This window comes from Streptococcus australis (assembly GCF_003943615.1).
GTDB lineage: Bacteria > Bacillota > Bacilli > Lactobacillales > Streptococcaceae > Streptococcus > Streptococcus australis_C.
In genome coordinates, this window is record NZ_RJPZ01000004.1 from 57,672 (window position 1) to 115,342 (window position 57,671).

Here is a 57,671-nt window from a genome sequence, read left to right on the forward strand (position 1 = left end):
AGGAATTGCGGAACAAGGACCTGCCTAAGAAACTGGGCGGGGGTACTAAAAAGGTCCTGTGGACCTTTTTTGCCCGAGCCTTGAATCCAAAAAAGCGAGGAAGAAATCAAGACTGCGTCCACCGATTTCTGTCTCTCGGCGCAGTGGTTGATTGGAACTACTCCTACCTACGGTACTTGTACTTCCTAATCAACTGGGCGGGGGCAGGACTACGAAATCGAGACTGCGTCCACCGATTTCTGTCTCTCGGCGCAGTGGTTGATTGGAACTACTCCTACCTACGGTACTTGTACTTCCTAATCAACTGTGCGGGGGCAGGACTACGAAATCGAGACTGCGTCTACCGATTTCTGTCCTGCTCCCTATATTGCCCAATCTCCGTTGCGGAATACTGGGACGCGGGTGCCGTCTTCTCGGATGCCGTCGATATCCATTTGACTTGAGCCGATCATGAAGTCGACGTGGACGTCTGAGCGGTTAAGTCCTGCTGCTTCGAGTTCTTCTTCTGTAAACTCTGCACCACCTTCTACACTAGTTGCATAGGCTGCCCCGATGGCCAAGTGGTTAGAGGCATTTTCGTCAAAGAGAGTGTTAAAGAAAGTAATGCCTGATTGGGAAATCGGACTTGGGTCTGGTACGAGGGCACATTCACCCAAAGCACGCGCTCCCTTGTTTTTGAAGACTAAATCTTTCATGACTTGATCGCCTTTTTCAGCTGTAATATCTACAATTTCTCCATTTTCAAAGGTCACTTTGATCCCTTCGATGATATTCCCATTGTAGCTAAGCGGTTTTGTAGAAGTTACATAACCTTCTGCGCGACGGAAGTCAGGAGCTGTGAAGACCTCTTCTGTCGGCATATTTGGCAAGAATCCTTCGCCTTGGGCATTAATAGCTCCGGCTGATTCCCAAACGTGGTTTTTCGGTAAACCAAGGGTCAAATCTGTTCCAGGCGCTGTGTAATGAAGGGCTGAGAATTGCTCTTTGTTAAGTGTATCTGCCTTGCTCTTGAGAATAGCAGCATGCTCTTCCCAAGCCTTGACTGGATCTTCTTCGTAAACCCGGCAGGTCTTGAAGATTTGATCCCACAGGAGATCCACTGCTTCTTCATCGCTAGCCGCATTTGGGAAGACCTTCTTCGCCCATTCTAACCCTGCTGCAGCAGCAACTGTCCAGCTGACCTTATTAGACTGAGTGGCGATGCGCATGGGTTTCATGGCCATGCCCAAAGCCTTAGCAGAGGCAGAAAGCTTCTCTGCATCGACACCATTTAAGGCACCTGGGTCAGACGAGCGAACACCCAAGCGACTCGCCTTGTGGTCCAAGAGGTAGTTCATCTCTGCAATCTTGTAGTCAGGTACATTGTCCAAGCGATCCATCGGGGCATGGAGGAATTTTTCCCGATTAGTGAAGTCATCCGCCCATTGGACAATGACTTCGTGCGCCCCCAAGGCATAGGCTTCCTTCACAATCAAGTGGGCTAATTCTCTTTGTTCCACATCGATGTTCAAAGCCAAGGTATGGCCAGGCTGCACGTTAACTCCGTTCGCAACCAACAATTTAGCATATTTTTCTAAGTTTTCTTTAAAATTTGGTAAAACCATTTTTCAATCCTTTTCTATATTAATCCTTTAAGAGTGACAAGAGATTTGCTACCACGACAGTGGAGCAGACCAAGCCAGTGACTTTTAAAATTGTATCGGTATCTAGCTCTAATTGATAGCTAAATGTTTTTTGAGCAGGTTTGTCTTCTGCAAAAATTTTTACTCTCATCGTTCCATTCCTTTCTTAGTCATCCTCCTCACCTAGATAGAGGCGTCTTGCCTCTGGGCTGTTGGTAAGAATATCGATATAGGTTTCATAATCATCAGGCAGGGGCTTTCCCAAAGAGATATCTAGCTCTGGATTCACATTTTTCCCATGGAGAAAGCAGAGATAAAGACGTTCATTGAGCGTCGGAAAGACTTCGATGGACATGAGCTCAGCCTGACCTACCCGCTCCCAATCTTGCTCTTGGATATCTGGTAAGATATAGGCTTGGAAGAGTCCCATTAGAGGATTATCCTCTGGTAGGCCACTTTCCTTATCCGCCTGAACTAAGGAAAGCCGTTGGCCAAAACCAGCTACTTGGCGCTCCCGTCCCTTCACCGAAACCGTAATCGGATGCCCTCCCATATGGCTGTAAATCCATTCTTTAGGTAGCCGATAATCTAACAGAGGCTCAAGATCTTTGACAATCGTTACAGGACTATAGCGTAGAAACTGACGAGTGACTGCTTTACAAAAGAGAATATTCTCCTCTTTCAAGGTCACTCCCTTCCAACTATTTTCCTCCTTAAAATGGTTAAAAAATACCAGATAGGGCTCTCGGACCATTTGCGCTAAGACATAGACGCCATTCCGTAGGCGAATGGAAATGACTTTCCCTGACTTCCAGGGTGTTGCTCTTTTTTTCTTTTCTATCATTAGCCAACCTCAAAACGAGCGAGGATCCTTGAATCCATCAAAACAAATCACTATGACTTCCTGTCCTCAGCAAGTTTAAAATCAATTCATCCTTGTCCACTTTATACACCAAAAGCCAATCCGGCTGGATATGACACTCACGAACACCTTGAAAATGCTTGGAGTTGGTCAGTTGATGGTCACGATATCTGACAGGAAGTTCTTTTTCTTGAATCAGAAAATGCAAGACTTCTTCTAACAAATTTGCTTTCAATCCACGCCTCATTGCCAACTTAAAATCTTTTTTAAACTGTTTATGATAGCGAATCTTAAGCACGCAAGTCCTCCATCAAGTCTGAGACAGATTCAAAAGACCGACTCATATTCCGATTTTGATCTACATCCGTTACTACTTGAAACAATTTCCGATTATCGTCTATTCTAACATCAAAAGGTAAGCCCTGATATTGAATAGCCTGACGGAGAAAAATGTTGATGGCTGTTGTCATATCCATCCCTAAATGATTAAAAACCTGTTGAGCCTGTTCCTTAACCTCACTATCCAAACGAATACTCATACTCGTCTTAGACATATTCTCACCTTCTTTCTATTGATTATTATAACAAAAAATAAGGCTATTGTAAATTCATTAGATATACAATAGCCTACTATTGGTTTTACTGTTAAGTTTTCATGAGACAAAACTTCATCAACTTTTGTAAACGTTTCGTCTCCATCAAAACAAATCATCAAAGAGACTGAGCTGGTTATCCTCAGGCATATTGCCAAGAATGCCCATCTCATCCATCTTTTCTACCAAGGTTGAGGAGACACCGCCACGTTTGCGCAACTCTGTTTTAGAGAGGAATTCTCCTTCTTTGCGAGCTCGCACAATCTGCTTGGCTACGTTTTCTCCCAATCCATCCATGGCGACAAATGGTGGAATAAGGGTATCTCCATCGATGATGAATTCCGTCGCATCACTACGATAGAGATCTAGCTTGCCAAACTTGAAACCTCGCTCCCACATCTCATTGACAATTTCAAGCGTCGTGTAAAGGTCAATTTCTACGTTGGAAGCTTCGTTGTTCTTGCGTTTTTCAGCAATCTCCTTCATCCGCGCTTTCACGGCTTCTAGTCCTGCGCCCATGGTCTTGATATCAAAGGCCTTGGCACGGATTGAGAAGTAAGCACAGTAATAGTAGAGAGGATGATGAACCTTAAAGTAAGCCACCCGCAAGGCCATCATAACGTAGGCTGCCGCATGGGCTTTGGGGAACATGTACTTGATTTTCCCACAAGATTCGATGTACCATTCCGGTACATTGTTAGCCTTCATGGCCTCAATATAACCATTGCGCTCTTCTTCAGGAATCTTGAGCCACATCCCTTTCCGCACCCGCTCCATGATGGTAAAGGCCATTTTTGGATCTAGGCCAGCGTGCATGAGGTAAACCATGATGTCATCTCGACATCCGATAACGGTTGATAGGTCAGCAATACCCGCCTTGATCAAGTCTTGGGCATTTCCCAACCATACGTCGGTACCGTGAGACAGACCAGAAAGCTGAAGCAACTCGGCAAAGGTCGTCGGATGAGTCTCATCGACCATGCCTCGAACAAAGTTGGTTCCAAACTCTGGAATTCCCAGCATACCAGTCGAGGTACCGATTTGCTCCGGTGTGACTCCTAAGATATCGGTTCCTGAGAAGAGGGCCATGACACCTGGATCATCCATAGGAATATCGTTTGGATCAATGCCCGACAAGTCCTGGAGCTTGCGAATCATGGTCGGATCATCGTGTCCCAGGACATCAAGCTTGAGGACGTTCTCATCGATATCGTGGAAGTTAAAGTGAGTGGTCTGCCATTCAGCTGTCACATCATCTGCTGGGTACTGCACAGGGGTGAAGTCATAGACATCCATATAGTTTGGAATAACAACGATTCCCCCTGGGTGCTGACCGGTCGTCCGTTTAACCCCAGCAGCTCCTTGCGCTAGGCGTTCCACCTCTGCATCCCGGTAATACTTGCCGTAGTCCCGCTCATAGCCTTTAACAAACCCATAGGCTGTCTTGGCAGCCACCGTACCTACCGTTCCTGCACGGAAGGCATATTCTTCTCCGAAGATATCGCGAACATCCAAGTGGGCACTCGGCTGGTCCTCCCCTGAGAAGTTCAAATCAATATCGGGTACCTTGTCCCCATCAAAACCAAGGAAGGTCTCGAAAGGAATGTCTTGGCCATTTTTGCTAAGTTCGTGACCACAGTTTGGACAGTCCTTATTGGGCATATCAAATCCTGAACCGTAAGAACCATCTGTGATAAACTCACTGTACTGACACTGCCCACAGACATAGTGAGGAGAAAGAGGATTAACCTCGGTGATCCCAATCATGGTCGCAACGAAACTGGATCCAACAGACCCACGCGAACCAACCAAGTAGCCTCGTTCGTTGGAACGATGCACTAGCATCTGTGAAGCCAGATAAATCACGGCGAATCCATTCCCCAAAATAGAGGTCAGTTCTTTTTCAATCCGCAAATCAACAATATCAGGTAGCGGATTCCCATAGATTTCAAAGGCCTTCTGATAGGTCAATTCGGCAACCGTTTCTTCGGCCTTGTCGATAAATGGGGTATAGAGGTCACCCTTGACCACTTCGACAGGTTCAAAAATTTCTGCCAGAGCATTGGTGTTTTCAATGACCAGTTTTCGTGCTAAGTCTTCCCCCAGAAAGGCAAATTCATCCAGCATTTCATTGGTTGTACGGAAATGGGCTTTTGGTAGGGGTGCTGGTTGGGCATTTTCTCCATGGCCAATGGTCCGGTTAATCATGGCCCCTTGCCCGAGACTACGGACAATGATTTCCCGATAGATCTCTTCCTCAGGCTCTAGATAGTGGACATTCCCTGTCGCCAGGACTGGCTTGCCAAGGCGATCTCCCACCTCAATCAAGCTCTTGATGATGGTCTGGAGCTCATCCATATCTTTGACCTGCTCTTTAGCAATGAGGGGCGCATAAATGGCTGGAGGCATGACCTCGATAAAGTCATAATACTTGGCCACTTCCACTGCCGCGTCAACTCCTTGAGAGACGACCGCGTCAAAGACTTCTCCTTCAGAACAAGCTGATCCTAAAATCAAACCTTCCCGATGGGCATCTAAAACTGTCCGCGGAATCCGAGGAACTCCCTCAAAATATTGGGTATTGGAAAGGGAGACCAGTTTGAACATGTTTTTCAAGCCGGTCTGGTTCTTGACATAGATGGTTGCGTGTTTGACCCGAGCCTTTTTGTAGGAATCCGGACTAATCAAATCCAAATTCAGCTTGGCCAGATTGGTCACGCCATGCTTTTCTGCTACATCCTTGATAAAGATAAAGAGCAGACGGCCCGTCGCTTCTGCATCATAGTTGGCCATATGGTGATGTTCCAAAGCAACCCCAAAGCGCTTGGTCAAGGGTCCCAAACCATGACGCTTGTACTCAGGATAAAGGTTCCGAGCGAACTCTAACGTATCAATTATTGGCTGAGTGATTTTAGGAAGGCCATGACGCTCATAGTTGGCATTCATGAAGCCCACGTCAAAAGTGGCATTGTGGGCAACCAGAACCGCATCCTTGCAGAATTCCTGGAACTCCTCCAAGACCTGTTTCAAAGGTTTGGCATTGCGAACATGGTCATCAGTAATCCCTGTCAGATCCGTTGTAAAGGCGGAAATGGGGTGGCCTGGATTGATAAACTCATCAAATTCAGCAATGATGTTGCCCTTGTGCATTTTAGAAGCGGCAACCTGAATCAGATCATTGTAAATCGCTGAGAGTCCTGTCGTTTCCACGTCAAAAACCACATAGGTTGCTTCGTGAAGATCTAGATCAACTTCATTGTAGGTAATCGGCACGCGGTCTTCAACGATATTGGCTTCCATCCCATAGATGAGTTGGATACCAGCTTTTTTAGCTGCCTTGTAACCATGAGGGAAGGACTGCACATTGCCATGATCGGTAATAGCAACTGCCTTGTGGCCCCATTTGGCAGCTTTTGCGACCAACTCCTCTACCTCAGGTAGGGCATCCATGGTCGACATATTGGTATGGGCATGGAACTCGACCCGATGCTCGCCTTCTGGCATCAGATCCTTGCGCTCATAGTGGACCACTTCTTGAACATCTTGAACATTCATGGTCAAATCTCGTGTAAAGTTATTGACCTCGATATTCCCACGAACCCGTAACCAAGAGTTTTTCTTGATCATATCAAACTTCTGAGCTTCTTCTTCATTTTTAGCCCATTTCTGGAGCGAAAAACTGGAGGTATAGTCGGTCATCTTGAAATTGATCAAGACTCGACCTGTCCGAGTTACCTTTTGCTCGACATCAAAGACGACCCCTTCAAAAACAATGCGATTCTCTTCTGTCGTGATATCAATCATAGGAGTGATCTCTGCCTTATCCAGCTTAGGCTTGGCCGCAGCCTTTTTGGCTTTGAAATCAAAGGCTGGTTTTTCCTCTGCTGGCGGTGGGGCCATTTGAGACAAGGACTCCATAGCCCGCAAAGTTTCTTCGTTGGCTGCTTGGAAGATTTGATCCTTCTCAGCTTCGAAGGCCTGTTGGAGTTCTTCTGTCAACTGGTCATCAGCTTCTACCCGACACTGAAAATGAGGAAAACCAAACTTGGTCAATTGACTAGCAAGATTTGGCAGATGGTTTTTCCGGTGATGCTCCGTATCCACAGATGAAGGGCCACTAATGATCAACTCTTCTCCCTGTGCACGAACCTGCAAGTGTTGATACATGCTCTTAAAGCCTTGGCTCGCACAGGGACCATCTTCAAAAGCTTCCTGGTAATAGGCTTGCAAGAGGTCCTCACTAAAAGTTGGATTCTTTACCTGAATCTCAAACACCGCTCGATTGCCTGTCTTTGAAAACTCCTCAGCCAAGCGGTTTTTGAGCTCCTGAAAAATCGTGATGGGAAGAATTTCGGCAAAAACAAAACGAAATTCCCAAACACGACTGAGCTTATGGACGATGACCTCTTGGATTTCAGCCCCTTCAAAAGCGCCTGATTCACGCATTTCCAAAGGCATCCCTAACTGATTCATTAAGATTTCAAAGCTAGTTGACATGATTTCTCCCTGACGAATTACTAGCCTTTATTTTATCATATTTCGCCTAACTTTTCGACTGTCAGAAGGTCCTTTCGTCTAGCTGGCTCAGCTTACAAAAAAGAAGGCTAGGGTGTTGAGCATCCTAACCTTCTACTATTGCTTATTTATTTAAAATTGAAAGGGTTTCAAGCAGGTTGTCTGCATGCACTTCAATCGTGTCTCCTGAAGCTTTGATTTTCACTTCTACGATACCGTCAGCTGCTTTCTTCCCAACAGTGATGCGGATTGGCAAACCAATCAAGTCACTATCGCTAAATTTAACACCTGCACGTTCGTTACGGTCATCCACCAAGACTTCGTAGCCGGCCTTGACCAATTGGTCTTCGATCTTGCTAGTCAATTCAAGAGAGGCTTCGTCTTTGACATTTACTGGAATCAAATGCACATCAAACGGCGCCAATTCTTTAGGGAAGTTGATTCCCCAAGCGTAACGGTATTCACCTTTTGGTGTCTTATTAACGAAGAGGCGAGCGTGTTGTTCCAAGACTGCTGAAAGGAGACGACTCACACCGATACCATAGCAGCCCATGATGATTGGCACAGCACGGCCATTTTCATCCAAGACATCTGCACCCATACTTGCAGAGTAGCGAGTACCGAGTTTGAAGATGTGACCAATCTCGATCCCACGCGCAAAGTTGAGCACACCTTGTCCATCTGGAGAGATTTCACCCTCACGCACTTCACGGATATCCACATATTCGGCAGTAAAGTCACGGCCTGGATTCACACCCGTCAAGTGGTAGCCATCTTGGTTAGCACCCACAACAGCATTGCGGCTATCTTGCACTTTGCGATCTGCAATAATTTTGACAGTTTCTGGAAGATTGACTGGACCAAGAGAACCAAAGTCAGCTCCCAACAATTCTTTCACTTCTGCCTCTGTTGCAGGTTCCAAGAAATCTGCTCCAAGGTGGTTTTTTAACTTGACTTCATTGAGTTGGTCGTTGCCAACCAATAGAGCTACAACTGGCTCTTGGTCTGCAATATAAACCAAGGTCTTGATTGTTTGGTCTTCAGAGATATTCAAGAAGGCAGCTACTTCATCAATTGATTTGACACCTGGTGTTTCCACACGAGCAACTTCTTCTTCCGTCACAACACGGTTGCTTGGTTTGTAGGCGTTTGTCGCCATTTCCAAGTTAGCTGCATAGCTTGACTCACTTGAGTAGGCAATCGTATCTTCACCAGAAACCATCCATTTCAGTAATTCTGCCTTAATTTCTTCTTGCACTTCTGCAGGAATCTCGTCAAATGATGCGACTGACTTGTCTAAGACCACCCAACGGTCAAGGTCTGTTCGTGAAGGAGTGATGGCCATAAACTCTTGGCTATCCTTACCACCCATGGCTCCACCGTCACCGATGATGGCTTTGAAGTCCAAACCACTGCGAGTGAAGATACGCTCATAGGCTGCCTTGTACTCATCATAGGTCACATCCAAGCTATCGTAGTTAGCGTGGAAGCTGTAACCATCTTTCATGATGAACTCACGAGTACGAAGAAGTCCATTACGAGGACGTTTTTCATCACGGTACTTGGGTTGGATTTGGTAGAGATTCAGTGGTAATTGCTTGTAAGACTTAACAGAATCACGGACAATAGCTGTGAAAGTTTCTTCGTGAGTTGGCCCCAAGATAAAATCTGACTTCTCACGATTTTTCAATTTGTACAAGTCTTCCCCGTAAGTTTCATAACGGCCAGATTCGCGCCAAAGGTCAGCGCTGAGAAGGGCCGGAGCCAACATCTCAACGGCACCAATCTTATCAAATTCCTGACGCATGATCTTCTTAGCTTTTTCGATTACACGGTTGGCAAGTGGTAGGTAAGAGTAAACACCTGCTGATACTTGACGAACATAACCAGCACGGAGCATCAAAGCGTGGCTGATGACCTGGGCATCACTTGGCATTTCGCGAAGTGTTGGAATAAGCATTTTACTTTGTTTCATTCAGATTCATTCCTTTTCTATTTCAAAAATAATTTCATGATATCGTTCCAAGTCACGGCAATCATCAGGATAACCATGACCGCCACTCCAGCAAGGGTCAAGTAGGTTTCTACCTCCTGTTTAAGAGGTTTTCTACGAACAAGCTCGATCAGATTGATCAAGATTTTCCCACCATCCAAAGCCGGAATAGGAATCAAGTTAAAGATTCCGATATTAATAGACAGCATGGCCATCAAGGATAGGATCGCTGGAAGTCCTAGCTCCGCAGCTTGCGAACTAGCTTTGTAGATCGCTACCGGACCACCCAACTTGTTCAAACTAAAGTGGAAGATGATATCCTTCAAGGCCGTCAAAATACGAGTTGCTGTGTACCAAGTATCTGTCACACCTGAGAAAAGCTTATCTAGGAAGCCTGTCTTGACAGCATTGGTCACACCGATATAATACCGTCCCCCATCTTCTTCTGGTTGAACCGTCACTTTTTGAGTTTTCCCGTCTCGTTCATAGGTAATCGTTACTTCTGGATTTTTTCCTTTGTTACGGGTCGCCTTCTGGACAGAATCTGTCAACTCATCCCAGTTGGAGACCTTGTATTCATTGATTTGAACGATCTGGTCATTGTCTTTCAAGCCAGCCTTAGCCACCACTCCTTGGGGAACGACCTGAACATGGTTGCTATAGTAGTCCACTGCACCTCCCTGCATAAAGGCAAGGAGAGAGTACACGACAATACTTAAGATAAAGTTGTTCATTGGACCAGCAAAGTTGGTCATCAGGCGTCCCCAGATACTAGCGTTTTGATACTGCACATCCAGAGGAGCAATCCGTACTTCTGTCCCATCTTCCTCAACGATTGTTGCATCATGGTGGACAGGATAAGTTTTGGTCTCTTCGATAACGATTCCTGTAATTTGAAGTTTATCCTCAAAATCAAAATCTGTGACATTCATGGGAAGAGCTGTCTGGTCGATATTTTTTCCAGAAAGGTTAATCCGAACAACTGTTCCCTCAGGGTTCAAAGTCAGACTGACAGGAGTTCCTGTCTTAATCTCTGTCGTGTCTTCGCCCCAACCTGCCATTCGGACATAGCCCCCCAATGGAAGGATTCGAATAGTATAGGCTGTTCCGTCCTTGCCTACATGGGCAAAAATCTTCGGCCCCATCCCAATCGCAAACTCGCGGACTAGGATGCCTGATTTTTTTGCAAAATAGAAATGACCGAACTCATGCACCAGGACAATGACGCCAAAAATGATAATAAAGGCAATAAATTGCATACACGCTCCTTCGTTTTATCTGATGATTGGATGATTTCTGTTTAAAACAGACCGAAGAATAGCATCAGTGGGAAGACAAAAATCAAGCTATCAAATCGATCTAAGACACCACCGTGGCCAGGAATAAAACGGCCAGAGTCTTTCACTCCAAAATGGCGCTTGATGGCACTTTCAACTAAGTCACCAAACTGAGCTGCTATACTGAAAAGAATAGTAAAGAGAATCATGGTCACCCAACCGTAAGATCCTGCAACAGTACGATCTAGTATCATAAAGATCAGTGTCACGACGACAGCACAAGCTATCCCACCTAGACTTCCTTCAACAGTCTTATTGGGCGATACTCTTGGCAAGAGTTTTTTCTTACCGAACTGGCTCCCAATGAAATAGGCCCCTGAATCCGTTGCCCAAACAATAAAGAGAGCCAAAAGAATTTTATCCACACCTGCTAAGCGAGCTTGAATCAAGGCATGGAAGCCAAAACCAACATAAAAGCTAGAAGCAATCGGATAGACAACCTCGTCATAGGTATAGCCTTGCGCCAAGACAGTTGTCCCCATCAATAATAAGACCAAAAGGCCGTAGGCGATGAAATTGCCACCTGCTGGCAAGAAAGGGAGGTAACTCTCTAATGGCAGAGCCAACACAAGAGCTGCTAGCATAGCCAAGGCTCCTTCGATGGTTTCGGTCTGCAAGCCTTTCATCTTCAGCAATTCATGAACACCCAACATAGCGATGAGTCCCACTACAATCTGAAAAACAACTCCTCCAATAAGGACGACTGGAATAAAGAAAGCTAAGGCGATTCCTCCAAAAATAACTCGCTTCTGTAAATCTTTTCTCATATATTTCTCTCCTATACACCACCAAAGCGTCGATGACGATGGCTGTATTCTTCTATTGCATCATGCAAGGCCTTTTCTCCAAAATCCGGCCACATCACATCGGTAAAGTAAAGCTCACTATAGGCCGCTTGCCAAGGCAAAAAGTTACTCAAGCGAAGCTCCCCACTGGTCCGAATAATCAGGTCAGGATCTCGTAAGTCCTTGGGTAGACTATTGGTATACAAATAATTGGCAATCATCTCTTCTGAAATATCGCCTGGATTCAAGCGCGCATCTAGGACTTCCTGGGCAATTTGTTTGACTGCTTGGGTCAGTTCTGCCCGTCCTCCATAGTTCAAGGCGAAATTCAATATCAAGCCTGTATTGGAGCGTGTTAAGGCCTCTGCCTTTTCCAGAGCCTCCAAGGTTTCCTTCGGAAGACGGGAAACCTCGCCAATCATCTGGATCTTCACATTATTTTTGTGAAGCTCTGGAACAAAGCGGTCATAGAATTCAACTGGAAGATTCATGATAAAGCTCACTTCCTGTTGAGGACGTGTCCAGTTTTCAGTTGAGAAAGCATAGACCGTTAGGGCCTGCACACCCATCTCCTTGGCTGCAATGGTTACTTCTTGCAAAGCCTCCATACCAGCTTTATGCCCAAAGACACGAGGTTGCATCCGTTTTTTGGCCCAACGACCATTCCCATCCATGATAATTCCAATATGCTTGGGCACTTCTAGGGGAACACTTAACTTTTCTTTCTTTTTAAAACGAAACATGTTTTTCTACCTATTTCACTGTTTTTATCGCTTCATTATATCATAAATCCGCTTAAAATGGCAGTCTTATCCCTTTTCTAGGGGGATCTAGCTAAAAATGAAAAAAGCGACCTTTTGATCGCTCCTTCTTATTATTCACCGTCGATGATAGAATCTGATTCGCCAGCGCCTTCAACTGCACTAGCTGTCACTCCTTCTGAAACTGGCAAAACTGTTTTAATAGCTGTCAATTCAAATGTGAGATATACGCCATCCACATCCAAGACAACGGTTTTCCGTTCAGTATCTACTTCATCAACTGTTCCATACAAACCACCGATGGTAATCACTTCATACCCTTTTTGAAGCTTGTTCAAGCTTTCCATCCGTTTTTGGTATTGTTTCTTTTGGCTACGGCTCATGAAGAACATCATTCCGACCATTAGCGCAAGCATAAATAGCAAGGTTGTACCACTTTGCATACCATTTCTCCTTTTTAAATCATATATGCTCTACTATAGCAAATTTTATAGGGATTTTCAATATGAACCCCTGATTTTCAAAAAATAAGTCGGTAGATGGAGATGGTCTACTCACTATTCGATCCAGACAGCTTTCCTAGTGATTCCTTTTTTTAGAAAAAGAAAAAACCATAAAAAATAGGTTTTTGCTAATCAATTGTGATTCCATATTTTTCATGATTTTTATCATACCATTCAATCAACAACATGGCTGTTTGGTAGGTAATGTTTTTAATTTTACTGGTTCCTTTTGTCAAGGTAGCTAGACTCATCTTGCTAATATCTGTCTCAGTCGCTACTCTATAACTTGTCACCTTTCCATCCACCATCAATTGAACGACAGCTTCAACTTTCTTATAATCTTTTGTCGAATAAATATCAATTGGATTTTTCATAAAATCATCCTATCCCCTTAAATTTAGTCTTTTATATATTATATAATTTATTTGTTCATTTATAAGAAAATCTTGCTTACAGACGCTTTCTAAGGCATTTTCATACTGTTTTTTGCACCAATTTATGAAAAATCATACCTATTTTTTATCATTTTTCACTTTCTGGGAAAAAAAACGATAAAACTATACCTCATATATTTTTCTTTTGTTGACATAAAAAAGGCTACGAATTTCTTCCTAGCCTTCTTTTTCAACTGATTTTCTCTCGTTTATGGTGCTAGATGTCCCGGTTATTCTTCTGAGGTTCCATTCTCTTTAATAACCAATTCTCCATCTTCCATATCTGCCAACAAGTGTTTTGCGTCAAGGTGATCCAAGTGGAAGTCTGTCACCTTATCACGGATTTGTTGTTCAACAACCCGACGGAGTGGACGAACACCCATGACTTCATCGTAACCTTCTTCGGTCATGTATTCTTTAGCTGCATCGGTAACTGTCAAATCAATGTTTTTCTTAGCAAGCGTCTTGTTCACTTCTGCTAACATCAAGTCAACAATCTTAGAAAGATCTTCCTTGCTCAAGTGCGAGAACTCAATCACAGCATTGAAGCGGTTGAGGAATTCTGGACGGAAGAATGGTTTCAAACGATCCATGAGTTCTGGTTTGTCCGCATCTTCTGTCAAGTTAGCTTCATAACCAAAGCCAGCGTTTGAAGTAGCGATAATGACCGTATTCTTGAAGTTAACGGTGTTTCCTTGACCATCTGTCAAACGACCATCATCCAAGACTTGAAGGAGTAAAGTGATCACTTGAGGATCCGCCTTTTCAATCTCATCAAGAAGGACGATAGAGTAAGGATTGCGACGAACACGTTCTGTCAAGGTATTGTTGTTATCATCGTAACCAACATAACCAGCAGTGGTACCAATTAATTTAGAAACGGCTGTACGATCACTGTATTCTGACATGTCCAAACGGATGATGGCATCTTTGGTACCGAACATATCAAGGGCCAATTGTTTAGCCAACTCAGTCTTACCGACACCAGTAGGTCCTACAAAGAGGAAGCTACCGATTGGACGATTGCCTTCGTCAAAGCCTGCACGGTTCCGACGAATGGCTTTTGCAACAGCTTCAACGGCCTTGTCTTGACCGATAACTTTGGTTTGCAAACGGTGACCCATATCTTTCAAACGTTCGATATCAGTTGCACCCATTTGAGATACTGGAATACCTGTCATCCGTTCTACTGATTCAGCCACATCGTTGATCGTTGCTGTTACTTTATGGTCTTCCGTATGGTTAGCAATTTGTTTTTCCAGTTCTTCGATACGAATCTTAGCATTAAGGGCTGCTTCATAGTCTTCTTTAGCTGCAGCTTCTTCTTGTTTGTTTTTTTCCGCTTGGATTTCGTGCTCAACTGCATGTACATCTGTTACTGGGTGTTGAGCCGCCAAGTGAGCAGCTGTCACGTCGACCAAGTCGATTGCCTTATCAGGCAAGCTACGTTGTGGAATGTATTGAACAGAATAATCAACTGCTGCTTTCAAGACTTCATCTGGCAAGACAACATTGTGGTGTTTTTCATAAAGGTCACGGATTCCTTGGAGGATCTTGAAAGTATCTTCAGCAGATGGAGCATTGACCTTGACTTCGTTGAAACGACGGGCAAGGGCAGCGTTCTTCAAGATGGTGTTGCGGTATTCGTCTTGAGTGGTTGCCCCAATCACGGTCAATTCACCACGTGAAAGAGCTGGTTTCAAGATATCCGCAAGACCTTTAGATCCTTGCCCATCCCCTGTGCTACCCGCACCAAGGATTTGATGGATTTCATCAAAGAAGAGGATAATGTTTCCAGCTTCTTTAACTTCGTTGACCAAGTTTTGAATATTTTCTTCGAAGCTACCACGGTATTGCGTACCAGCTTCTAGACCAGAAATATCGATCGAAATAATTTCTTTGTTCTTGATGGCTGCTGGAACGTCACCATTCACGATAGCTTGGGCCAAGCCTTCTACAACAGCTGTCTTACCAACACCTGCATCCCCTACAAGGACAGGGTTATTCTTGGTACGACGAGACAAGATTTCAGCAGTTTCTTGAATTTCTTTGTTGCGTCCGATAACTGGATCCAATTTTCCTTCACGGGCTTCTTCAGTCAAGTTGCGGCCGAGCTTCGCAAGGATCCCATCTTGTTTCATGCCTTTGCCTTGTTGCTGTTGCACTGGCCCACTTCCTTCGGTTGGAAGTTGACCCGTTTGACGGTAAATAGCGAATTCTTCAGGTGTTACTTCACGACCATTGATCATGTAGCGACGGCTTTCAGAACGAAAACCACCCATATTTCCCATTAGTTGATTGAAAAGATCATCCATATTGTTAAAGTTGTTATTCATATTGTTTACCTCTAATTTACATAATTTTAATTTGTTCTTGAAAATGAGTAGCTGAATTGGCTACTTTAATTCTGTTTACATAATTTTGTTTTGATTTTAAATGAATAGCCTCAAGGGCTAGCATCTTGTATTTCTTCTTTTATCAATTAGTTTTCTATATTTTGGAAATAGCATCTTACCATCTCCTTTCCACTATTGATCCTGTAAACTTTTGAGATTTCCTCAACCTCTTTTTGTTTACATAAATTATTATAAACCCAAAAAAAGTTTTTGTCAACACTTTTTACATAATTTTTTAAAAATATTGTTTACTTTTTGATTGAATCTAGGTAAAATAATTATAAAATTAATAATTAAGGATATCATCATGGGGATTTATAAAGGGAAAGATATTGAAGAAGCTATTACAAAAGGTCTTAAAGATTTAAATGTCAAAAAAGAAGATGCTACAATCAAAATCCTTGAAGAAGGAAGTGGAGGCATATTCGGATTATTTTCTAAAGAAGCCGAGGTTTCTATCACTCCACTATCTAGTGAGGAGATACGGAAACGAGATCAGTTGAAAAAGCTACAACTTATTGGAAGTATCGCTGGTGCCATCTTCCTTATTGTAATAACAGGCTTACTCATCCTCTTTGGTCCTAAGGATGATACATCAAAATCCGCCAAACAAGCAACCCATAGTTCAAAAGTCATGAAACAAACTACTGATCCTACATCATCTAGTATAAAAACTGATAGCAGCTCTTCAGAAAGTTCCAAAACAAGCAGTTCAGAAACGCTGTCCAGTTCTTCCAGTGCTAGTAGTTCCTCTAGCGCTCCTCCTAGTACTCCTTCTATTCTCACTGCTGAAAACAACACAGAATTTGCAACAATTCTACAAACTGAAGATCCAGATAAAATCAACGAATTCGTTAATAAATATAAAGGACAAGTGTTGGAATTTGATGGCTACATCGCTGACATTGCTTCAAGTGAAGGGCGAAATACATATTTCGATATCCTCATCTACTCAGGAGACTTTATGGGAAAAGATATTGCAAATCCGAGCCCATATTTTAAACTAACTGAAGTGCGTCCATCGATAGATTCTGCTTTTAATCCATTCAATGGGAACGATATTTCCGAAGACCAAAACGTTCATATTAAGGCGAAAATTAACGGGTATTCTCTAAACCAACAACTATTATACCTGAGCGTTATTGAAATAAAACCTCGATAAGGTCACAGCCATAGCTTCTTTCAGCTATGGTTTTTTAGCATCTAGAAAAGAAACTATCCCTTCCGTAACTTCCTAATGATACTGCACATCCTTCCCTCCTAAAATATGGTATACTAAAGAAAAAGGAGGTGCCTATGTCTTCCATTCGTTTAATTGTCAGTGATATTGACGGAACCATTCTGGACCAGCAGCATCAGGTCGATCCCGACCTCATCAAACTCATCCCCCAGCTCCAAGAAAAAAAGATTCCTTTTATCTTGGCATCGGCTCGTTCGCCTATCGGGATTGCTCCTATCGCAAGAAGCTTGGGCGTCCATCAGGAACCTATCGCTTGCTACAATGGGGCTCTCATCGTCAAGGGAGAAGAGATTTTATTTGAACACAGCCTGGACAAAGATGAGATCCGCACCTTCCTCCATCATGTAGACGAACTAGATCCCAGCATTTCAATTAATTGTTATAGCGGGGCAGTCTGGTTCAACTCCAGAGAGGACCAGTGGACCCAAGTTGAGGCTTCGATTACTGGTGAGACGCCACAGATGCAGCCACTTTCTCAGACTCTCTCTGACGACGCTCTCCATCTACATAAATTACTCTTGATCGGCGAGACTCAGAACATTCAAGAACTCTATCAGAAGCTGGATCCACAAGAATTTCCGCAGACTGCCTTTTACCTTTCAAAAGAAAACTACCTAGAAGTCACCGCCAAGTCCGTCTCAAAAAGAGATGCTGTCCTTGAACTGGCTGCTTATTACCAGGTCCCTTTGGAACAGGTCATGACCATCGGAGATCACTTCAATGACCTCCCTATGATTCGTCTGGCTGGACTTGGAGTTGCCATGGGAAATGCTCCTGAAGCCGTCCAAAAGGAAGCTCAAGTTGTCACTACCAGCAACCAAGAACACGGTGTAGCGCAAGCTATCCAAGAGTATGTCTTACCGCCATCAAACAAATAGCCCATGGAGCTCCTGCTTTCATGGGTTTTCTAACTCACTGTTTTTTAACCCAGCCTCTGATAAAAGAAAAAGAAGCTAGGACTTGATCCTATCTTCTTTTCATTTTTATTCTACTGTTACGGACTTAGCAAGGTTCCGTGGTTTATCCACGTCGAGTCCACGGTGAAGGGTTGCAAAGTAAGCGATCAATTGGGTTGGTACCACCATTGAGATTGGTGAGAGGTAAGGGTGGACCGTTGTAAGGACGATGTCGTCTGTATCTTTAGCAACATTTTCTTCTGCGATGGTAAGAACCTTAGCGCCACGCGCTGCCACTTCTTGGATATTTCCACGAGTGTGGTTAGCTAGGACAGGGTCTGACAAGAGGGCCAAAACAGGTGTTCCCTCTTCAATCAAGGCAATCGTTCCGTGTTTGAGTTCTCCTGCCGCAAAGCCTTCACATTGGATGTAAGAAATCTCTTTGAGTTTGAGACTAGCTTCCATGGCTACATAGTAATCTTGACCACGTCCGATGTAAAAGGCGTTGCGTGTTGTTTCAAGAAGCTCACGAACCTTACTCTCAATCAATTCTTTTTCTGAAAGAGTTGACTCGATAGACTGAGCGACGATAGACAACTCATGAACCAGATCAAAGGCTTGCGCTTTTTCGTTGCCATTTGCTTCACCAACTGCTTTTGCAAGGAAGGCAAGGGCTGCGATTTGTGCTGTATAGGCCTTGGTTGATGCTACGGCAATTTCAGGACCTGCATGAAGCAACATCGTATGGTTAGCTTCACGAGAAAGAGTTGACCCTGGCACGTTTGTAACTGTTAAGCTTGGAATACCCATTTCATTGGCCTTGACCAAAACCTGACGGCTATCAGCTGTTTCACCAGACTGACTGATGAAGATGAAAAGTGGTTTCTTGCTGAGAAGCGGCATACCATAGCCCCACTCAGATGAGATTCCGAGTTCAACTGGTGTATCCGTCAATTCTTCCAACATCTTCTTAGAAGCAAATCCTGCGTGGTAAGAAGTTCCAGCCGCAAGGATGTAGATGCGGTCTGCCTCTTGAACAGCCTTGATGATCGCTGGGTCTACCACTACTTGACCAGCCTCATCAGTATAGGCTTGGATCAACTTACGCATCACCGTTGGTTGCTCATCGATTTCCTTGAGCATGTAGTAAGGGTAGGTACCCTTACCGATATCTGACAAGTCAAGTTCAGCAGTATAGCTAGCACGCTCACGGCTGTTGCCATCATAGTCTTGCACTTCAACACTATCAGCCTTAACGATAACCAACTCTTGGTCATGGATTTCCATGTATTGGTTGGTTTCACGAATCATAGCCATGGCATCAGAGCAGACCATATTGTAACCATCTCCAAGACCAATCAAGAGTGGTGATTTGTTTTTTGCCACATAGATGACATCTGGATTTTCAGAGTCAATCAAGGCAAAGGCATAAGAACCGCGGATGATGTGAAGAGCTTTTTTGAAGGCATCAAGTACTGACAAGCCCTCTTCTTCGGCAAATTTCCCAATCAAGTGAACAGCGATTTCTGTATCTGTTTGTCCCTTGAAGTGGTGACCTGCAAGGTATTCTTCCTTGATTTCAAGATAGTTTTCGATCACCCCATTATGCACCAAGACAAAACGTCCTGTCTCAGAGCGATGTGGGTGAGCATTGTCTTCTGTCGGTTTTCCGTGAGTGGCCCAACGAGTATGTCCGATACCAGTTGTCCCCTCAACACCGGCAGTTTTAGCAGACAATTCTGCAATACGACCAACTGCTTTCACCAAATGGCTTTCAGCACCACCTAGAACAAAAATTCCAGCCGAATCATAACCACGGTATTCGAGTTTTTCAAGTCCTTGAATCAAAATATCCGTTGCATTTGTATTTCCAACAACACCAACAATTCCACACATAGTTTTTACGACACAGACAAGCTGTGCTTTCTCCTTCTATAAAAATGAAAGAAAATAGGTATCCATACTTGAGTTCCCTTATTTTCTTAGCCAATTTATAAAATTGGTCTAGTCTGATTTGATAGAAAAATCATCAGCGGAATCAGTATACAATGCTTTTTCCTGTTTGTCAACCTAAAAAATACTAGAAATTGGTCTAGTTAAGAAAGGGTTAAGAAAAACCAACCAACATGTCGGTTGATAGGGTAGGATGATTGGCTTCATTTAAGATAGTAATTGATTTCAACTAATCTAGATGCCTATCCAATAATTTCATGAGCTTCACTTCATTTTTTTACCTTTTTAATTATAAAATGAACTCCCAGCAAAACAACTATAATAATAGAAATATAGGCAAACATGAACTGATTCGATAGATGTTCACCACTCGCATTCTGCAAGATAATCCCATAAGATTCTTTGTAGTTCGTAATGACCGAAGATGGGGCGTCATTAAATACTTGAGCAATTGAATCTTTCATCAAAACTTGTTTTAAGAGTGCATTCACCTGTGTTAGAGGGAACCAGGTCATGACCTGTTGCAAGGTTTCTCCTACGGATCCAATTGAAAGATAAACACCAGAAATGAAGCCGATAAAGGTTCCAACTATTGTACTCAAAGTTGTAAAAGCTGAACTAGTTCGGATAAAAGTCAAAATTGGAAGAATAATAGCCGCAGATAAGATCGTTCCTAATGAGGTAACCCCCAAAATTGATAAGTAATCAGTCATTGAATAATCAAGAAGAGAACTAAAACCATTAAAAATACCAATTGCAAAAACACAAGAGAACATGGTCATAATAATCCCAAATAGAATTGCAAAAACTGCATAGGCTAATTCAACCTTAAAGTTAGATACTGGACTGACTTTAAAGTCCTCACTCAACTTCTTTTCTCTATCTGAAACCATTACGCCAAATGCACCAAGAGTACTTGTCATTGAAATAATAGTTGTTAAACCTGAGATTAACCAATAATTGACCATCTGAATGGTATCCGTAGAGGCGGTATCACTATTCAAAGCCTCCTTGATGGCATCAATCTGAATTTGTCCTAGAAAGACTTGATAAACCAAGATTAAGATGATGACCGATAAGAAGGACATCAAGAAAGCTAATCGATCTCGTGTATAGACTTTCCGATTTCTAGAAATTAATTCAAGCATTCCCTTCTCCTCCTTTTGCTTTTAGTAAGTTCAAATAAGCAGCTTCCAAATTGGAGTACTCCACATTAAATGTTTCAATAATTGATTTTCCTTGATTTTCTGAAATAATCTCCATCATCTCTTCAACTGAGACATCCTTAAATACGACTTCTGCCTCAGAAAGGACTTGACACTTATTAACAAACTTAGAAACTGACAATGATTTCAGTGATGTTCCAGGTTTTAAAGTGAGATTCAAGTTAGTGGTTGAATGCTGTTTAATAAAATTGGAAATATCTCCTGAATAATACAGGTTCCCTTCAATTAAGACATTTAAAACATCACAAGCAGCCATCTCTTCTAAATAGTGTGTAATTAGAACGACAGTCATATTATCTTTTTTGTTCAGCTGACGGATCGCTTCCCATAAATCATGACGAGACTGTGGATCTAAACCAGTTGTCGGCTCATCTAACAGCAGTAAAGACGGTTGTGGTAGTAAAGCTCTAGCAATATCTACTTTCCGTTTTTGTCCCCCTGACAAACTTCCATATTTCTGCTTTTTAAGAGTTGCCACGTCCAAATATGATTGCAGATCTTTTATACGCGTTTGTACTTGTGATTTTGATAAGCCGTACAAAGCTCCACGAGATACTAAGTTTTCCTCAACTGTCAGATTATCATCTAGACGATTACTTTGAAAAACAATACCAATATGTCGATAAAAATCTTTCGTTGGCAAAGATTTTCCATCCACTTCCCAAAAAATCTCTCCTGAACATGGCTTGAAATTTTTAATCAACAAATTAAAGAGTGTTGTTTTCCCTGCACCATTTGGTCCAAGAAGTCCATAAAATTTACCTTCCTCAAGAACTAAATCAATTCCTTTCAAAGCCTCAAAGGAACCGTAGCTTTTCTTTACATTGTGTAATCTAATTTCCATTTTCTGACACCAAGATCCTTTTTTCTTTCCTTGTAATCTCAGTATACCTAATTTCTGTCCTCTAACGTGAGGACATTTATGTCCTGTCTAATCATCAATTTCACCAAAAAGAGGCTGGGACAAAAGTCCTAGCCTCTCAATTGTCTTTGGATTATCGAGCAAGACGCAGTGGTTGAGTGGGCTCTACTACGCTGATTTTATCAGCTTTTACAGCCCTACTCAACTGTGCGGAGGTGGGACGACGAAATCGAATTCTAACGAATTACCGATTTCTGTCCCACTCTCTCAATGTTCATTTTATATTTTTCAAGAACAACAGACGAAAGGATAAATACTTCTCTATACCTCAGTGTAGTTTAGACCCTTTTTCTCAAGGTCCTCTTTCCATTCTTCTTGCATGTTCCTCTTCACTAAATTCTCAGATAATAAGTCTGCCATCAAGCATACTTTTTGATAATCATTTTTTGCTTTTTCTAGGTCATCCTCTATAAATAAAGCAACTTTCCAATTTAAAGCATAAACAAAAATATTATCCTGAAAATCATTTCTCTTTGTCATAATATCATTTAAAGCTTTGACAATGTCTGGCAACCTGTCGTATATCCCATAATGGGCTAGCACTCCTGCGGCTGAGATAAGAGTATTTTGTAGCATTTCCAACTCTGATAAGGGAAAATAATCTATCGCAAGTATAATCTTCTCCACTAAGTGTATAAATTCTTCTTGATCAAAGACTCCCAAAGCCAAAGAAAGCAGGCGCAATTTAATTATTTCCACATCGTTGAGACTTAACTCTTTTTTCTTCATAGCTTGACCCAGATACTCATCTAATAACCCTTGATCAAAAGAAGGATTTTTGGATCCAATCATATCAACCGTAGCTTGGGCGACCTGGACAGACAGTTTTTCTTCCTCTGGCAAGTTATCAAAATAATTTTCATAAATGTCCTCAATGATTTCTTCATGCCGATGAAGACGATCTTGATCTCCATAATGGTACAAAGTCCGTAATTGATACTTGAGGTTCAGATATTCTGCTGGCAATTCTAAACTAGTTTGATTCGTTAGCTTGTCTAGGGAAACACCTAGTTGCTCAGCAATATACTTTGCTGTTGCAATCGTTGGTAAAGACTGCCCCTTTTCAATTCGCTGGAGTTGGCGTGTCGTTAATACGTCCTCAATACCACAGATTGCTTGTCTACTGAATCCCTTACTTTCACGTAGAGTTTGTACTTTTTTCCCTAATTCTGTTTTAAAATCCATCATACAAGCTCCTTTTCTTCTGGTTTTATTATAGCACATATTAAAGTTGAACGTTTTTTACCTTTTCCAGCACTAAATGAAAAATCGGAAATGAAGAATGCCATCAGAAACAGCTGCATCTGATGGAGTTCTGCACTTCCGAAAATAAAACTAGTTAGTCAACTACTGAAATGAACGAATTCTATCATACTTGGACAATAAAATCCTCAACCATCTTCAAAAACTTACTCTTCAAATCCATTCTGCTGGCTCAACTCACGGAACCAATGGCCCGATTTTTTCAGGCGCCTTTCTTGAGTGGCTAGGTCTAATTCGACAAGGCCGTAGCGATTTTTATAGCCGTTGAGCCAAGACCAGCAGTCGATAAAGGTCCACATGAGGTAGCCATTACAGTTGGCTCCTTCTTGAATAGCCCGGTGCAACTCACGCAGGTGATCTTTGACGAAGTCAATCCGGTAGTCATCTTGGATTTCCCCATTTTGACGGAATTTTTCTTCCCCTTCAACTCCCATTCCATTCTCTGTTAGGAGCCACTCGATGTTGCCATAATTTTCTTTGATATCTTGCGCAATGTCATATAAGCCCTGCTCATAGATTTCCCAGCCTCTGTGTGGGTTGATCTTTCTTCCTGGCATGACATAGGGTTCGTAGAACTGCTCGACCAGCATAGGAGAGTCTGGGTTTGGCGCATAACGAGGCGCAGAGACCCGCATTGGCTGGTAATAGTTGACCCCTAAGAAGTCAACTGTATGTTCTTTTATCAGCTCTAAGTCACTTGGATCCACCTCTGGCAAGAGATCGCGCTCTCGCAGAATCTCTACCAACTCTGGTGGGTAAGTCCCAAGCACAGACGGATCGAGAAAAGACTTGGCTTGGAAGAGTTCAGCGATTCGTGCTGCCTTGACATCTGCTGGATGTTTGCTCCGCGGATAGGCTGGCGTCAAGTTCAACACTACTCCGATTCGATAGTTTGGATCCACCTCATGGCAGGCTTTGACAGTAAGGCTACTTGCCAACTGGGTATGGTAGGCGACTTTGACTGCTGCAGCGGCGTCCACCTTATGTGGGTAATGGGCATCATAAAAATAGCCAAACTCTACAGGAACAATAGGCTCATTAAAGGTAATCCACTGATCGACCAAGTCCCCATAGGTTTCAAAGCAGAAACGAGCGTAGTCGCGATAGGCGTAGACCGTTTCCTTGTTCTCCCAACCATCTCCTTGTTCTTGCAAGGCAAAAGGAAGATCAAAGTGATAAAGATTGACCATCAAATGAATGCCTTTGGACTTGATGCGTTCAAATACTTGGCGGTAAAAAGCCACTCCTACTGGATTGACTTCTCCACGACCCTCAGGGAAAATTCGAGACCATTGGATAGAAGTCCGAAAGGCGGTATGTCCAGTCTCTACTAGAAGCTCAATGTCTTCTTCCCAATTTTCATAAAAGGTCGAAGTTAAACCGGGCCCTTCTTGGAAACGAAAGCGATGAGGCTCTACTTGATACCAGTAGTCCCAGAGGTTATCTCCCTTACCATCTCCGGTAAAACGCCCTTCTGTCTGTGGGCCAGATGTTGATGTCCCCCATAAAAAATCTTTTGGAAACTTAATCATGTGTTTATCCTCTCTCATTGTCTTCCTCTCTATTATACTCCCTTTCAGCGCGGTTCCTAGAGACTATTTTCAGTCATTTTTACGCAGATTATAGAAAAAACACGCTAGCTATCAAAAGACCCGATTTCTAGCGTGTTTTGTTTCCATTATAATTGATTGACGACATAATCAAAGAGAGCCTTGTCTCCCTCGCTTATCTGATAACGCAGTTCCGGATGCCACTGAACCCCTAGAAAGGCTGTCCCGTAGGATGATTGAACCGCTTCGATAATCTGGTCATCCGGACTAACAGCAATCACTTCTAGATGAGGGGCTAAATCCTTGATCCCTTGATGGTGGTAGGAATTGATCTGACCAACTTCTCCGAACAAGTCTCGCAAAACGGTCCCCTCGACGGTTTCGATTGAATGACTGGCTTCGCTAGCAGGATTTTCCTGCCAGTGGTGGTCGATATCTTGGTAAAGCGTCCCGCCCATGGCGACATTGTAAAGCTGCATGCCTCGACAAACTGTAAAGATGGGCTTCTTAGCAGCTACCGCTTCCTTGATCAAAGCCAACTCGAAAAGGTCGCGCTCGAGCAAGTAATCATCGCTGACAATCTCCTTCTCTGCTCCATAAAACTGAGGAGAGACATGCTGACCACCTGTGAGAATCAACTTGTCAATCAAGGAAATATAGTGGCCAGCCGTTGTAGGATCTCCAATTGGAAGGATCAGAGGGATGCCCCCTGCTTCTTGAACTCCCTGGACAAAGCCTGTCGGTGTATAGCTGAGGTACATTCCTTCTTCTTCACGAAAAGGGCGTTGATTGCCCGTTATCCCAATCACTGGTTTCTTCATCGCACGTTCTCCAATCTCTTCATAGCTAATATAGTTCCTTATTTTATCACACTCTGAAGACGACTTTCAACTATTTTCATGTATTTTCAAATAATGAGAGTTTTTCTAGAATTTATCTTTCTTTTATGTAAAAATCCTCCAGAGTTTAACTCCGAAGGATTCATTCTTATTTCACAACAATATTAACGAGTTTAGTTGGCTCAAACAGTTTGGGGAACTGTTTGAGGTTGCGAATGAGCAAATAAATTGGTTATTTTACGACAATGTTAACTAATTTATTCGGTACACTAATTACTTTCACGATTTCCTTGCCATCGATCTCTGCTTTGACTTTTTCGTCAGCGAGAGCCACTTCTTGCAATTCTTCGCGTGACAGGTCTTTAGCGACCATGAGTTTGGCACGGACTTTACCTTTGATTTGAACAACGATTTCGATTTCGTCTTCAACCAATTTGCTTTCGTCCCATGTTGGCCAAGCTACATAAGAGATGGACTCACCAGTTGCTGCAACAGTTTGCCAGAGTTCTTCTGCCAAGTGAGGCGCAAATGGAGCGATTAATTGGATAAAGCCTTTAGCATAATCCTCATAGAGTTTGTCTTCCTTGTTAGCCGCGTTGACAAAGACCATAAGTTGGGCAATGGCTGTGTTGAATTTCATTGACTCGATTTGCTCAGTGACAGATTTAACAGTTTCGTTGTAAACCTTGTCAAGAGCACCATTGTTTTCCGCAACGATTTCTTTACTTGTGATCAAACGGTACACACGGTCGAGGAACTTACGACTTCCTTCCAAGCCTTCTTCAGACCAAGCGATTGAAGCATCGAGTGGTCCCATAAACATTTCATAGACACGAAGGGTATCCGCACCATATTGTTCCACCACATCATCTGGATTAACCACGTTCTTGAGAGATTTAGACATCTTGGCTGGTGCTTGCTCCAACTCTTCTCCTGTTTCCACATGGAAGAAGGAACCATCACGTTTTTCAACCTTGTCAGTCGCCACAAGTGCGCCACGGTGGTCACGGTAGCTTGTCCCCAAGATCATTCCTTGGTTAAAGAGTTTTTGGAATGGTTCTTTCGTTGGAACTACACCGATATCATAGAGGAATTTGTGCCAGAAACGAGCGTAAAGCAAGTGAAGCACGGCGTGTTCTGCACCACCTACATAAATATCGACTGGCAACCATTGTTTGAGGAGATCCTCGTCAGCCAATTTCTCAGTGTTGTGTGGATCGATATAGCGGAGGTAGTACCAGCTTGAACCGGCCCATTGTGGCATCGTATTCGTCTCACGACGACCTTTGACACCATCCTCACGAGTCACTTCCAGCCAGTCTGTCAAGTTAGCCAATGGGCTTTCACCAGTACCTGAAGGGCGGATGTCCTTGGTTACTGGCAAGACAAGTGGGAGTTCACTTTCTGGAACAGCTGTTGAAGTTCCATCTTCCCAATGAATGATTGGGATTGGTTCACCCCAGTAACGTTGACGGCTAAAGAGCCAGTCGCGGAGACGGTAAGTCACCTTCTCTTGACCAAAACCTTTTTCTTCCAACCAAGCCACAATCTTGGCAATCGCATCTTCTTTGTTAAGCCCGTTCAAAAAGTCAGAGTTGACGTGAAGGCCATCCTCTGTGTAAGCAGCTTCTGCTACGTTTCCACCTTCCAAGACTTCTACGATTGGAAGGCCGAATTGTTTAGCAAATTCCCAGTCACGCTCATCATGGGCAGGTACGGCCATAACAGCACCTGTACCGTAGCTAGCAAGAACATAGTCGGCAATCCAGATTGGGATTTCTTTGCCATTGACAGGGTTTATGGCATAAGCACCAGTCCAAACCCCTGTTTTTTCCTTGGCAAGGTCTGTACGAGCCAAATCTGACTTGAGGCTGGCTTGGTGTTTGTAGTCAGCTACAGCCTCAGCTTGTTCAGGTGTTGTGATGGCATCTACTAGTTCATGCTCAGGCGCTAAAACAGTGAAAGTCGCACCAAAAAGGGTATCCGGACGTGTCGTAAAGACGGTGAATTCCTTGTCTGTTCCTTTCACCTTGAAAGTGACATTGGCACCAGTTGATTTCCCAATCCAGTTGCGTTGCATATCCTTGATAGACTCTGGCCAGTCAAGCTCATCCAAGTCAGTCAGCAAGCGTTCCGCATAGGCAGTGATTTTGAGCATCCATTGGCGCATTGGTTTGCGGACAACTGGATAACCACCACGCTCAGAGGTTCCGTCAGGAAGAACTTCTTCGTTGGCGATAGCTGTTCCCAATTCTTCAACCCAGTTTACTGGCACTTCAGCTTCATAAGCCAAACCTTTTTCGTAAAGCTTAGTGAAAATCCATTGCGTCCACTTGTAGTAGTTTGGATCTGTAGTATTGACTTCACGGTCCCAGTCGTAAGAGAATCCAAGCGCATTGATTTGGCGTTTGAAGTTGGCGATGTTTTCCGCTGTGAATTCCGCTGGGTCATTTCCTGTATCCATAGCGTATTGCTCTGCAGGCAAACCAAAAGCATCCCATCCCATTGGGTGAAGGACATTGTAACCTTGGGCGCGTTTGAAACGGCTGAGGATATCAGTTGCTGTGTAGCCTTCTGGGTGTCCTACATGAAGACCCGCTCCAGATGGGTAAGGGAACATGTCAAGTGCATAAAACTTAGGTTTTGAAGCATCTGTTCCTGTCTTAAAAGTATGATGGTCAGCCCAGTATTTTTGCCACTTTGGCTCGATTTCTTTATGATTGTAAAAACTCATGCTGTCTCTCCAATTTTCGTGATGCTCCTATTATACCATTTTTAGGGGATTTTTAAAGGTTCTATCCATCAAAAAGAGGCTGGGACAAAAGTCCTAGCCTCTCCATTGTCTTTGGATTATCGAGCAAGACGCAGTGGTTGAGTGGGCTCTACCACACTGATTTCATCAACTTTTACAGCCCTACTCAACTGTGCGGAGGTGAGACGACGAAATCGAATTCTAACGAATTACCGATTTCTGTCCCACTCTCTTCCCTGTTCAATAGCAATTGTTCTTGAATTCCTAGTCTTCTACGTGACTTTCTAGTTCTTTTTGAGCTTTCTTATTGGATTCTTCTTTTTCTTTCTTCCATTGTTCACGCGCTTCATCGTACTCTTTGGCTGTCAAGACTTTGTCTTGCAATTCCAAGTACTTGTAGTTGAAGGTTTGACCCTTGTGTCCTGTCCAAGCAAAGGCAGCTGTGTACGGAACTGTCTTACGCACACCTGGAGAGGCACCATCTGAATGAATCGGAATCAAGAGGGCACTATCTGTCAACCAAGCCTGAGCCTTAGCATATTTTTTATAGCGGTCATTGACATCTTTTGTTTCATTATGTGCATCTTCAATCAATTGATCGTATTCATCAAAACCAGCTTCTTTAGCAGCTGCGTTATTAGTACCAGCATCAAATCCGAAGTAAGAATTTGCATTTTCACCATTCTTAGAGTTTGTGATATCTAGGTAAGAAGATGGATCGGTATAGTCTGGTCCCCAACCCAAGTTGTTGTTCAAATCCCAGTCTTGTTGAGAAGCATTTTCAGCAAAGTAGGTCACTCGATTAAGATCGTCCTCAGATACCATGTTCAAGTCGATGATGACATTTTCTGCTCCTAGGGTAGATTCGATCGACTGTTTAAAGGATTGAGCTTGCTTGACTCCTTCTGTATAGGTTGATGAAACAGGGAGGTCCAAATGAATCGGGAACTCTACTCCTTGGGCCTGAAGAGCTTCTTTAGCCTTAGCAAACTCTTCCTTGGCCTTGGTTGGATTGTAAAGGGTATCTTTTCCATCTTCGACAGAAACACCTTTCCATTCATCACCATATTCTTCTAAGTTTTTCTCTACAGACTCACCGAAATCTTTGCCATCAATTTGAACAAAGTTTGGAGGAGTGAAGGTGTTGCGGATGACCTTGTCTGCAGATGCTTCCCCATTGGCTTGCGCTACATAAGACTGGCGATTAAACGCAAACATAATGGCTTGACGGAAGTCTTTATTTAAGATTGCTTTCTTAGTTGAGCTCTTTTGGACATCCGTAGTTTTAGTCGTAATCTCATAAGCTTGACGGTCAATATTGAAGGACAAGTTATAAGTAGAGGATCCTTGATCACTGAAGACGATGTCATCTTTGTGTTTCTTCTCTACACTCTTATAGTTAGAACCATTTGGGAAGACACGAGCAATGGTATAGTCTCCGTTATCAAATCCACGGATCAAAGATTCTGAATCCTGTCCATCATAATAGGTCAGCTTAACCTTAGAAATTTTTACATTATCAGCATCCCAATAAGTTGGGTTCTTTTCAAGCGTCACAACAGATTTAGATGTGATGGCTTTGATCAAATAAGGGCCACAATAAAGAATACTAGAAGGGTTCGTGCCTTGACCGTAGCCATCTCCCTTAGAATCTAAGAATTCTTTATTGACTGGCATCAAAATGCCCATGGTGGTTTTTGAATTCCAGAAACTTTCTGGTTGGTTCAAGGTGTATTGAACCGTATAGTCATCTACAGCTTTGATACCAACTGTTGAGAAGTCTTTGGTTTTCCCTGAGACATAATCATCCAACCCTTTGATAGATTGTTGGACAAGATAGAGGGCCGAAGATTTCTTGTCCGCTGCGTGCTGAAGCCCCGTCACAAAGTCTTGGGCCTTAACTTCTCCGAATTCTTCCCCTTCAGCGGTCACCCATTTAACCCCTTTACGAAGTTTATAGGTATAAGTCAGACCATCTTTTGAAACAGTCCAATCCTTAGCAAGAGATGGGATTAAGTTGCCGTATTTATCAACTTCTAATAAGCCATCCACAGCATTTCCTGTAAATTCTGAGGTTGACTTCTTGTTAGAGAGTGAATAATCCAAAGTATCCGGATCTTGCGTATAGACATAACTAAAGACCTGGTTGTCTGAACTTGAAGATTTCCCTCCTTGTGAGCAGGCTACCAGTGCGCTTACAGACAAGAGCAGAGCGCCGGTGGCTAAGAGTAGCTTCCCTTTTTTCATATGGATCACCTCTGTATAAAATGTTATTCTTCATATTAAATTATAGCACTTTGTAGAAAAATGTAAACGCTTTTACTGCGAAATTATTCTCTTTCTTCTTTCTTTTTTCTTTTTTCACTTTCTTCTATTTCTAGATTTTTTCCGTTTTGATCCCTGGTCTGTATGATATAATGGAATCTATGAATTATGGGAGACATTTACACAAACGACTAAAACACGGCCTCTTGTCCCTTCTTATAGGAGTCTTGACATTAGGCCCTATCTCTACTGCCTTTGCGGACGACATCTACCAGCAAGAAGATGTCATGAAAATCGCAGCCGATGCTGGACTGGTATTGGACGATTTTTACAAGCCCAAGGCTGACATCGTCATCGATGCCAATACTGGAGCCATCCTCTATGGGGACAATATCGACACGGTCCGGGACTCAGGAAGCATGGCCAAACTCATGAGTGCTTACGTGGTTTTTCGAGCCCTCAAAGAAGGGAAGATCACGTACGATACCGTGGTTACAGCAACTGCGTCAGACCAAGCCATTTCGGAAAACAATCTGTTAAGTAACTCACCGATTGTAGCTGGCGTAGACTACAAAGTATCTGAATTGATTAAGATGCTCTTTGTTCCCTCTTCCAGCGCGGCTGTGATCATGCTAGCTAATCTTGTCACAGACAACGATCCCGATAAGTTTTTGGATCTAATGAATCAGTACGCGCAAGAAATGGGGATGACAAATACCAAATGGAATAACCCGAACGGGGCGATGATTTCCGTCTTACAGGGCTATTACAATCCACAGCACCACGACTTGAACGCTAATAATGAGATTACAGCGCGAGACATGTCTATTTTGGCATATCACATCGTGAATGACCTGCCAGAGATGTTGGAATACACAAAGCAAGCCCACACAACTATTATGCCAGGCACTCCGTATGAGCAAAGCTATGACAATTACAACACTTCCCTCGAAGGTGGAAAGTTTGAACTCAAGGGAACAGATGGACTCAAGACAGGATCCAGCCCAACTGCTGACTACAACTACACCGCAACAACCAAGCGGGGGAAACAGCGGATCATCGAAGTCATCCTAGGCGTTGGAAACTACGATGTCGAGATCGCTGAAAGCTACCGCAATCAAATCGGGAATACCTTAGCTGAGAAAATGTTTGCGGATTACCAATACAAAAAAGTGCTCTCTGCAGGTCAACACACGATCGACGGAAAGACTGTAGACTTGAAGCAAGACTTCTATGCAACCGTTAAAAAAGGCACGAAGCCAGCAATTAAACTAGAAGACAACCGCCTAGTCGTCCAAAACGGCTTGAAGCAGGTTTCTCCAAGCATTAAAGCAGGGATAGCCGTGAGTGAATCTAAAGCAACAAACTCTAGCAGAAAACCTAAGGGACTAGATATCATGTGGCTCTTCTGCTTCTTGCCAGCCGGAATCTTATACCTGATCTTTAAACAAACCGATCCAAAAAGAAGAAAATAGAACAAGAACTCCCATGCCTGTTGGCAATGGGAGTTCTTGTTTTGCGTTCTATATAAATAACCGATCTTTGTTTAGCCTAAAGACTTGACATAAGCATCTACTGCTACAATAGCTTGAGCAATATCAGAAGCTTGTACCTTGAATGGCATTTGATGGATGGTTTCTCCCTCAATGGTTGCTTGTTGGCCAACCTTGAGAAGATCTTCGTAACTTGCATTTTCAAGATGCATTTCTTTCAGAGTCGTTGGCATACCGATTTGTTGATAGAAACGAATGTATTTGTTCAATTCTTCTTTTGGACGGTTTTCCAAGAACAATTGAACCAAGGTTCCATAAGCTACTTTTTCACCGTGTGTCAAATGGTGGATATCCCCAGTAAGGGCCGTAAAGCCATTATGGATAGCGTGAGCAGCAGCCAACCCACCACTTTCAAACCCAATCCCACTGAGAAGGGTATTGGCTTCAATGATGTTTTCAAGAGCAGGAGTTACCACTTTAGCTTCACAAGCAGCCATAGCTTGGAGACCATCAGCAAATAAGATTTCTTCACAACGTTGTGCAATCGCGACACCCGCTAGAGTTTGGTGTTGCCCTAACATGGTTTTTCCATTGGCTTGCATGACCGCACGCGCTTCGACCCAAGTCGCTAACCCATCTGCGATACCAGAAGCCAGCAAACGTTTTGGTGCTTGAGAGATCACTTTACTATCCACCAAGACCAATTCTGGATTTTTAGAATAGAAGATATAGCGAGCAAAGGCTCCTTCATCCGTGTAGATAACTGACAAGGCTGAGACTGGAGCATCTGTCGAGGCAATGGTCGGAGCAATGACAACTGGTGATTGTAAAAGATCTGCAATAGCTTTTGCACTGTCGATGGTCTTTCCTCCACCAAGTCCAATAACCAAATCACAGCCATTTTCTTCTGCCAGACTGACCACACGATTGATTTCATTATCAGAAGCTTCACCATTGAAGAACACTGGCAAGACTGTAAAGCCATACCGGAGGAGATACTTTTCAAAACGTTCTCCTACAATATCATAGACCACTGAATCACAGAGTAAAACGGGATGACTCCCCAGCTCTAAAATAGGTTTTGCATTTTCAAATAAAGCATTCTCACCTTGTATGTAACGAGATGGACTTGCAAAATTTCTCATACACTCCTCCTTTATCAAATTGTAGTCTTTTGATGAACGGCTGACCAATCTGCCTCGAAGTCATCTACTGCTTTTGCAATAGAAGGCATTCCAAAAGCTGCTTCAAAGACATCTGCCCCTGCCGTAATTGCTTGTGTTCCTTCTTTAAATGCTCTATTAACTTGAGCCACATTTTTAAAGGAAGCTGCTAGAATTTTGCTTGATGAATGATTACGCTCTATGGCACTCGCTAACTGAGAAATAACCTGAGCTGAATCAATGTTTAAGTTTTCCATACGATTGTAATAAGGTGCTAAATAGTCGGCTCCTGCTTCAATCGCTAACAGTCCTTGAAAAACAGTATAGATTGCTGTTGCAGTAATTTTGTAACCCTCTGCTTTTAACACTTTAATTGCAGCAAGTCCTTCAGGTGTAACTGGGACTTTAATATAGGTATTTTCATCGCATTGTTCGCGAATTTTAGCCGCATCTTTTAAAATTCCTTCATAATCTTTTGCGACAACTTGAACATGGATGGAAGGAGATCCTCCGATGATTTCCCGCACCTTATGGATACGATCAAAAAAATCAATGTCCCCTTCTTTTTTGGCAATTGTTGGGTTCGAAGTTACCCCAGCAAGGGGTAACACTCGCGCCCATTTTTTTATCTCATCTAAATTTAAAGTATCAAGCATAAATTCCATATACATACCTCTTTACTATAGAGTATGCTCTGTCCGTCCAATAATATCATCTTGTGTAGCTCTTGATAGTACATTGAAGAAAGCTGAGTAGCCTGCAACACGTACAATTAAGTCACGGTGTTTTTCCGGATGTTTTTGAGCGTCTAATAATGTTTCTCTAGAAACCACATTGTATTGAATATGGTATCCATGTAGACGATTAAAGAACGTACGGAGTAAAGCAATAAGTTTTAATTTATCTTCTTCTTTGGCTAAAGTTTGTGGGTTTACTTTTTGGTTCAGTAGAACACCACCAACAATTTCATCTGTTGGTAATTTGGAAACAGATTTTAGAACAGACGTTGGGCCATGTTGGTCCATATTGTGGGATGGAGAACATCCTTCTGCTAGCGGAGTTCCAGCATTACGACCATCCGGAGTAGCTAATGTTCCGCGGCCTTGTCCTACATTGGCTGAAATAGAAGATGTACCAGAGTAACGAATTCCTCCAATAGGTCCTCGTCCATATCGAGTATTTGGATATTTAGCAATTTCATCCACATAAATATCGTATGCTTCTCGAACTAAACTGTCCGCATAGTCATCATCGTTTCCATACTTCGGTGCATCATGGATAAGCATCTCTTGGATTTCTTTTCCACGTTCGCCAGCATAATCTGTTTCCAGAGCATGCCATAGTTCTTGTGGCGTTAAGCGCCCTTCTTCGAATACGAGTTTCTTGATTGCTGCAAGTGAATCGGATAAGTTTGCAATACCCACTTGTAAACCAGAAATATAATCGTAGACAGCTCCACCTTCTTTTAGGTGTTTTCCACGTCCAATACAGTCATCTGTCAAAGCTGAACAGAGGATATCTGGCACTTCTCTTTCAAGAGATAGGTCGATAGAGTTTTCTACAATCACACTCATGCGGGTTAAGTGGCGCAAAGTCTTGTCCCAAGCCGTTTGCAATTCATCGAAGCTCTTCATGTCTTTAAAATGACCAAAGCTTGGTGCAAAGCGCTTGCCAGAAGCAGGATCGATTCCGTCATTCATCGTAATGAGCAAAACTTTAGGGAAGTTCATATAACTCATACCTGTACAGCGATATCCCCATTTACCTGGAACAGCTGTTTCTACACAACCAATTGCACTGTAATCATAAGCATCTTCTTCAAGAACACCTTTTGAAATAAAGGATGGAATAATGATCTCATCATTATTGAAAGCAGGCATACCGAATCCGAGCTTCATAACCTCAATACATTCGTTCATGAAGCGGGCATCCAAACCAGCATGGTAACGAACAGTTAAGTTTGGTTGCGGAAGGTGAGTTTGAGCAACAGACTTCAACACTAAATAAGACAGTGGGTTGACGGCATCTTTCTTATCACGCGTTTGCCCACCAATCGTAACGTTTTGATAAAGCGGACTCCCCGCAGATGAGAAGGTATGTGCTTGACTACGTACTTTGTTAATTGTAATAGTCTTAATCCAAAGGTTGGTCAAGCGTTCAACAATACTCTCTTCAGTTTCCCGTCCACTTTCCAAATCAGCTTTAACGTATGGATACATATATTGGTCAAAACGACCATATGAAAGTGAGTGTCCATTTGATTCAATCTGAAGAATACATTGAATAAACCAAACAGACTGGACAGCCTCTGCAAATGTACTTGCAGGCTCGTATGGAACTTTTGAGCAAATCTCTGCAATTTCAAGCAATTCCTTCTTACGTTCAGGAGTTGCTGTCTCAGCAAGTTGTTTAGCAAGTTCCACAAATCGTTGAGCATAAGCCTTAACAGCATCAATTACGATAAAGATAGAATCATAAAAATGGTATTTGTCAATACTAGCTGGATCCGTTAGGTCAAGAGCCGCCTTAGCTTGACGGGCTCTTTCTTCAAAACCTTTCAAACCATATTGCAATAATTTTTGATAATTTACTGCTAAGTGGGCATCTCCTGAATTCATCTTCCCTTCCATACCGAAGAATCCTGTTTCCATATAGACAGAAACTTCTTCAGGTAGAAGAGCTCCAGCTCTTGCACGTAAGTTATTATTTTCCCAGAATGGTGCGATACTACGGAGTTGTTCTTTCGTTTCTTCCGTAATATAGAAGACATCACCATCCCGCTTTTCAAAAAGATCCAATTCCTTAAGAACGAACTCTAAAGTATATTCTGGGAAAATTGGAGCATCTTTATTAGAGGACGCTTGGTTTCCAGCAATCATGGATTCATCCTCAATATAGATTGTCATATTTTCAAGAATCTCTTTCAACATATAGGCACGTTTAAGAACATTTGGTTGTTCCTTATAACGATCATATGCCCTAGTTGCAAGAACAGCACGTTCAGCATCGATGTAAGGCTTCTTATTTAAGACATCTTCACGATACTTATTCATGCGTTCAGTGAGGCTTCCAAAATATTCTGTTTTAATGCTTGTACTTGCTACTTCCACTTGTTTCATTTTTTCAAAACCTTTCTTTTGAAATTATTTTGTTTTCTTTCGTAACTATAGTAGCATTAAATTTTACGAATTTCAATGAATTATGGATTATACATATAAATTCTATTCTAGTCGCACATCTGTGCATTCCTGATAGACGCACTATTTTTCAGCTTGTAATTCATTGTTATAGGCAAGATTATCTTGGAATTTGAAGAATGGGAAATATACGACAGTCGAGGTCACAAGAACAAGAACTTGAACGAAAGCACCTTGCCAACCTCCAACCATAAATCCAGAAATAATGGCTGGTGTACTCCAAGGAAGGGTCACACCTGAGAATGGTTGCATAAATCCAATAGCAATTGAAGAATAGACAATTATCGCTGCTAAAATTGGAACGATAATGAATGGAAGGAACATCACTGGGTTCATTACAATTGGGAAACCGAATACGACCGGTTCATTAACATTGAAGATTGCAGGAAAAGCTGCAACTTTCCCGAGTGCTTTATATTGTTTTGACTTAGCAGCAAATAACATGGCAATAACCAATCCAAAGGTTATACCTGATCCAGACAAAATAAGGAAGCTATCTAAAAATTGTTGGGTGACAATGTGTGCACCATTTTCAACGGATAGCTTCCCAGCTGCCAACATGGATTTATTGGCATCTAGGTTAGAAAGTAATAAGGCTGTTACTACACCGTTGACAACTGATTGTCCATGCACACCAAACCACCAGAGGAATGAAATAAAGAAGGCAATCCCAATCGCTCCATAAAGTGATCCTGTTAGACCTTGTAGAGGAACCTGAATGACATCATAAATCATTTCAATGAAGGTACCGCCGTTTGTTACTACTTTTGATACGATATACACAATCATTGATAGTAAGAAAATCACGAAAGCAGGAATCATCGCTTCAAATTGTTTGGCAATAGCTTGAGGTACTTGTTCTGGCATTTTTATAACAATGTGTCTTTGGATAAACACTGTATAAATTGCACCTACTACCAGACCAATAATAATGGCACCGATAATCCCTTGACCACCAAACCATACTTTTGCAATGGCATCGCCAATCGGTTCTCCCTTAGCTGGTACATAAGATGATTTTAACAAGATAAAGAATGAAGACAGGGACAAAACTCCCGCTGGCAAGGGTTCTACTCCACTGTTTTTAGCATAAGAATACCCAATGGAGAAGCAAGAAATTAAGCCCATGATGGCGAATGTCCCTGAATAAACTTGCATAAATGGCTCTGTCCATGTATCGCCAAATACACTAGCAATGGCTTGGTTAAGGCCTTCAAATGGTAATTGCCCAATAATCAGAAACAAACTACCAACTACGGTTAATGGGAGGATCGCTAACATCCCATCTTTAAGAGCAATGATTCCTTTCATATTTACAAAACGCATGATTGGAGCGATAATTTTCTGAGAATTAAAATTAGACATGGGAAGCCTCCTTATTTTTCTCCTAGCAATTCTAGAGCTAGATTTAGTACTTTCTTACCATCTAACATCCCATAATCTGCCATGGGAATGACAGCAATAGGGATATGGTTTGCCTCACAAATCGCTTTCGATTTATCCAAAGTATAAGCTACTTGAGGCCCTAACAAAGCAACATCTATTTCTGGGGCAAAATCTGCTAATTTCGCTTGAGAATAGGCCTCAATTTCAGCATCAATACCTAATTCCTGAGCTGCTACCTTCATATTATTTACCAACATTCCTGTTGAAAATCCTGCCGCACAAAACAATCCAATTTTCATCTTCTTTTCCTCCTTATTGTTTCGCTGAAAGTTCTTTACGTAAGTCAATCATTTCTTTGATCAAGTTAATCTCTGTGATTGAAGTCATTAAGTGATCTTGTGAGTGCACAAACAAAGCTGTAATCTCTGTCTTTGTCCCACCTGCTTCCTGGGCTAAAAATTTTGTTTGCAAGTTATGCGCTTCTAGCAATGCTGCATCTGCTTTTGAAATTTCATCTTCAGAAGAAGTAAAATCTCCCTCCTTAGCGTATGATAAGGCTTGGTAAATATGCTGTTTGGCATCACCCGCATTTAAAATTAAGCCCATAATAATTTGGTCTGCAACAATTATTTCCATGTGCACTACACTCCTTTGTCAATCTAATGAAAGCGCTTTTTCTACAGTCAATATACCATTTATATTTTTGCCGGTCAATAAAAATCACAACATTTGATTATTATTTTTAAGTTTTGCACATTTGTGCTATTTACCTCAAAAAAATAAGGACTGCATCCTTGCCGTCCTATTTTTTTGTAAATTGCTGATCACCATCTAATTCTAAAACCTTTAGGATAGTTGCTTCATCTGTGACTAAATGATTGATGTAGTTGGCTTTCAAAACAGATAAAATTGCTTTTGCTTTTTGATCTCCATACGCCAAAGATACAGTGTTTGGAACCTTTCTCAAGTCCTCCAATGTGATAGAGATTGTTCTTTCCTGTAATTCAGGATAAACTGGAGTTCCTTCTTGATCAAAGAAACGGCAGCATACTTCTCCTACAGCATGTTCTGTCTCCAATTTCTTAAAATCATTTGATGTCAGCATATCAAACCACTGAGGATTCTTGCTATCTGCATAGCCACCAATCCCTACAGCCGCAACATCCAAACAACGCCAACTAGCTTTCAAATCCTCAAAATACTTAGAAGATAAGATGCCTTCCGTCACCTCAGAATTTTCTTGAATGACACTCGCGTTTATAAAATGACATTCCCCATGAAATTTACTCGCCATACTGTAGATCAGCGTATTGACATGGTAGCGAGCATGAATATGACTGGGACCTCCAGCTAGGGGATAAAACTGAACACCATCCAAGCGCTTCGTTCCAACTTGTTCTACCATTAATCTGAGAGACTTGCCCCATGAAAATCCGACTGTCATTCCATCTTCAATCAAATTACGAAGCATGACCGCACTTGCTTGCGCCAGTCGCTTTTCAAGGCTTTCTCGAGGCTCATCAACTAGATTCGGTATAATCTCGATAGCTTTTAAGCCATATTTTTGTTTGATATAATTTTCTAAATGGAAGAGGCGAGTATCAAAGTTTTCAATTTCAATTTTTACTACGCCCTCTTTCTTGGCCTCTGCTAGCATTCTGCTAACAGTTGTACGGTAGATTCCAGTTTCTGCTGCGATTTGCGATTGACTTTTGTCTTCAACATAGTATAGGTAGGCTAATTTAGCAAGTAACTTTTTCCGTTCATCTTTCAATTGGCGTCTCCTTCTTATACTAAAGTTAAAATCGTTTGCGAATCCTCAAGTTTTTCTTTCGCTTCTTGAGATATATTCTTATCTGTTATGACTCTCGAAACTTGTGAAAGTGCAAATCGTCTGACAGTTCCACATTTCCCAAATTTACTTGAATCTGTTAAGACAATCACTTCTTTAGAAACATCGGACATAGCTTGAACAACTTCACTTCTCATCATATCTTTCCCAGTAAAGCCAAGTTCATCATCATATCCGTCAACCCCTACAAAAGCAAAGGGAACTCTAAACGAGCGGATTAATTCTTTCAAAAGCGGACCTACAGTCACTCTCGATTCTTTTTGAAATTCACCACCAAGTAGGATGATTTTACAAGAATCATATTCCTGAATATAATCTGCAATAAAGTAAGAATTTGTCACAATCTTGACATTCTTTTTTGTTTGGCAAATTTCTTCTGCTAGCAAGGCACATGTAGAGCCCGATTCAATCAAAACCGTGTCGTTATCCTTAATTAATTTAGCAGCTTCCCTGGCTATTCTTTTCTTGGTATCATATTGAAAGGACAATCGAACATTGATATCATCTCCACTATTTAAAACAGCATAGCCGTGTTCTCTATGCAATAATCCTTTGGATTCTAGCTTGTCCAAATCCTTTCGAATGGTCACTTTAGAGACTTGTAATTTCTCAGACAAGCTATTAACATCAATCTTTTCAAATTCCGATACTAATTTCAATATTTCATCTAAACGTTGCATTGTTTTTACCTCTTCTCTATTTTAGCAAATTTTCGAGTGAATTCAAAACAAAATAAACTTTCGTTCGTAATTGAATTAGTTTCTTAAATAATGTATAATGGACTTACTAGATTGATAGGAGAGCAAAAATATGGAACAAAATCGTGGCATAATCTTTAATATCCAACACTTTAGTATCCATGATGGCCCTGGAATCCGAACTACTGTATTTCTAAAAGGATGTCCCCTGCGTTGTCCATGGTGCTCCAATCCTGAATCCCAGCGTGCAAATCCTGAAAAAATGTTGGATGCTGTTACTAAAAAGGAAACCATCACAGGAGAAGAAAAAACAGTTACAGAAATCATAGATGATGTCTTAAAAGACGTTGACTTCTATGAAGAATCTGGTGGTGGCCTTACCCTGTCTGGTGGAGAAATCTTCGCTCAATTTGAATTTGCCAAAGCAATCTTAAAAGCTGCGAAAGAAGTTGGACTTCATACTGCAATCGAAACGACAGCTTTTGTTGAACATGAGAAATTTGTCGATCTCATTCAGTATGTTGATTTTATTTATACAGACCTTAAACATTACAATACACTTAAACATAAGAAGGTTGTCGGAGTCAACAATCATCTGATTATTAAAAATATTCATTATGCCTTTGCTCAAAACAAAACAATCGTTTTACGTATCCCAGTCATCCCTAATTTCAACGACTCTTTAAATGATGCTGAAGAATTTGCTTCTCTTTTTAATTCTCTCGATATCGATGAAGTACAACTTCTCCCATTTCACCAGTTTGGAGAAAACAAATACAAGCTTTTAGGACGTCGCTATGAAATGGAAGGAATAAAAGCCCTGCATCCAGAAGATTTATATGACTACCAGCAAGTTTTTTTAGATCATGACATTCACTGTTATTTCTAATCCACTCAAAAATCCCCAAAGCTAGTTTCAGTAGATTGAAACTTGGCTTTGGGGATTTCTTATTCTTTCACGAGCATCGAGAAAATCAAATTGCTTAATTGAAGTCGAGACTACTTCCTTTGGAAAAAAGATAAATCAATTGGCATTCATGGAATGCGGCATTGATTTCCTATTTTTCTGCAGGAAGTTTCGGTAAACCGAATCGTCTCTCCTATCTTAATTTACCAAATAATCACACGGTCTTCTGGGGCGCGCCACATGCCGTCACCTTCTTTGACATCAAAGGTTTCAAAGAATTCGTCAAAGTTTGGTAATTGGACATTGGTACGGAGTTTTCCTGGTGCGTGGACATCGACACTTGCGAGAAGTTGCATGTACTCTGTCCGAGCTTTCATGCGCCAGATGCGAGCAAAGTTGGTGAAGAATTCTTCTGCTGAGAAATCTTCCTCTTTCTTAGCCGCTTCAAGGGCTGCAGCGATCCCTCCGAGGTCTGCCACGTTTTCAGAAACGGTCAATTTCCCGTTAATCTTGGCACCGTATGAGTCTTGACCTTCGAACTGATCGATAACTTTTTGCGTGCGAGCAGTAAAGGCTTCATAATCTTCTGGCTTCCACCAGTCTTTCAAGCTACCGTGCTCGTCAAAGGAAGCACCATTGGTGTCAAAGGCGTGGGAGATTTCATGGGCAATGACTGCACCGATTCCGCCGTAGTTGGCTGATGACGATTGGTGAAGGTCATAGAATGGTGCTTGCAGAATTGCTGCCGGGAAGACGATTTGGTTTTGTTGCGGATCATAGTAGGCATTGACCATATTAGCTGGCATGTGCCACTCGCTTCGATCAACCGGTTGGTTCCACTTGCTCCAAGTATGGGCAATGGAAATTTGAGCCAATTTTTGAGCATTTTCCACCAAGGTCTTGTTCTCGTCGATGATCTTTTTGGCATACGTTTCTGGTAATTTTTCAGGGTAGCCAATATGCGGTGTGATGACATTGAGTTTGACAATGGCTTTTTCGCGAGTCTCAGGAGCGAGCCAGTCCGCTTTTTCTAAGCGATCCTTGTAAACCTCAATCATGGTCGCTACTTTATGCTCTACGTCTGCTTTCGCTTCTGGTGAGAATTTTTCGCCCGCATACCAGAGTCCAAGCGCTTGGCTATAAGGCCCTTCCGCCAAGGCCAGAGCGGCTTTTTCTTTCGGACGTGCTTCTGGTGTCCCTGTAATCGTACGGCTATACTCACCAGATAAGACACGGATTTCTTCAGTCAAGAAAGACGTCCAAGAAAGAGCTGCACTGAGTTTCAACTTGGCATGAAGGATTTCCCAGTTGGCTGCTGAGTAGAATTTTGGCGCAAATTCCTTCCAGAAGCGCTCTTCTGGAACAATGATAGTATCTGGCGTTTGCCCGATCACTTCTGTAAAGAAGGTATCGAGTGGCAATTCTGGAACCAAGGCCTTGAAATCTGCCCACTCATAAGGATGGTAGAGTTTGTTGTACTCGGATTTTTCTTCGTTTGACAAGACATATTTGGCCAATTCTGCATCGGCCGCAATCACCTTATCCAGGATATCTTTGATTTCTTCCTCTGAGAAATCAAATTTTGCCAAGAGCTTTTCAACCATTTGACGCCAAACAGCCAATAACTCTGGGCCTTTTTCATTGCCTTCTTCATAGTAGGTCGTATCAGGCAAGATCAAACCGAGTGCTTCTCCCCACAAGACATTCATTTGGGCATTCATAAAGTCTGGTGACACGCTAAATGGCATGAGATTTGGTTTGCCAGCTAGCTCATAGGTCCCCAACTTACTGGTATAGTCTTCAAAAGAAGACAAGGCCTTGATTTCATTGATCAAGGGCATAGCTGGAGCCACACCAGCTGCTTCTCGCGCATCAAAATCTGCCACCATCTTGTGGTATTTGACAAAGTTTTGGAGAATACTGTCTTCTGGCAGCTCTTCTCCTCGTTGCCATTTTCCGGTAATATCCAACATCAAGTTTTCGATCTCTTGGATCAAGTCCATAAAACCACCGGTTGACGGTTTGTCATCTGGAATCACAGCTGTCTCAGCCCATTTCCCGTTGACGTAATCATAAAAATCATCTTGTAAACGTACCATGATCTTCTCACTTTCAATCTTTTGTAATAACCTTATCAAAAATAGGTCTATTTTTCAATGATTACAAGTGAGTTAATCTAAATTATTTAAAAAAATTAACTTGACTTAATTTTTTAATTTATGTATATTAATGGTAAAGGAGAAAAATCATGATTCAAATTGAACATCTAAGTGTTGCTTACCAGCAAACACTGGCCTTGGAGAATCTTTCTCTCACCATCCAGGGTCCAACCATCCTAGGAATTCTTGGACCCAACGGAGCTGGAAAATCAACCTTGATCAAGGCTATGCTAGGACTTCTCCCTCATTCGGGAAAAGTCCTACTCGATCAAAAAGATCTCGACCAAGTTCTTCAACGAGTGGCCTACGTCGAACAAAAGACAGCTATTGATTTCCACTTCCCCATCACGGTGCGAGAGTGTGTCTCACTGGGCCTCTACCCCCATCTTTCTATCTTCAAGCGAAAAAGCAAAGAGGATCTCCAAAAGGTGGAAGATGCCTTAAAACTTGTCAATCTCCTTGATCTCGCGGATCGCCAGATTGGCCAACTCTCGGGAGGGCAATTCCAACGGGTCCTAATCGCCCGCTGCTTGGTCCAAGAAGCAGATGTCATCTTTTTGGATGAGCCCTTCGCTGGAATTGACTCTGTTAGCGAGGACATCATCATGCAGACACTCCAAACCCTGAAAAAGGAAGGCAAGACCATCCTGATCGTCCATCACGATCTCAGCAAGGTTCCAGCTTACTTTGACCAAGTCCTCCTCCTTCATCGCAAACTGATTGCTTTTGGGAAAACAGAGGAAACCTTTACCAAAGAGAATCTGCATGCAGCCTACGGGCATGAACTCTTTATAGGAGGTGAAATCAGATGATTGCAGAATTTATCGATGGATTACAACAATTTCATTTCCTCCAAAACGCTCTCATTACAGCTATTGCCATCGGGATCGTCGCCGGTGCGGTCGGATGTTTCATCATTCTGCGAGGCTTGTCTCTCATGGGGGACGCTATTTCGCACGCAGTCCTTCCAGGGGTGGCTTTGTCCTTTATCTTAGGTATCAACTTTTTTATTGGCGCCATCATCTTTGGCCTCTTAGCTTCCATCCTGATCACCTATATCAAGAGCAACTCCATCATCAAGAGCGACACTGCGATTGGGATTACCTTTTCTTCTTTCCTCGCCTTAGGGGTCATCTTGATTGGAGTCGCTAAAAGTTCCACTGACCTCTTCCACATCCTCTTTGGGAATATCTTGGCCGTGCAAGACCAGGATATGTGGATGACCATTGGTATTGGTGTGGCTGTCTTACTGGCGATTTGCCTGCTCTTTCGACCCTTGCTACTTACTTCCTTCGACCCTGTCCTCGCTCAATCCATGGGCGTTCGGGTCAAGGTCTATCACTACCTTCTCATGGTGCTCTTGACCTTGGTTTCTGTCACTGCTATGCAGAGTGTCGGGACCATTCTCATCGTCGCCATGCTCATCACACCTGCTGCGACGGCCTATCTCTATGCCAATAGCCTCTGGTCCATGATGCTCCTTTCATCCGGATTAGGTGCTCTTGCATCCATCCTAGGACTTTTTATTGGTTATAGCTTCAACATCGCTGTCGGATCTTGTATTGTCATCACTTCTGCCGTCTTCTTTCTCATTAGCTTCTTTATCGCTCCCAAGCAGAGAAAGAACAGACATTCCCCTTCGTACTAAGATTAATCTCATAAAGGAGAAAAAAATGAAAAAACTAACTTCCGTCTTAGCCCTCTTTGTGGCTCTCTTATTTGGTTTACTGGCTTGTAGCAAAGACTCTTCTTCCAAGTCCTCATCCGATAAATTGAAAGTGGTCACCACCAACTCCATCCTCGCAGATATGACAAAAAATATCGCTGGAGATAAAATCGAGCTACACAGTATTGTCCCTGTCGGCCAAGATCCCCATGAATACGAACCACTCCCAGAAGATGTCAAAAAAACTTCACAAGCAGACCTCATCTTCTACAACGGCATCAACCTCGAAACGGGTGGCAATGCTTGGTTTACCAAGTTGGTCAAAAATGCTAATAAAGTAGAAAACAAGGACTATTTCGCTGCCAGCGATGGCGTAGAGGTCATCTACCTAGAAGGCCAAAACCAAGCTGGAAAAGAAGACCCTCACGCTTGGCTCAATCTCGAAAACGGGATCATCTATGCTAAAAACATTGCTAAACAATTGATCGCCAAAGATCCAAAAAATAAGGACTTCTACGAAAAAAATCTAGCAGCCTATACTGAAAAACTGAGCAAGCTGGATCAAGAAGCCAAGCAAGCATTCAATAACATCCCAGCAGAGAAGAAGATGATCGTAACCAGTGAGGGTTGCTTCAAGTACTTCTCCAAAGCCTACGGCGTCCCATCTGCCTATATCTGGGAAATCAACACTGAAGAAGAAGGGACACCTGAACAAATCAAAACGCTGCTAGAGAAATTGCGTCAAACCAAAGTACCGTCCCTCTTTGTCGAATCCAGTGTCGATGAGCGTCCTATGAAAACTGTGTCTAAGGATAGCAATATCCCTATCTTTGCAAAGATCTTTACTGACTCGATCGCCAAAGAAGGCGAAGAAGGCGACAGCTACTACAGCATGATGAAATGGAATTTGGAGAAAATCGCAGAAGGTTTGAACAAATAAGATTCCAAACTGATTAGATTCTCAAACAAATCAGTGGCTCTTCCCCCTTCATTAATGTACAATGAAAAGAAAAAAGGAGTCTTTGCTATGACAACATTTTTAGGAAACCCTGTTACCTTTACCGGATCTCAACTTCAAGTTGGCGATACTGCTCATGACTTTTCACTGACTACACCAAACTTAGAGAAAAAATCTTTGGCTGATTTTGCTGGGAAGAAAAAAGTCCTCAGCGTGATCCCATCTATTGACACAGGTATCTGTTCCACCCAAACACGTCACTTCAACCAGGCCCTCTCTGACATGGAGGACACTGTGGTCTTGACGGTTTCCGTCGACCTTCCTTTCGCTCAAGGTAAATGGTGTGCTGCTGAAGGGATCGAAAATGCCATCATGCTCTCAGACTACTTCGACCATTCCTTCGGAAAAGCCTATGGCCTCTTGATCAATGAATGGCATTTGCTCGCACGCGCTGTCTTGGTCCTAGATGCGGACAACAAGGTCACTTACGTCGAATACCTAGACAACATCAACAGCGAACCCAATTACGACGCGGCAATCGAAGCCGTCAAAGCACTTGATTAAATAAAAAAGAGGTCTACGACCTCTTTTTTATATCTACAAAATTCGTTCAGAGACTTTCCTTAAGAGAATTTCTAAGAGTCCTTTTTCTTCAATCCGAAAGAGGACTACTATAAAAACCGATGGAGTCCATTCTGAAGGAGGACTCGCCAGCGTAAGCGTGGGATGCCTCTGAGGAAACTCCGCACACGCTTTGCTACCTGTTGCTTGTAGCTCTTGCCTCCTTGTGCAAAGGTTCCCTTCCGGCTCCAATAGCCCTGCTCTCCACGATCATTCTTCGGAGCTAGATAGCGAACACCTTGCTGATAGAGGACCTTCTTACGAAAAGGTGGATCCCACGATTTGACGGGATCGATATCCAAGTCCTTATGAGTCCGGCCTCTGGCTAAACCATAGTTGAAACTGGCTCCATTGACAATGCCATTTTCAGAAATCTGATTCGGGTCCACTTCGTTGAGAAACTGGCCACCCTGATCCAGGATATACTCAGTATGAAAGTTGAGCAAGACCTTAAAATTCAACTGGGCCTGAGCACGCGATGGGAAGGCGAGCTGGCCGTTTTGATCCACATAGACCTTATTGTGAAGACGAGCCGCCTCATAGGCATCAATCTTAATTCCTTTTGTCTCCTGTAAGTAAGCTTGTAGCGCCTCTTCATCAGTCTGTCCAGTTTTGGCATAATGCTCCCGAATCCACTGGGTCTGGTAGGCAGAGAGCAGATAGCGGAACTGGTGGATCTGGCGTTTTAAGAGCTGATCTCCTGCTTTGCTGGCTAATGAATCCAGAGCAAAAGCTACTTGGACCACTCTTGAAAAAGAAGACCAAAAAGGTGAATGAGGGGGACAATCTGGCCAGAACCGCTTCAGTAAGAAGGCGGTCTCCTCACAGGTTCCCGATAAATCCCGTGGCATGAGACAGAGATGCATAACCCCTTTTAAGAGGGCCTGGGCACGACCTGCCGTCAATCCTTGCAGTTCTCTCTGCCACATCTCTTGGAAAAGAGGGCTGGCAAAGACAAAGACATAGCGGTAACAGTCTTGCCTTCTTGCTTCATCTTCGCAAGACTGCAGTCGTTTTTCTAAGTAGCTGAGACCTCTGGTCGTCCAGCCCAGTTTTTCTAATTCCCGTCGCTTCATCTGCCCCCTCCTTTCCATATTGTTTTCGGTTTATGCTTCTATACTATCATCTTTCGCCCTCCCAGACAATTCCTATCCACTGGCCAAGCCATTTTGCGCTTTTTTTGATATACTAGAAGGAGCGAAGAAAAGAGGACCCTATGACACCAAATAAAGAAGATTACCTCAAGTGCATCTATGAAATCGGCACGCAACATGAAAAAATTAGTAACAAAGAGATTGCGGCCCGGATGCAGGTTTCGCCTCCAGCCGTGACTGAGATGGTCAAGCGAATGATCTCGGAGAATCTCCTCATCAAGGATAAGACCCACGGCTATCTGCTTACCGAGCTCGGCCTTCAAACAGTTTCCGATCTCTTTCGCAAGCACCGATTGATTGAAGTGTTCTTGCTCAAAAAACTGGGCTATACAACTGAAGAAGTCCATGAAGAGGCTGAGGTGCTCGAGCATACTGTCTCCGACCGCTTTATCGATAAACTTGACCAGATGTTAGACACTCCCAAAACCTGCCCCCATGGAGGAACCATTCCACCCAAAGGACAACTCCTCATCGAGGCTTACCAGGACCGTTTGAGTGATGTCAGCGAACTGGGAACCTATCGTTTGCGAAGAGTCCAGGATAGCTTTGAATTGCTGAATTTTTTAGACCAGATCCAACTGAGCATTGGAGATGACATTCTCTTCAAAGGCTACGACGATTACACTGGCCTCTATCAGCTCCAGATCAAAGACCAAGACATCCAGATCAATCATCTGATTGCCCAACAACTTTACATAGAAAAACATGCCCTTTAATCAAGGGCATGTTTGAATGTAGCCAAACTACTTTTTACTTAAGATAGCTGGATAATTTTTAAAATAAGTTCTTCTGTTACTTTGAATTATTAAAGTAAATCCGAAACTTTCCGCCGTGAGAAAAATGCTTGAAACAATAATGTTTCAAGCATTCGGGAGTTTTGAAACCTTAGGTTCAAAACTAAGTCATGGAACTTCGTAGAAGTTCGCTGACGTCCGTACTCACCTAAGGAAAGTTTCTAGGAATACTATTTCTTCAATCCCACATGCTCTTAATCAAGGGCATGTTTTTTTCTTTCTATGGATTTTTCGTATCGAGGATGATAGTCACTGGGCCATCATTGATGAGTTCGATTGCCATATCTGCAGCGAAGACCCCTCGTTTGACAGGGACTTCCTTTTCTAACAAATCATTGAAGTCATCGTAGAGCTGGCTGGCCATCTCTGGATTGGTTGCCCCGATAAAGGCTGGACGATTGCCTTTTTTTGTCTGGGCAAAGAGGGTAAATTGAGAAATCGAGAGGATTTCTCCTTGAATATCCTTGACAGATAAGTTCATCTTCCCTTCTTCATCCGAGAAAATCCGCATTTGGGTGACCTTCCGCACCGCATATTCCAGGTCCTTCTGGTCATCCTCCGGACCCACTCCCACTAAGAGAAGAAGCCCTTCTTGAATCTGACTATAGACTTGACCATCAATGGAAACCGAGGCCCTTTTGACCCGTTGAATCACTAATTTCATCTTATTATCCTATTTATACAATCTATTGGGCATTCACTGCTAAGCTTCAAAGAACATCGACCTCAGTCAAGGTCGTGAGACGAAGACAGTACTCAAGTACGGCAAGGCAAGCTAACCAAGCTATAAAAGAGTTCTAACCATGTTCTACTTGCTTCAAAGAAAATCAACTTCAGACAAGGCAGTGAGACGCAGGCATAACTGTAGTTAGGCCAGTCGAAACTAACGCAGTATGAAGTCGATTTTCGCAGAAGACTAGCCGTTGGTACGCTTAACAGAGTAAACCTCCGGCACACTCTTAATCTTATCCACAACCGTTGTCAACATAGACAGGTTTGGAATCCCGAAGGAAATGTGGATATTGGCAAATTTCATATCTTTGGTTGGTTGGGCATTGACAGTTGAGATCATCTTAGCCGTATTAGAGAGGACTTGAAGGACATCATTGAGAAGGCCTGCACGGTTGAGGCCGTAGATATCGATATGGGCGATGTAATCCTTGGTCGTGTTATTGTCTTCCCACTCGACGTCGATCAAGCGTTGCTCGTAGTTGTCTTGGGCCCGCAGATTCATACAGTCTTGACGGTGAATGGCAACCCCACGTCCTTTGGTAATGTAACCGACAATTGTATCTCCTGGGACGGGATTGCAACACTTAGCAATCCGGATCAAGAGACCAGAAGCCCCTTGGATGACCACGCCACCTTCATGGCGAACCTTGAGGGTGTCTTTTTTGTTTTCAACCTTGACCTCGCCACCTTTGACTAGCTCTTCAGCTTCCGCACGCGCCTTGGCCTTTTCCTCTTCGCGGCGCTCTTCTTCCGTCAAACGGTTAAAGACAGAGATGGCTCCTACTTCTCCAAAACCGATGGCCGCAAATAAGGCATCTTCGGTCTTGTAGCTGGTCTTTTGCAAAACCTTGTCCATGTGCTTCTTGTCCATGAACTTGTTGGCAATCATATCATGCTCATGGAACTGGGCCATGAGCAACTCTCGTCCACGGTTGATCGAGAGTTCCTTGTCTTGGTTCTTAAAGAATTGGCGGATCTTATTGCGGGCCTTGCTGGTCTTGACGATATTGAGCCAGTCACGACTTGGTCCAAATGAATTTGGATTGGTGATGATTTCAACCTGGTCACCCGTTTTCAGCTTAGTAGTCAAAGGAACCATACGGCCATTAACCTTGGCACCAGTCGCTTTTTCCCCGATCTTGGTATGAATCTCATAGGCAAAGTCAATCGGTCCAGAATCCTTTGGAAGAGAACGAACCGCTCCATCTGGAGTAAAGACATAAATCTCTTCAGCCAGATAGTTTTCTTTGACCGTATCGACAAATTCCTTGGCATCATCCGCCTGGTCTTGGAGTTCCATCATCTCCTTGATCCAGTTCATCCCAATAGCCGATTCTTTGCTGTTGACTTGGCCCTTGATTCCTTTCTTATAAGCCCAGTGTGCCGCAACCCCGTACTCAGCAACCTCGTGCATTTCCTTTGTACGGATCTGGAACTCGATGGGACCTTTTGGACCGTAAACAGTGGTATGGATGGACTGGTAACCATTGGCCTTCCGATTGGCGATGTAGTCCTTGAAACGGCCTGGCATCGGCTTCCACAACTCGTGGATATAGCCCAGCATGGCATAGACATCGCTCGGTGATTCCAGGATACAGCGAATGGCAATCAAATCATAGATTTCATCAAAGCGCTTCTTCTTATCCTGCATCTTGCGGTAGATGGAGTAGATATGCTTAGGACGACCATAGATTTTCCCATAGAGGTGGCGTTCTGCCGCATAGGACTCGATCTTTTGGACAACTTCTTCTACCAAGGCTTCCCGCTCGCGACGCTTCTCCTTCATCATATGGGAAATTTTATAGAACTCGACTTCATTCAGATAACGGAAGGATAGATCTTCCAATTCCCACTTGACGCTAGAAATCCCGAGACGGTGGGCTAGCGGTGCATAGATTTCCATGGTTTCCTGGGAAATCCGTTCTTGCTTGTCCTTGCGTAAATGCTTCAAAGTCCGCATGTTGTGCAAGCGGTCTGCTAGCTTGACTAAAATGACACGGATATCTTGAGACATGGCCATGAGCATCTTGCGGTGGTTCTCTGCCAACTGCTCTTCATGGGACTTGTATTTGACCTTCCCGAGCTTGGTCACTCCATCAACAATCACTCGGACATCATGTCCAAATTCGCGTTCTAAATCATCTAGGGTCGCGTCTGTATCCTCGACAACGTCGTGCAAAAAACCACAGGCAACGGTCACAGCATCCAACTTCAATTTTGCCAAAATGCCGGCAACTTGAATAGGGTGGATGATATAGGGTTCACCTGATTTACGGAATTGCCCACTATGGCAGTCGACTGCATAAAGGAGAGCTTTTTCTACAAATGCAACATCCTCTCCCGACAAGTATTTTTTGGTAAGGGCAATAACCTGGCCCCCTGTTAAAGGTTCTTCTTTCGGCATCTAGTTTTCTCCACTTTCTTGCCTTCTATTCTATCACTTTTAGCTCTATATGAAAACTAGTCCGATTGACTTTCATGCTATTTGAGGAGCTTCCCAGCAATAGCAGCTCGAAATCCCGAACGTAGGTTGTCTTTTTTCATAAAGATTCCATTTTTTTACGAAATTCATCAATTTGTAATATATAAAAAATAAGAAAACGAATCCATTCTGAACAAAATAAGATATAGAAGAAACGCGTGAAGATCTACCTTCACGCGTTTTTCATTAATTCTGTAACAACACTCACTGCGCTAAGGGCATAGAGTGGGGCGGTTTCTGCTCGTAGGATACGAGGCCCAAGGCCTGCAAGGACTGCTCCTTTAGCTTCAAAACTTTCAATTTCAGCAGGTGAAAGACCACCTTCCGGTCCAAAGATAAAGAGAACCTTGCTCCCTTTTTCAAGACCACTTACAGCTTGTACAAGAGCAGCGCTTTCGCCTTCTTTGGCCGACTCTTCATAGGCCACCACGGTGCGGTCAAACTGGTCGAGTTGGGCTAGAAAGTCTGCCTTTTTCTCAAAAAGGGCAATGATTGGAACAAGATTCCGCTTGCTTTGCTCTGCTGCTCCAAGGGCAATTTTTTCTAGTTTTTCAACCTTTTTACCCAATTTCTTGCCATCCCACTTGGCAACTGACCAATCGGCAGGAAAGGCCCAAATTTGACTAGCACCCAGTTCCGTCACCTTTTGAGTGATAAACTCGAGTTTATCTCCCTTGGGAAAGCCTGATGCGATGGTCACTTGGACTGGCAGTTCCACATTGTCAGCTAATTCTTTGATTAGCTCCAACTGACGAGCCTCCACATTGACCACGCGCGCCAAACGCTTGATCCCATCATCAAAGACTAGGGTCACCTGGTCATCTTCTTTCAAGCGCATGACCTGAAACATGTGCTTGCTAGTTTCCTTATCCTCGATAGTGACAGGTGAGCTAGCCAAACCTTTTACAAAATACTGTTGCATGCTAGCCTCCAATCACACCAGAAATATCCTTAGTTTTTTTGAAGACACAGGCATTCCACTCACCTTGGATCATGTGGGTTTCAAGGAAAAATCCAGCTGCTTCTGCTGACTCACGGACCATGTCCCACTTGTCCTTAATAATGCCACTCATGATGAGGTAGCCTTCATCCTTGACCAAGCGATAAGCATCATCCGTCAGATGAATGAGGATATCCGCCAAGATATTGGCCACGATAACATCTGCCTCAATCTCCACACCTTTGAGCAAATCACCTGGGGCTACATGGATATTTTCCATGCTAGGATTGAGCTCAATATTTTCTTGAGCGACTCGAACCGCTACATCATCCAGGTCATAGGCGAAGATTTCCTTGGCACCTAGAAGTGAGCTAGCAATGGAAAGAACCCCTGAACCTGTCCCCACATCCAGCACTGTTTCACCACCACGAAGAACCTGCTCCAAGGCAAAGAGGCTCATCTTGGTTGTTGGGTGGGTCCCTGTCCCAAAGGCCATACCAGGATCCAGCTTGATAATCTTTTCTCCCGCAGTCGCCTCATAGTCCGTCCATGATGGCACAATGGTCAAATCATGAGTGATACGAGCAGGTTCATAGTATTTCTTCCAGTTGTCGGCCCAATCTTCCTCAGCCAAGGCAGTCGTGCCAATCTTGATTTCTCCTAAGTCCATAAAGTCGGTCAATTCTGCTAAGCGAGCCTGCAAGTCAGCCTCAACCACTGCTACATCAACCGTATCCGGATAGTAGGCTGTCACCACGATTTCTTCTTGTTGCTCGACCTCAGGGAAAATCTCACCGAAGCGATCGACGTTGCCCACATAGTCCATACTGTCTTCGATTGCAACACCTTGCGCACCCAGCTCAATCAAGAGATTAGAGACCAACTCCTCTCCCTCACGCTTGACTGTAACTTTTAACTCTTGCCATGTTTCCATCTGATTCTCCTTAACAATCCATTATTTCTTCTAATTCTTTTAAAGTCTTGCCGTCCTTATTTTTCCAATCCGTTCGTCCATTCGTATTCATTCCTAGTACAAAAACAGCTGCATAAGATGGACTGGAGAACAGTTGTTTTTCTTGTAAAACACCATTTTTAATCACATTTGATTTGATTAACTCCTCACGTAATTCTTTTAGACTTGCTGGTATCGCGGATGAATCAACCACATCCACTTGACTTCCTTCTAAAACAACAAACCCTTCTGAAGTATGTTCACAGATTGCTTCGATCGTTCTATTTGATTTCTTGGTTTTTCGCTTTAGATAGAGATAAGTTAAATTATCATCAGAAACATTCTGACCTGTTTTCTTGGTCATAGGAACAAACACTCGGTACCCTAAGGTCCCTACAATCATCAAAGTGTTTTCCACAACCTCATCTAACTCTGACTGCTTTTCTTCTGTTACATTCCCAGAATTGGGCTCATTCCCATTTTTTACAATGAAGCGCCCCGCGTCCTTTGCCAGTTGTGTAAACTTATTTTCCAAGTAACTAATTTCTGTGGGACCAAAGGAATTATTTTGCGTCGTCAAAATGATCACATCATTAAAATAATCTGCATGATTGTCACGAGTATGTTCCTGAACACGTAAAAGGATACCTTCACCATTTTTGCGATTCGTTGCCTGCCCGATGTAGGTAACATCCTTTTGCTTATTCTCATTACGACCAAATAGGAAATAAATGCCGCTTTGCTTCATTTCATCACGTGATTTTAAATCTGCCAATTGAATTCGAGGAATTTTATAAATCACCCCTGTCCAATTCGACAAGGTACATTTAATTATCCCAGTAACTTCTCCATCCATGAGAAACATATTGATATTCTTACTACGATTTGGCATCTACCTTACTTCCTCCAAATAATCCCTCAATCTCCCCTGTAGCTGAGGCACTGTCTGTTTAGACTTCAAAAACTCCTCAATAGGCATCAGTTTATAGGCCTGTCCTTCATCCCCAAAGGTAATATTGTCAAATTGTTCTTGTCTTAGCTGACCAACCATAAAGACCGATTGCTTGTCTTTAAAGATTACGCTAGGATAAATCTTGCTCCAAAGCAGACAGTCTTCATCTAAATGAATTCCCAGTTCTTCATAAACTTCACGCGCTACACACTCAAAAGGACTCTCGTCCCCTTCGCGGCCACCACCTGGCAACTCCCACATGTTGGGACAAGGGATATCGTCCTTGTCATCACGTAAGATAGTCAAGACCTTATCCCCACAAATCAAGGCAATCTTGCAACCTTGGAAATCCATTCTGCTATCTAATAATTCCATGATATTTACTCTTTTCTATGATAACAATTACTCTCTAGGAAAATACGAGCTAGCTTTCTTCGATTACTTTTTGGCACTCTGCATCCCAGTATGCCTGCCATCTACCATGTTTTTTCGCAAAATAAACCGTAAACTCATCGTTTACATAATCTGCAACATAGCGAAGATTAGGCGGGTTTTCCTCAAAACTTAATATCCAAGGATGGAAGTAAAATGTCCTTTCCCACTTCTTCTGAGTATAGCCGAGATCCTTAGCATACTGAGGGATAGGTTGTTGCATCTCACTTTCCAAATGGGACTGAATGGCATTGTCAAAACTATTCAAACGAGCTAATAGTTGCTGAAACTGGTCTTCCTCCTCAATTTTGAAAGCACCTATGAACTCAAATTCTGCAAAGTCTATCGAAAAGTCAAATAGTGTGATTTCACCATCCTCAACACAGTGACCCACCTCATCAACACGGTCACGAGTTCCAAACTTCAATACTCGCTCGAAATCTAGATCCGCAAAGCGATTGCGAGGAAGGATCGACTCACGCTCTTGAGATTTTTGGGATTTTTTACTAAATAACCGCTTAAATACCTGAAGCATCGTACAGCTCTCTTTCCTTTTCTCAGCTCACCTGAGTCTGTTCTACCTGTATTGCTTGTTCCAACTCATCTAACCACTGCTGGTAATAGGCTTTCTCATCCCGCAACATGCGACTTACATCCATCTTCTGTCTAGCAAGCTTGATCGCCTTGTGGGTCTGGACCAAATCCTTTTTGACGGTAAATTGATACCAAGCTTGGACCGCCTGTATATTGGCCAATTTCATCGACAAAAAAGACTTGACTCGTCGAATGGTCGCGTATTCCTCTGCTTTTTCATGATCTCCTTCCAACAAGGCGATATGCAGTAGGGACAACTGGGCGGCCGTTTGAATCATCGGATTATCTGCCCTCTCCAGTAAAGACTGAAAGTGCTCTTTAGCCGCCTCGCGATTGCCCTCTAGAATCAAGACTTCTCCCTGGAGGGCTAAGACCCCCTCCACAAAGCCTCCTTGCACCTCCTCAGGAACAGGTCTAACAAAATCTCTTAGATCGTAATCTTCTGGTGCTAGCAGGGTCTGAGCAGAATGGCGGAGTCCGAGATAAGCATAGACCACATTTTCAGGATGGTGAATCAATTCTAAAATTTTAGCTCCATCTGTAATCCCAAGGGGGAGAGCATTGGCCAAAATGAAGGAGAGATTAAGACAAATCCAAGTGCCTGCAAAATACCAACTCTGTGTTAGAACTCCAAAGAGGATGGATACGATAAGCAAAGTCAAATGAACCAATATCCCACCGGAAAGCATCAGGATCATTCGTTGGTCACTTTCATCCTCTTTTAGTCCAATATACTGGGCACCGACATTTTTCAGAACTGCCGTGTGGCTAAGACGAAACTTCCCTGCTTTTTTAGTCAGGAGAAAATTTCCCAAGCCTAAAGCGACGAGCCGATAGCCTGTCAGATAACCACAAAAAGCATGTCCCAGTTCATGGAGAATGAAAATGAGATACATGCTAGAAAAAGTGAAGAGATAGCCTGGTACAAAAACCAGTTGAAAACCTAACTCCGTAAAGGCTATCGTCCCCAAGGAAAAAGCACCCATCAAGAGAAGAAACGATAGACCATAAACAAGATAGATCCCAATTTTTTTCATAAACTCTCCCACTTATTTCTAATATCTCGGATAAGGGTAAAAGGTGCTTTCTTCCAGGCCGACTTTACCTTCTTCAAAGACTTCTTGATTCCAGACGATCTCAAAGCTCTCTGCTTCTTCGTCTGCTAAGAAATCCATGAGGTCATCCAAGGCCAGCTCGGCTGTATCTTTGAGGAAGGTCGCAAAGTAAGCTAGAAACTCCCGAGACAAGCCTTTTTTCGGTTCATAAGGAATCGCCGTTAAATAGGCATCATCTTCCACATGCGACTTTGCTGGATTGTAGAAGATAACAGCTTCTTCAAAGAAGATATCTTCGTCAGACTCTTCCCCCGACTCATCGACCAAGGCAACCCCTCCCGTATTCTGTGCTTCCAAGAGAAAAGCCACTTCTACCGCATGATTTTTCTTATCCCAATTGATCTCAAAGTCAAAGGGAAAGACCTTTTCCATTTCCTCTTCTAAAACATCCAAAAATCCATATTTAGACATCGTGTCCTCTTTCTAATTTCCCACTCTTAGAGCGGAATATGATACAATAGTTACTACAATCTTACCATAAAAACTGCCTCTTTTAAAGGAGACAAAGCTAGAAAGGAGACCCTCATGCCGGACAATCTCGCCCTGCGCATGCGCCCCAAAACCATTGATCAGGTCATCGGACAAGAACACCTGGTCGGACCAGGGAAAATCATCCGCCGCATGGTGGAGGCCAATCGTCTCTCGTCCATGATTCTCTTTGGCCCACCAGGGATTGGCAAGACCAGTATTGCTTCTGCCATCGCGGGTACGACTAAG

Annotated in this window: 50 protein-coding genes (1 of these 50 only partly in view); 10 read left to right on the forward strand and 40 right to left on the reverse strand. The window is 42.9% G+C overall.

Annotated features, from left to right (window positions below; genetic code table 11):
• Window positions 1–362: 362 nt before the first annotated feature.
• The 13 genes from D8785_RS05640 to D8785_RS05695 all read right to left on the reverse strand — a co-directional run bounded on the left by D8785_RS05640 (window position 363) and on the right by D8785_RS05695 (window position 15,741).
• A complete protein-coding gene (locus tag D8785_RS05640; protein ID WP_125374764.1) occupies window positions 363–1,604 on the reverse strand; it encodes an aminopeptidase in 1,242 nt (413 codons plus the stop codon).
• Between the two features lie 19 nt (window positions 1,605–1,623).
• Entirely contained in the window at window positions 1,624–1,773 is a 150-nt protein-coding gene (locus tag D8785_RS09745; RefSeq protein ID WP_023022162.1) for a hypothetical protein, read from the reverse strand.
• Between the two features lie 15 nt (window positions 1,774–1,788).
• On the reverse strand, window positions 1,789–2,466 hold the full coding sequence (locus D8785_RS05645) for a hypothetical protein (protein WP_125374765.1): 678 nt from the start codon (window positions 2,464–2,466) through the stop codon (window positions 1,789–1,791).
• Window positions 2,467–2,503: 37 nt separating this feature from the next.
• Window positions 2,504–2,782, reverse strand: a complete 279-nt coding sequence (locus tag D8785_RS05650; RefSeq protein WP_125374766.1) for a type II toxin-antitoxin system RelE/ParE family toxin — start codon at window positions 2,780–2,782, stop codon at window positions 2,504–2,506.
• Window positions 2,775–3,038, reverse strand: a complete 264-nt coding sequence (locus D8785_RS05655) for a type II toxin-antitoxin system RelB/DinJ family antitoxin (protein WP_125374767.1) — start codon at window positions 3,036–3,038, stop codon at window positions 2,775–2,777. Before D8785_RS05655 ends, D8785_RS05650 begins: the two co-directional genes overlap by 8 nt.
• Before the next feature lie 144 nt (window positions 3,039–3,182).
• Window positions 3,183–7,574, reverse strand: a complete 4,392-nt coding sequence (locus tag D8785_RS05660; protein ID WP_125374768.1) for a PolC-type DNA polymerase III — start codon at window positions 7,572–7,574, stop codon at window positions 3,183–3,185.
• 142 nt (window positions 7,575–7,716) lie between these two features.
• Window positions 7,717–9,567: a proline--tRNA ligase gene (locus tag D8785_RS05665; protein WP_125374769.1), complete on the reverse strand. Its 1,851-nt coding sequence runs from the start codon at window positions 9,565–9,567 to the stop codon at window positions 7,717–7,719.
• Between the two features lie 17 nt (window positions 9,568–9,584).
• A complete protein-coding gene (gene rseP, locus D8785_RS05670) occupies window positions 9,585–10,844 on the reverse strand; it encodes an RIP metalloprotease RseP (RefSeq protein WP_125374770.1) in 1,260 nt (419 codons plus the stop codon).
• 41 nt (window positions 10,845–10,885) lie between these two features.
• Window positions 10,886–11,689 (reverse strand): phosphatidate cytidylyltransferase, encoded by an 804-nt coding sequence (locus D8785_RS05675; protein ID WP_023022154.1) that lies wholly within the window; start codon window positions 11,687–11,689, stop codon window positions 10,886–10,888.
• An 11-nt stretch (window positions 11,690–11,700) separates the two neighbouring features.
• Window positions 11,701–12,450, reverse strand: a complete 750-nt coding sequence (locus tag D8785_RS05680; RefSeq protein ID WP_125374771.1) for an isoprenyl transferase — start codon at window positions 12,448–12,450, stop codon at window positions 11,701–11,703.
• Window positions 12,451–12,581: 131 nt separating this feature from the next.
• On the reverse strand, window positions 12,582–12,911 hold the full coding sequence (gene yajC / locus D8785_RS05685; protein WP_023027643.1) for a preprotein translocase subunit YajC: 330 nt from the start codon (window positions 12,909–12,911) through the stop codon (window positions 12,582–12,584).
• Window positions 12,912–13,099: 188 nt separating this feature from the next.
• Window positions 13,100–13,345, reverse strand: coding sequence for a hypothetical protein (locus D8785_RS05690; RefSeq protein WP_023022151.1), 246 nt, complete (start codon window positions 13,343–13,345; stop codon window positions 13,100–13,102).
• A gap of 290 nt (window positions 13,346–13,635) precedes the next feature.
• A complete protein-coding gene (locus D8785_RS05695; protein WP_125374772.1) occupies window positions 13,636–15,741 on the reverse strand; it encodes an ATP-dependent Clp protease ATP-binding subunit in 2,106 nt (701 codons plus the stop codon).
• A gap of 367 nt (window positions 15,742–16,108) precedes the next feature.
• Between D8785_RS05695 and D8785_RS05700 the strand changes: the two genes are divergently transcribed.
• Both D8785_RS05700 and D8785_RS05705 read left to right on the forward strand, forming a co-directional pair.
• Window positions 16,109–16,963 (forward strand): DUF4839 domain-containing protein, encoded by an 855-nt coding sequence (locus D8785_RS05700; protein WP_125374773.1) that lies wholly within the window; start codon window positions 16,109–16,111, stop codon window positions 16,961–16,963.
• A 134-nt stretch (window positions 16,964–17,097) separates the two neighbouring features.
• Window positions 17,098–17,919: a Cof-type HAD-IIB family hydrolase gene (locus D8785_RS05705; RefSeq protein ID WP_125374774.1), complete on the forward strand. Its 822-nt coding sequence runs from the start codon at window positions 17,098–17,100 to the stop codon at window positions 17,917–17,919.
• A gap of 105 nt (window positions 17,920–18,024) precedes the next feature.
• Here the strand turns inward: D8785_RS05705 and glmS are convergent, their stop codons facing one another.
• The 8 genes from glmS to D8785_RS05745 form a co-directional block, all read right to left on the reverse strand.
• The gene (gene glmS, locus D8785_RS05710; RefSeq protein WP_125374775.1) at window positions 18,025–19,833 is read right to left on the reverse strand and encodes a glutamine--fructose-6-phosphate transaminase (isomerizing); all 1,809 of its coding nucleotides are present in this window, start codon (window positions 19,831–19,833) and stop codon (window positions 18,025–18,027) included.
• Window positions 19,834–20,159: 326 nt separating this feature from the next.
• Entirely contained in the window at window positions 20,160–21,038 is an 879-nt protein-coding gene (locus D8785_RS05715; protein ID WP_125374776.1) for an ABC transporter permease, read from the reverse strand.
• On the reverse strand, window positions 21,031–21,960 hold the full coding sequence (locus D8785_RS05720; RefSeq protein ID WP_125374777.1) for an ABC transporter ATP-binding protein: 930 nt from the start codon (window positions 21,958–21,960) through the stop codon (window positions 21,031–21,033). The genes D8785_RS05715 and D8785_RS05720 overlap by 8 nt, the downstream gene beginning before the upstream one ends.
• A gap of 339 nt (window positions 21,961–22,299) precedes the next feature.
• Entirely contained in the window at window positions 22,300–23,226 is a 927-nt protein-coding gene (locus D8785_RS05725; protein WP_125374778.1) for a helix-turn-helix domain-containing protein, read from the reverse strand.
• Between the two features lie 221 nt (window positions 23,227–23,447).
• A complete protein-coding gene (locus tag D8785_RS05730; protein ID WP_185759626.1) occupies window positions 23,448–24,833 on the reverse strand; it encodes a glycoside hydrolase family 1 protein in 1,386 nt (461 codons plus the stop codon).
• A gap of 146 nt (window positions 24,834–24,979) precedes the next feature.
• A complete protein-coding gene (locus D8785_RS05735; RefSeq protein WP_125374780.1) occupies window positions 24,980–25,672 on the reverse strand; it encodes a gamma-glutamyl-gamma-aminobutyrate hydrolase family protein in 693 nt (230 codons plus the stop codon).
• Between the two features lie 250 nt (window positions 25,673–25,922).
• Window positions 25,923–28,424 (reverse strand): leucine--tRNA ligase, encoded by a 2,502-nt coding sequence (leuS, locus tag D8785_RS05740; protein ID WP_125374781.1) that lies wholly within the window; start codon window positions 28,422–28,424, stop codon window positions 25,923–25,925.
• Window positions 28,425–28,706: 282 nt separating this feature from the next.
• Complete coding sequence (locus tag D8785_RS05745; RefSeq protein WP_125374782.1) at window positions 28,707–30,689, reverse strand: peptide ABC transporter substrate-binding protein; 1,983 nt, start codon at window positions 30,687–30,689, stop codon at window positions 28,707–28,709.
• Between the two features lie 170 nt (window positions 30,690–30,859).
• Here D8785_RS05745 and D8785_RS05750 point away from each other — a divergent pair, with 170 nt between their 5' ends.
• The gene (locus D8785_RS05750; protein ID WP_125374783.1) at window positions 30,860–32,182 is read left to right on the forward strand and encodes a DUF1958 domain-containing protein; all 1,323 of its coding nucleotides are present in this window, start codon (window positions 30,860–30,862) and stop codon (window positions 32,180–32,182) included.
• A gap of 71 nt (window positions 32,183–32,253) precedes the next feature.
• Here D8785_RS05750 and D8785_RS05755 read toward each other — a convergent pair whose 3' ends face one another.
• From D8785_RS05755 to D8785_RS05790, 8 genes are all read right to left on the reverse strand, one after another.
• Window positions 32,254–33,345: a glycerol dehydrogenase gene (locus tag D8785_RS05755; protein ID WP_125374784.1), complete on the reverse strand. Its 1,092-nt coding sequence runs from the start codon at window positions 33,343–33,345 to the stop codon at window positions 32,254–32,256.
• Window positions 33,346–33,359: 14 nt separating this feature from the next.
• Complete coding sequence (locus tag D8785_RS05760) at window positions 33,360–34,028, reverse strand: fructose-6-phosphate aldolase (protein WP_023027620.1); 669 nt, start codon at window positions 34,026–34,028, stop codon at window positions 33,360–33,362.
• A 15-nt stretch (window positions 34,029–34,043) separates the two neighbouring features.
• Complete coding sequence (locus D8785_RS05765; RefSeq protein WP_125374785.1) at window positions 34,044–36,482, reverse strand: glycyl radical protein; 2,439 nt, start codon at window positions 36,480–36,482, stop codon at window positions 34,044–34,046.
• 141 nt (window positions 36,483–36,623) lie between these two features.
• Window positions 36,624–37,925 carry a PTS sugar transporter subunit IIC gene (locus D8785_RS05770; protein WP_125374786.1) on the reverse strand — a complete coding sequence of 434 codons (1,302 nt, stop codon included), beginning with the start codon at window positions 37,923–37,925 and terminating at the stop codon, window positions 36,624–36,626.
• An 11-nt stretch (window positions 37,926–37,936) separates the two neighbouring features.
• Window positions 37,937–38,245, reverse strand: coding sequence for a PTS sugar transporter subunit IIB (locus D8785_RS05775; RefSeq protein WP_123159800.1), 309 nt, complete (start codon window positions 38,243–38,245; stop codon window positions 37,937–37,939).
• 13 nt (window positions 38,246–38,258) lie between these two features.
• Window positions 38,259–38,582 carry a PTS lactose/cellobiose transporter subunit IIA gene (locus D8785_RS05780; RefSeq protein ID WP_125374787.1) on the reverse strand — a complete coding sequence of 108 codons (324 nt, stop codon included), beginning with the start codon at window positions 38,580–38,582 and terminating at the stop codon, window positions 38,259–38,261.
• Window positions 38,583–38,748: 166 nt separating this feature from the next.
• Window positions 38,749–39,720, reverse strand: a complete 972-nt coding sequence (locus tag D8785_RS05785) for a sugar-binding transcriptional regulator (RefSeq protein WP_125374788.1) — start codon at window positions 39,718–39,720, stop codon at window positions 38,749–38,751.
• A gap of 14 nt (window positions 39,721–39,734) precedes the next feature.
• Window positions 39,735–40,478: a DeoR/GlpR family DNA-binding transcription regulator gene (locus D8785_RS05790; RefSeq protein ID WP_048717589.1), complete on the reverse strand. Its 744-nt coding sequence runs from the start codon at window positions 40,476–40,478 to the stop codon at window positions 39,735–39,737.
• Between the two features lie 130 nt (window positions 40,479–40,608).
• On the opposite strand from D8785_RS05790, the gene D8785_RS05795 reads away from it, so the two are divergent.
• Window positions 40,609–41,385 carry a glycyl-radical enzyme activating protein gene (locus D8785_RS05795; protein ID WP_006595065.1) on the forward strand — a complete coding sequence of 259 codons (777 nt, stop codon included), beginning with the start codon at window positions 40,609–40,611 and terminating at the stop codon, window positions 41,383–41,385.
• Window positions 41,386–41,606: 221 nt separating this feature from the next.
• Here D8785_RS05795 and D8785_RS05800 read toward each other — a convergent pair whose 3' ends face one another.
• Window positions 41,607–43,502 (reverse strand): M13 family metallopeptidase, encoded by a 1,896-nt coding sequence (locus D8785_RS05800; RefSeq protein ID WP_125374789.1) that lies wholly within the window; start codon window positions 43,500–43,502, stop codon window positions 41,607–41,609.
• A gap of 149 nt (window positions 43,503–43,651) precedes the next feature.
• Here D8785_RS05800 and D8785_RS05805 point away from each other — a divergent pair, with 149 nt between their 5' ends.
• From D8785_RS05805 to tpx, 4 genes are all read left to right on the forward strand, one after another.
• Window positions 43,652–44,374 (forward strand): metal ABC transporter ATP-binding protein, encoded by a 723-nt coding sequence (locus D8785_RS05805; RefSeq protein ID WP_048788741.1) that lies wholly within the window; start codon window positions 43,652–43,654, stop codon window positions 44,372–44,374.
• Entirely contained in the window at window positions 44,371–45,210 is an 840-nt protein-coding gene (locus D8785_RS05810; protein WP_009732123.1) for a metal ABC transporter permease, read from the forward strand. Before D8785_RS05805 ends, D8785_RS05810 begins: the two co-directional genes overlap by 4 nt.
• Window positions 45,211–45,235: 25 nt before the next feature.
• Window positions 45,236–46,168: a metal ABC transporter substrate-binding protein gene (locus tag D8785_RS05815; protein WP_048788740.1), complete on the forward strand. Its 933-nt coding sequence runs from the start codon at window positions 45,236–45,238 to the stop codon at window positions 46,166–46,168.
• Window positions 46,169–46,255: 87 nt separating this feature from the next.
• Window positions 46,256–46,750 carry a thiol peroxidase gene (tpx, locus tag D8785_RS05820; RefSeq protein ID WP_040802778.1) on the forward strand — a complete coding sequence of 165 codons (495 nt, stop codon included), beginning with the start codon at window positions 46,256–46,258 and terminating at the stop codon, window positions 46,748–46,750.
• Window positions 46,751–46,857: 107 nt separating this feature from the next.
• On the opposite strand, the gene D8785_RS05825 is transcribed toward tpx, so the two are convergent.
• Window positions 46,858–47,883, reverse strand: a complete 1,026-nt coding sequence (locus D8785_RS05825) for a DUF3114 domain-containing protein (RefSeq protein WP_125374790.1) — start codon at window positions 47,881–47,883, stop codon at window positions 46,858–46,860.
• Between the two features lie 140 nt (window positions 47,884–48,023).
• On the opposite strand from D8785_RS05825, the gene D8785_RS05830 reads away from it, so the two are divergent.
• Window positions 48,024–48,677 carry a metal-dependent transcriptional regulator gene (locus D8785_RS05830; protein ID WP_125374791.1) on the forward strand — a complete coding sequence of 218 codons (654 nt, stop codon included), beginning with the start codon at window positions 48,024–48,026 and terminating at the stop codon, window positions 48,675–48,677.
• Window positions 48,678–48,975: 298 nt separating this feature from the next.
• Here the strand turns inward: D8785_RS05830 and dtd are convergent, their stop codons facing one another.
• The 9 genes from dtd to D8785_RS05875 form a co-directional block, all read right to left on the reverse strand.
• Window positions 48,976–49,419, reverse strand: coding sequence for a D-aminoacyl-tRNA deacylase (gene dtd, locus D8785_RS05835; RefSeq protein ID WP_125374792.1), 444 nt, complete (start codon window positions 49,417–49,419; stop codon window positions 48,976–48,978).
• A 252-nt stretch (window positions 49,420–49,671) separates the two neighbouring features.
• Entirely contained in the window at window positions 49,672–51,891 is a 2,220-nt protein-coding gene (locus D8785_RS05840; protein ID WP_048788736.1) for a RelA/SpoT family protein, read from the reverse strand.
• Between the two features lie 250 nt (window positions 51,892–52,141).
• Window positions 52,142–52,891, reverse strand: coding sequence for a 16S rRNA (uracil(1498)-N(3))-methyltransferase (locus D8785_RS05845; protein ID WP_125374793.1), 750 nt, complete (start codon window positions 52,889–52,891; stop codon window positions 52,142–52,144).
• Between the two features lies 1 nt (window position 52,892).
• Window positions 52,893–53,843: a 50S ribosomal protein L11 methyltransferase gene (prmA, locus tag D8785_RS05850; protein WP_125374794.1), complete on the reverse strand. Its 951-nt coding sequence runs from the start codon at window positions 53,841–53,843 to the stop codon at window positions 52,893–52,895.
• 10 nt (window positions 53,844–53,853) lie between these two features.
• On the reverse strand, window positions 53,854–54,753 hold the full coding sequence (locus D8785_RS05855) for a GIY-YIG nuclease family protein (protein ID WP_125374795.1): 900 nt from the start codon (window positions 54,751–54,753) through the stop codon (window positions 53,854–53,856).
• Window positions 54,754–55,188, reverse strand: coding sequence for an NUDIX hydrolase (locus tag D8785_RS05860; protein WP_125374796.1), 435 nt, complete (start codon window positions 55,186–55,188; stop codon window positions 54,754–54,756).
• 49 nt (window positions 55,189–55,237) lie between these two features.
• On the reverse strand, window positions 55,238–55,780 hold the full coding sequence (locus D8785_RS05865; RefSeq protein WP_125374797.1) for a hypothetical protein: 543 nt from the start codon (window positions 55,778–55,780) through the stop codon (window positions 55,238–55,240).
• Window positions 55,781–55,802: 22 nt separating this feature from the next.
• Complete coding sequence (locus D8785_RS05870) at window positions 55,803–56,876, reverse strand: site-2 protease family protein (protein WP_125374798.1); 1,074 nt, start codon at window positions 56,874–56,876, stop codon at window positions 55,803–55,805.
• 18 nt (window positions 56,877–56,894) lie between these two features.
• Complete coding sequence (locus tag D8785_RS05875) at window positions 56,895–57,365, reverse strand: DUF3013 family protein (RefSeq protein WP_125374799.1); 471 nt, start codon at window positions 57,363–57,365, stop codon at window positions 56,895–56,897.
• 114 nt (window positions 57,366–57,479) lie between these two features.
• Here D8785_RS05875 and D8785_RS05880 point away from each other — a divergent pair, with 114 nt between their 5' ends.
• A protein-coding gene (locus tag D8785_RS05880; RefSeq protein ID WP_125374800.1) for a replication-associated recombination protein A crosses the window boundary here: on the forward strand, window positions 57,480–57,671 show its 5' portion. The gene runs 1,080 nt beyond the window's last position; the window shows 192 of its 1,272 coding nt (coding positions 1–192); its start codon is at window positions 57,480–57,482; the stop codon falls past the right edge of the window.

Bases quoted from the DNA above. Each gene is read 5' to 3' on its own strand.
- D8785_RS05640 (WP_125374764.1), bottom strand. From the start codon at position 1,604: ATGGTTTTACCAAATTTTAAAGAAAACTTAGAAAAATATGCTAAATTG.
- D8785_RS09745 (WP_023022162.1), bottom strand. From the start codon at position 1,773: ATGAGAGTAAAAATTTTTGCAGAAGACAAACCTGCTCAAAAAACATTT.
- D8785_RS05645 (WP_125374765.1), bottom strand. From the start codon at position 2,466: ATGATAGAAAAGAAAAAAAGAGCAACACCCTGGAAGTCAGGGAAAGTC.
- D8785_RS05655 (WP_125374767.1), bottom strand. From the start codon at position 3,038: ATGTCTAAGACGAGTATGAGTATTCGTTTGGATAGTGAGGTTAAGGAA.
- D8785_RS05660 (WP_125374768.1), bottom strand. From the start codon at position 7,574: ATGTCAACTAGCTTTGAAATCTTAATGAATCAGTTAGGGATGCCTTTG.
- D8785_RS05665 (WP_125374769.1), bottom strand. From the start codon at position 9,567: ATGAAACAAAGTAAAATGCTTATTCCAACACTTCGCGAAATGCCAAGT.
- rseP (WP_125374770.1), bottom strand. From the start codon at position 10,844: ATGCAATTTATTGCCTTTATTATCATTTTTGGCGTCATTGTCCTGGTG.
- D8785_RS05675 (WP_023022154.1), bottom strand. From the start codon at position 11,689: ATGAGAAAAGATTTACAGAAGCGAGTTATTTTTGGAGGAATCGCCTTA.
- D8785_RS05680 (WP_125374771.1), bottom strand. From the start codon at position 12,450: ATGTTTCGTTTTAAAAAGAAAGAAAAGTTAAGTGTTCCCCTAGAAGTG.
- yajC (WP_023027643.1), bottom strand. From the start codon at position 12,911: ATGCAAAGTGGTACAACCTTGCTATTTATGCTTGCGCTAATGGTCGGA.
- D8785_RS05690 (WP_023022151.1), bottom strand. From the start codon at position 13,345: ATGAAAAATCCAATTGATATTTATTCGACAAAAGATTATAAGAAAGTT.
- D8785_RS05695 (WP_125374772.1), bottom strand. From the start codon at position 15,741: ATGAATAACAACTTTAACAATATGGATGATCTTTTCAATCAACTAATG.
- D8785_RS05700 (WP_125374773.1), top strand. From the start codon at position 16,109: ATGGGGATTTATAAAGGGAAAGATATTGAAGAAGCTATTACAAAAGGT.
- D8785_RS05705 (WP_125374774.1), top strand. From the start codon at position 17,098: ATGTCTTCCATTCGTTTAATTGTCAGTGATATTGACGGAACCATTCTG.
- glmS (WP_125374775.1), bottom strand. From the start codon at position 19,833: ATGTGTGGAATTGTTGGTGTTGTTGGAAATACAAATGCAACGGATATT.
- D8785_RS05715 (WP_125374776.1), bottom strand. From the start codon at position 21,038: ATGCTTGAATTAATTTCTAGAAATCGGAAAGTCTATACACGAGATCGA.
- D8785_RS05720 (WP_125374777.1), bottom strand. From the start codon at position 21,960: ATGGAAATTAGATTACACAATGTAAAGAAAAGCTACGGTTCCTTTGAG.
- D8785_RS05725 (WP_125374778.1), bottom strand. From the start codon at position 23,226: ATGATGGATTTTAAAACAGAATTAGGGAAAAAAGTACAAACTCTACGT.
- D8785_RS05730 (WP_185759626.1), bottom strand. From the start codon at position 24,833: ATGATTAAGTTTCCAAAAGATTTTTTATGGGGGACATCAACATCTGGC.
- D8785_RS05735 (WP_125374780.1), bottom strand. From the start codon at position 25,672: ATGAAGAAACCAGTGATTGGGATAACGGGCAATCAACGCCCTTTTCGT.
- leuS (WP_125374781.1), bottom strand. From the start codon at position 28,424: ATGAGTTTTTACAATCATAAAGAAATCGAGCCAAAGTGGCAAAAATAC.
- D8785_RS05745 (WP_125374782.1), bottom strand. From the start codon at position 30,689: ATGAAAAAAGGGAAGCTACTCTTAGCCACCGGCGCTCTGCTCTTGTCT.
- D8785_RS05750 (WP_125374783.1), top strand. From the start codon at position 30,860: ATGGAATCTATGAATTATGGGAGACATTTACACAAACGACTAAAACAC.
- D8785_RS05755 (WP_125374784.1), bottom strand. From the start codon at position 33,345: ATGAGAAATTTTGCAAGTCCATCTCGTTACATACAAGGTGAGAATGCT.
- D8785_RS05760 (WP_023027620.1), bottom strand. From the start codon at position 34,028: ATGGAATTTATGCTTGATACTTTAAATTTAGATGAGATAAAAAAATGG.
- D8785_RS05765 (WP_125374785.1), bottom strand. From the start codon at position 36,482: ATGAAACAAGTGGAAGTAGCAAGTACAAGCATTAAAACAGAATATTTT.
- D8785_RS05770 (WP_125374786.1), bottom strand. From the start codon at position 37,925: ATGTCTAATTTTAATTCTCAGAAAATTATCGCTCCAATCATGCGTTTT.
- D8785_RS05775 (WP_123159800.1), bottom strand. From the start codon at position 38,245: ATGAAAATTGGATTGTTTTGTGCGGCAGGATTTTCAACAGGAATGTTG.
- D8785_RS05780 (WP_125374787.1), bottom strand. From the start codon at position 38,582: ATGGAAATAATTGTTGCAGACCAAATTATTATGGGCTTAATTTTAAAT.
- D8785_RS05790 (WP_048717589.1), bottom strand. From the start codon at position 40,478: ATGCAACGTTTAGATGAAATATTGAAATTAGTATCGGAATTTGAAAAG.
- D8785_RS05795 (WP_006595065.1), top strand. From the start codon at position 40,609: ATGGAACAAAATCGTGGCATAATCTTTAATATCCAACACTTTAGTATC.
- D8785_RS05800 (WP_125374789.1), bottom strand. From the start codon at position 43,502: ATGGTACGTTTACAAGATGATTTTTATGATTACGTCAACGGGAAATGG.
- D8785_RS05805 (WP_048788741.1), top strand. From the start codon at position 43,652: ATGATTCAAATTGAACATCTAAGTGTTGCTTACCAGCAAACACTGGCC.
- D8785_RS05810 (WP_009732123.1), top strand. From the start codon at position 44,371: ATGATTGCAGAATTTATCGATGGATTACAACAATTTCATTTCCTCCAA.
- D8785_RS05815 (WP_048788740.1), top strand. From the start codon at position 45,236: ATGAAAAAACTAACTTCCGTCTTAGCCCTCTTTGTGGCTCTCTTATTT.
- tpx (WP_040802778.1), top strand. From the start codon at position 46,256: ATGACAACATTTTTAGGAAACCCTGTTACCTTTACCGGATCTCAACTT.
- D8785_RS05825 (WP_125374790.1), bottom strand. From the start codon at position 47,883: ATGAAGCGACGGGAATTAGAAAAACTGGGCTGGACGACCAGAGGTCTC.
- D8785_RS05830 (WP_125374791.1), top strand. From the start codon at position 48,024: ATGACACCAAATAAAGAAGATTACCTCAAGTGCATCTATGAAATCGGC.
- dtd (WP_125374792.1), bottom strand. From the start codon at position 49,419: ATGAAATTAGTGATTCAACGGGTCAAAAGGGCCTCGGTTTCCATTGAT.
- D8785_RS05840 (WP_048788736.1), bottom strand. From the start codon at position 51,891: ATGCCGAAAGAAGAACCTTTAACAGGGGGCCAGGTTATTGCCCTTACC.
- D8785_RS05845 (WP_125374793.1), bottom strand. From the start codon at position 52,891: ATGCAACAGTATTTTGTAAAAGGTTTGGCTAGCTCACCTGTCACTATC.
- prmA (WP_125374794.1), bottom strand. From the start codon at position 53,843: ATGGAAACATGGCAAGAGTTAAAAGTTACAGTCAAGCGTGAGGGAGAG.
- D8785_RS05855 (WP_125374795.1), bottom strand. From the start codon at position 54,753: ATGCCAAATCGTAGTAAGAATATCAATATGTTTCTCATGGATGGAGAA.
- D8785_RS05860 (WP_125374796.1), bottom strand. From the start codon at position 55,188: ATGGAATTATTAGATAGCAGAATGGATTTCCAAGGTTGCAAGATTGCC.
- D8785_RS05865 (WP_125374797.1), bottom strand. From the start codon at position 55,780: ATGCTTCAGGTATTTAAGCGGTTATTTAGTAAAAAATCCCAAAAATCT.
- D8785_RS05870 (WP_125374798.1), bottom strand. From the start codon at position 56,876: ATGAAAAAAATTGGGATCTATCTTGTTTATGGTCTATCGTTTCTTCTC.
- D8785_RS05875 (WP_125374799.1), bottom strand. From the start codon at position 57,365: ATGTCTAAATATGGATTTTTGGATGTTTTAGAAGAGGAAATGGAAAAG.